The 56,213-nt window shown below is 67.8% G+C and carries 50 protein-coding genes (1 of these 50 running past the window's edge); 27 read left to right on the forward strand and 23 right to left on the reverse strand.

Annotated elements, in window-relative coordinates; all coding sequences use genetic code 11:
• The first annotated feature begins 158 nt into the window (after nt 1-158).
• On the forward strand, nt 159-281 hold the full coding sequence (locus tag AC5P99_RS02965; protein ID WP_329762503.1) for a hypothetical protein: 123 nt from the start codon (nt 159-161) through the stop codon (nt 279-281).
• Between the two features lie 68 nt (nt 282-349).
• Here AC5P99_RS02965 and AC5P99_RS02970 read toward each other — a convergent pair whose 3' ends face one another.
• Nucleotides 350-1,270 (reverse strand): M14 family metallopeptidase, encoded by a 921-nt coding sequence (locus AC5P99_RS02970; protein WP_005409981.1) that lies wholly within the window; start codon nt 1,268-1,270, stop codon nt 350-352.
• Between the two features lie 131 nt (nt 1,271-1,401).
• Here AC5P99_RS02970 and AC5P99_RS02975 point away from each other — a divergent pair, with 131 nt between their 5' ends.
• From AC5P99_RS02975 to AC5P99_RS02985, 3 genes are all read left to right on the forward strand, one after another.
• Nucleotides 1,402-3,483, forward strand: a complete 2,082-nt coding sequence (locus AC5P99_RS02975) for a TonB-dependent receptor family protein (protein ID WP_495212883.1) — start codon at nt 1,402-1,404, stop codon at nt 3,481-3,483.
• A 62-nt stretch (nt 3,484-3,545) separates the two neighbouring features.
• Complete coding sequence (locus AC5P99_RS02980) at nt 3,546-5,318, forward strand: chloride channel protein (protein WP_234411843.1); 1,773 nt, start codon at nt 3,546-3,548, stop codon at nt 5,316-5,318.
• 127 nt (nt 5,319-5,445) lie between these two features.
• A complete protein-coding gene (locus AC5P99_RS02985) occupies nt 5,446-6,162 on the forward strand; it encodes an MgtC/SapB family protein (RefSeq protein WP_495212884.1) in 717 nt (238 codons plus the stop codon).
• Between the two features lie 71 nt (nt 6,163-6,233).
• Here the strand turns inward: AC5P99_RS02985 and AC5P99_RS02990 are convergent, their stop codons facing one another.
• Nucleotides 6,234-6,641 (reverse strand): MerR family transcriptional regulator, encoded by a 408-nt coding sequence (locus tag AC5P99_RS02990; RefSeq protein WP_495212885.1) that lies wholly within the window; start codon nt 6,639-6,641, stop codon nt 6,234-6,236.
• A 63-nt stretch (nt 6,642-6,704) separates the two neighbouring features.
• Between AC5P99_RS02990 and AC5P99_RS02995 the strand changes: the two genes are divergently transcribed.
• On the forward strand, nt 6,705-7,532 hold the full coding sequence (locus AC5P99_RS02995; protein ID WP_099604938.1) for a class I SAM-dependent methyltransferase: 828 nt from the start codon (nt 6,705-6,707) through the stop codon (nt 7,530-7,532).
• A gap of 80 nt (nt 7,533-7,612) precedes the next feature.
• On the opposite strand, the gene AC5P99_RS03000 is transcribed toward AC5P99_RS02995, so the two are convergent.
• From AC5P99_RS03000 to AC5P99_RS03015, 4 genes are all read right to left on the reverse strand, one after another.
• Nucleotides 7,613-7,903 carry a DUF6959 family protein gene (locus tag AC5P99_RS03000; RefSeq protein WP_019659952.1) on the reverse strand — a complete coding sequence of 97 codons (291 nt, stop codon included), beginning with the start codon at nt 7,901-7,903 and terminating at the stop codon, nt 7,613-7,615.
• Nucleotides 7,904-8,024: 121 nt separating this feature from the next.
• Nucleotides 8,025-8,861, reverse strand: coding sequence for an OmpA family protein (locus AC5P99_RS03005; protein WP_123958678.1), 837 nt, complete (start codon nt 8,859-8,861; stop codon nt 8,025-8,027).
• 62 nt (nt 8,862-8,923) lie between these two features.
• A complete protein-coding gene (locus tag AC5P99_RS03010) occupies nt 8,924-13,882 on the reverse strand; it encodes a YadA-like family protein (protein WP_495212886.1) in 4,959 nt (1,652 codons plus the stop codon).
• 235 nt (nt 13,883-14,117) lie between these two features.
• Complete coding sequence (locus tag AC5P99_RS03015; RefSeq protein WP_005409990.1) at nt 14,118-15,098, reverse strand: AraC family transcriptional regulator; 981 nt, start codon at nt 15,096-15,098, stop codon at nt 14,118-14,120.
• A 694-nt stretch (nt 15,099-15,792) separates the two neighbouring features.
• Between AC5P99_RS03015 and AC5P99_RS03020 the strand changes: the two genes are divergently transcribed.
• From AC5P99_RS03020 to AC5P99_RS03080, 13 genes are all read left to right on the forward strand, one after another.
• The gene (locus AC5P99_RS03020; RefSeq protein WP_005413737.1) at nt 15,793-15,999 is read left to right on the forward strand and encodes a Flp family type IVb pilin; all 207 of its coding nucleotides are present in this window, start codon (nt 15,793-15,795) and stop codon (nt 15,997-15,999) included.
• Nucleotides 16,000-16,087: 88 nt separating this feature from the next.
• Nucleotides 16,088-16,633 (forward strand): A24 family peptidase, encoded by a 546-nt coding sequence (locus AC5P99_RS03025; RefSeq protein WP_169448410.1) that lies wholly within the window; start codon nt 16,088-16,090, stop codon nt 16,631-16,633.
• Complete coding sequence (locus tag AC5P99_RS03030; protein WP_043035235.1) at nt 16,630-17,106, forward strand: TadE/TadG family type IV pilus assembly protein; 477 nt, start codon at nt 16,630-16,632, stop codon at nt 17,104-17,106. Before AC5P99_RS03025 ends, AC5P99_RS03030 begins: the two co-directional genes overlap by 4 nt.
• A 23-nt stretch (nt 17,107-17,129) precedes the next feature.
• Nucleotides 17,130-18,167 (forward strand): Flp pilus assembly protein CpaB, encoded by a 1,038-nt coding sequence (gene cpaB, locus AC5P99_RS03035; RefSeq protein WP_495212887.1) that lies wholly within the window; start codon nt 17,130-17,132, stop codon nt 18,165-18,167.
• A gap of 18 nt (nt 18,168-18,185) precedes the next feature.
• Nucleotides 18,186-19,541 (forward strand): type II and III secretion system protein family protein, encoded by a 1,356-nt coding sequence (locus tag AC5P99_RS03040; RefSeq protein ID WP_062606243.1) that lies wholly within the window; start codon nt 18,186-18,188, stop codon nt 19,539-19,541.
• Nucleotides 19,542-19,568: 27 nt separating this feature from the next.
• Nucleotides 19,569-20,825: a CpaE/TadZ family protein gene (locus AC5P99_RS03045; protein ID WP_032965901.1), complete on the forward strand. Its 1,257-nt coding sequence runs from the start codon at nt 19,569-19,571 to the stop codon at nt 20,823-20,825.
• Nucleotides 20,810-22,159, forward strand: coding sequence for a TadA family conjugal transfer-associated ATPase (locus AC5P99_RS03050; RefSeq protein WP_005413742.1), 1,350 nt, complete (start codon nt 20,810-20,812; stop codon nt 22,157-22,159). The genes AC5P99_RS03045 and AC5P99_RS03050 overlap by 16 nt, the downstream gene beginning before the upstream one ends.
• Nucleotides 22,160-22,161: 2 nt before the next feature.
• The gene (locus AC5P99_RS03055) at nt 22,162-23,118 is read left to right on the forward strand and encodes a type II secretion system F family protein (protein WP_043035231.1); all 957 of its coding nucleotides are present in this window, start codon (nt 22,162-22,164) and stop codon (nt 23,116-23,118) included.
• A 28-nt stretch (nt 23,119-23,146) separates the two neighbouring features.
• Nucleotides 23,147-24,082, forward strand: a complete 936-nt coding sequence (locus tag AC5P99_RS03060; protein ID WP_005409999.1) for a type II secretion system F family protein — start codon at nt 23,147-23,149, stop codon at nt 24,080-24,082.
• On the forward strand, nt 24,082-24,972 hold the full coding sequence (locus tag AC5P99_RS03065) for a tetratricopeptide repeat protein (RefSeq protein WP_495212888.1): 891 nt from the start codon (nt 24,082-24,084) through the stop codon (nt 24,970-24,972). The genes AC5P99_RS03060 and AC5P99_RS03065 overlap by 1 nt, the downstream gene beginning before the upstream one ends.
• Nucleotides 24,969-25,427, forward strand: coding sequence for a DUF3613 domain-containing protein (locus AC5P99_RS03070; RefSeq protein WP_099604765.1), 459 nt, complete (start codon nt 24,969-24,971; stop codon nt 25,425-25,427). The genes AC5P99_RS03065 and AC5P99_RS03070 overlap by 4 nt, the downstream gene beginning before the upstream one ends.
• Before the next feature lie 8 nt (nt 25,428-25,435).
• Nucleotides 25,436-27,586, forward strand: coding sequence for a TadG family pilus assembly protein (locus AC5P99_RS03075; protein ID WP_495212889.1), 2,151 nt, complete (start codon nt 25,436-25,438; stop codon nt 27,584-27,586).
• 99 nt (nt 27,587-27,685) lie between these two features.
• A complete protein-coding gene (locus tag AC5P99_RS03080) occupies nt 27,686-28,399 on the forward strand; it encodes a DUF2968 domain-containing protein (protein ID WP_005410003.1) in 714 nt (237 codons plus the stop codon).
• A gap of 75 nt (nt 28,400-28,474) precedes the next feature.
• On the opposite strand, the gene AC5P99_RS03085 is transcribed toward AC5P99_RS03080, so the two are convergent.
• Nucleotides 28,475-28,870 carry a hypothetical protein gene (locus AC5P99_RS03085; RefSeq protein WP_024958102.1) on the reverse strand — a complete coding sequence of 132 codons (396 nt, stop codon included), beginning with the start codon at nt 28,868-28,870 and terminating at the stop codon, nt 28,475-28,477.
• Between the two features lie 186 nt (nt 28,871-29,056).
• On the opposite strand from AC5P99_RS03085, the gene AC5P99_RS03090 reads away from it, so the two are divergent.
• On the forward strand, nt 29,057-29,881 hold the full coding sequence (locus AC5P99_RS03090) for an alpha/beta fold hydrolase (RefSeq protein WP_005410005.1): 825 nt from the start codon (nt 29,057-29,059) through the stop codon (nt 29,879-29,881).
• A 222-nt stretch (nt 29,882-30,103) separates the two neighbouring features.
• Here the strand turns inward: AC5P99_RS03090 and AC5P99_RS03095 are convergent, their stop codons facing one another.
• The 7 genes from AC5P99_RS03095 to AC5P99_RS03125 form a co-directional block, all read right to left on the reverse strand.
• A complete protein-coding gene (locus AC5P99_RS03095; protein ID WP_495212890.1) occupies nt 30,104-31,750 on the reverse strand; it encodes an MFS transporter in 1,647 nt (548 codons plus the stop codon).
• Entirely contained in the window at nt 31,744-33,027 is a 1,284-nt protein-coding gene (locus tag AC5P99_RS03100) for an alginate export family protein (RefSeq protein WP_495212891.1), read from the reverse strand. The genes AC5P99_RS03095 and AC5P99_RS03100 overlap by 7 nt, the downstream gene beginning before the upstream one ends.
• Nucleotides 33,006-34,853 carry an amidohydrolase gene (locus tag AC5P99_RS03105; protein WP_495212974.1) on the reverse strand — a complete coding sequence of 616 codons (1,848 nt, stop codon included), beginning with the start codon at nt 34,851-34,853 and terminating at the stop codon, nt 33,006-33,008. The genes AC5P99_RS03100 and AC5P99_RS03105 overlap by 22 nt, the downstream gene beginning before the upstream one ends.
• Before the next feature lie 119 nt (nt 34,854-34,972).
• Nucleotides 34,973-35,398 (reverse strand): DoxX family protein, encoded by a 426-nt coding sequence (locus AC5P99_RS03110; protein ID WP_088437066.1) that lies wholly within the window; start codon nt 35,396-35,398, stop codon nt 34,973-34,975.
• A 2-nt stretch (nt 35,399-35,400) separates the two neighbouring features.
• Complete coding sequence (locus tag AC5P99_RS03115; protein ID WP_005410010.1) at nt 35,401-36,057, reverse strand: hydrolase; 657 nt, start codon at nt 36,055-36,057, stop codon at nt 35,401-35,403.
• The gene (locus tag AC5P99_RS03120) at nt 36,054-36,497 is read right to left on the reverse strand and encodes a helix-turn-helix transcriptional regulator (RefSeq protein WP_059034680.1); all 444 of its coding nucleotides are present in this window, start codon (nt 36,495-36,497) and stop codon (nt 36,054-36,056) included. The genes AC5P99_RS03115 and AC5P99_RS03120 overlap by 4 nt, the downstream gene beginning before the upstream one ends.
• 50 nt (nt 36,498-36,547) lie before the next feature.
• Nucleotides 36,548-36,880 carry a hypothetical protein gene (locus tag AC5P99_RS03125; protein WP_495212892.1) on the reverse strand — a complete coding sequence of 111 codons (333 nt, stop codon included), beginning with the start codon at nt 36,878-36,880 and terminating at the stop codon, nt 36,548-36,550.
• A gap of 96 nt (nt 36,881-36,976) precedes the next feature.
• Here AC5P99_RS03125 and AC5P99_RS03130 point away from each other — a divergent pair, with 96 nt between their 5' ends.
• Both AC5P99_RS03130 and AC5P99_RS03135 read left to right on the forward strand, forming a co-directional pair.
• Complete coding sequence (locus AC5P99_RS03130; protein ID WP_495212893.1) at nt 36,977-40,006, forward strand: sensor histidine kinase; 3,030 nt, start codon at nt 36,977-36,979, stop codon at nt 40,004-40,006.
• Nucleotides 39,999-40,652, forward strand: a complete 654-nt coding sequence (locus AC5P99_RS03135) for a response regulator (RefSeq protein WP_012480561.1) — start codon at nt 39,999-40,001, stop codon at nt 40,650-40,652. The genes AC5P99_RS03130 and AC5P99_RS03135 overlap by 8 nt, the downstream gene beginning before the upstream one ends.
• A gap of 462 nt (nt 40,653-41,114) precedes the next feature.
• Here the strand turns inward: AC5P99_RS03135 and AC5P99_RS03140 are convergent, their stop codons facing one another.
• Complete coding sequence (locus tag AC5P99_RS03140; RefSeq protein ID WP_108270429.1) at nt 41,115-42,308, reverse strand: MFS transporter; 1,194 nt, start codon at nt 42,306-42,308, stop codon at nt 41,115-41,117.
• A gap of 93 nt (nt 42,309-42,401) precedes the next feature.
• On the opposite strand from AC5P99_RS03140, the gene AC5P99_RS03145 reads away from it, so the two are divergent.
• Entirely contained in the window at nt 42,402-43,331 is a 930-nt protein-coding gene (locus AC5P99_RS03145; RefSeq protein WP_049451846.1) for a LysR family transcriptional regulator, read from the forward strand.
• A gap of 93 nt (nt 43,332-43,424) precedes the next feature.
• Here the strand turns inward: AC5P99_RS03145 and AC5P99_RS03150 are convergent, their stop codons facing one another.
• Nucleotides 43,425-44,882 (reverse strand): amidohydrolase family protein, encoded by a 1,458-nt coding sequence (locus AC5P99_RS03150; RefSeq protein ID WP_495212894.1) that lies wholly within the window; start codon nt 44,880-44,882, stop codon nt 43,425-43,427.
• A gap of 51 nt (nt 44,883-44,933) precedes the next feature.
• A complete protein-coding gene (locus tag AC5P99_RS03155) occupies nt 44,934-45,635 on the reverse strand; it encodes an ankyrin repeat domain-containing protein (RefSeq protein WP_005410019.1) in 702 nt (233 codons plus the stop codon).
• Nucleotides 45,636-45,757: 122 nt separating this feature from the next.
• Between AC5P99_RS03155 and AC5P99_RS03160 the strand changes: the two genes are divergently transcribed.
• Together AC5P99_RS03160 and AC5P99_RS03165 are read left to right on the forward strand one after the other, a co-directional pair.
• Complete coding sequence (locus AC5P99_RS03160; RefSeq protein WP_049451843.1) at nt 45,758-46,639, forward strand: LysR substrate-binding domain-containing protein; 882 nt, start codon at nt 45,758-45,760, stop codon at nt 46,637-46,639.
• Nucleotides 46,640-46,770: 131 nt separating this feature from the next.
• Nucleotides 46,771-47,208: a DUF3806 domain-containing protein gene (locus tag AC5P99_RS03165; protein ID WP_049451840.1), complete on the forward strand. Its 438-nt coding sequence runs from the start codon at nt 46,771-46,773 to the stop codon at nt 47,206-47,208.
• Between the two features lie 49 nt (nt 47,209-47,257).
• On the opposite strand, the gene AC5P99_RS03170 is transcribed toward AC5P99_RS03165, so the two are convergent.
• Nucleotides 47,258-48,418, reverse strand: coding sequence for an amidohydrolase family protein (locus AC5P99_RS03170; protein WP_495212895.1), 1,161 nt, complete (start codon nt 48,416-48,418; stop codon nt 47,258-47,260).
• Between the two features lie 182 nt (nt 48,419-48,600).
• Here AC5P99_RS03170 and AC5P99_RS03175 point away from each other — a divergent pair, with 182 nt between their 5' ends.
• Nucleotides 48,601-49,242, forward strand: a complete 642-nt coding sequence (locus tag AC5P99_RS03175; protein ID WP_049451837.1) for a hypothetical protein — start codon at nt 48,601-48,603, stop codon at nt 49,240-49,242.
• 29 nt (nt 49,243-49,271) lie between these two features.
• Here AC5P99_RS03175 and AC5P99_RS03180 read toward each other — a convergent pair whose 3' ends face one another.
• Nucleotides 49,272-49,898, reverse strand: coding sequence for a hypothetical protein (locus AC5P99_RS03180; protein WP_088437077.1), 627 nt, complete (start codon nt 49,896-49,898; stop codon nt 49,272-49,274).
• A gap of 110 nt (nt 49,899-50,008) precedes the next feature.
• Complete coding sequence (locus tag AC5P99_RS03185) at nt 50,009-52,735, reverse strand: TonB-dependent receptor plug domain-containing protein (RefSeq protein WP_099604771.1); 2,727 nt, start codon at nt 52,733-52,735, stop codon at nt 50,009-50,011.
• Between the two features lie 217 nt (nt 52,736-52,952).
• Between AC5P99_RS03185 and AC5P99_RS03190 the strand changes: the two genes are divergently transcribed.
• Nucleotides 52,953-53,552, forward strand: a complete 600-nt coding sequence (locus AC5P99_RS03190) for a GNAT family N-acetyltransferase (RefSeq protein WP_495212896.1) — start codon at nt 52,953-52,955, stop codon at nt 53,550-53,552.
• Here the strand turns inward: AC5P99_RS03190 and AC5P99_RS03195 are convergent.
• A complete protein-coding gene (locus AC5P99_RS03195; RefSeq protein ID WP_049451833.1) occupies nt 53,549-54,325 on the reverse strand; it encodes a CDP-diacylglycerol diphosphatase in 777 nt (258 codons plus the stop codon). The two genes, AC5P99_RS03190 and AC5P99_RS03195, sit on opposite strands and share 4 nt — an antisense overlap.
• Nucleotides 54,326-54,393: 68 nt before the next feature.
• A complete protein-coding gene (locus tag AC5P99_RS03200) occupies nt 54,394-55,074 on the reverse strand; it encodes a hypothetical protein (protein WP_049403501.1) in 681 nt (226 codons plus the stop codon).
• Nucleotides 55,075-55,252: 178 nt separating this feature from the next.
• Between AC5P99_RS03200 and AC5P99_RS03205 the strand changes: the two genes are divergently transcribed.
• Entirely contained in the window at nt 55,253-55,549 is a 297-nt protein-coding gene (locus AC5P99_RS03205) for a hypothetical protein (protein ID WP_005413768.1), read from the forward strand.
• Between the two features lie 94 nt (nt 55,550-55,643).
• Here the strand turns inward: AC5P99_RS03205 and AC5P99_RS03210 are convergent, their stop codons facing one another.
• Nucleotides 55,644-56,213, reverse strand: the 3' portion of a protein-coding gene (locus AC5P99_RS03210) for a hypothetical protein (RefSeq protein ID WP_049451829.1). The gene runs 315 nt beyond the window's last position; only the last 570 of its 885 coding nucleotides appear in the window; its start codon lies off the right edge, out of view; its stop codon occupies nt 55,644-55,646.

Here is a 56,213-nt window from a genome sequence, read left to right on the forward strand (position 1 = left end):
CACCTGCGCGTCGTTGCACTGCTGTGGCGTCGCGACACCCCGCCGGCACCGGCCGCACTGTGGTGGGCCGACGCGCTTGGATGAGGTAGTGCCGGTCGCTGGCCGGCAATCCCAGTGTCCCGTGGTTGCCGGCCAGCGGCCGGCACTACCGATCAATGATGGGCGAGCGCGTAATCCAGCGCCGAGCACACCGCCGCCACCTGCGCGTCGTTGCACTGCTGTGGCGTCGCGACACCCCGCCGGCACCGGCCGCACTGTGGTGGGCCGACGCGCTTGGATGAGGTAGTGCCGGGCGCTGGCCGGCAATCCCAGTGTCCCGTGGTTGCCGACCAGCGGCCGGCACTGCCGATCAACGATGGGCGAGCGCGTAGTCCAGCGCCGAGCACACCGCCGCCACCTGCGCGTCGTTGCACTGCTGCGGGGTCGCCCGCGGGCTGTCCGGGTAGACCTCGGTGGTGGTGGTGTACTTGGCGCCGGTAATGCCGGCGCACAGGCCCAGCTTCACCAGCGGGTACTCGATCACGCCATGGGCCACCACCGGCGAACCGATGATCTCGCCCTTGTCGTCGGCCGGCGCGATGTGGGTGACCTTCTCCACCGCGGCGATGACGGCCTGCTGGAAGGCCGGTTGTGGGTTCTCGCTGTCGTCCACCAGGTAGAACCCATCGGGAATCAGGCCCGGCTCGAACGGCTTGCCGTCACGCGCGGCCAGCGCCGGGCGGAACTCGCTCTCGTCGCTGTCGGTGGTTTCGTGCAGGTCGATGTGCAGCACGAACTGGCCCTTGTACGGCGCGATCAGTTCGATGACGGCGGTCGATTCGCGGGCCGGGCCGTCGGCGCGGAAGTTGCGGTTCGGGTCGATCGCATCGAAGTTCCAGCGGTTGATGCGCTCGAAGCCCCACGGATTCACGCACGGCGTCACCAGCAGGTTGGCCTTGCCGGCATAGTCGGCGGCGTGCTTTTCGAGGAACTCCAGCGCGCCCATCACGCCGCTGGTCTCATAGCCGTGCACGCCACCGGTGACCAGGGCAGCCGGCAGCGCCGGGTTCCAGTCGCGGCTGCGCAGGGCGAACAAGGTGTAGGTCTCGCCCGCGTAGTCGAGCTGGCCGTAGGCCACCTTGTCAAAGCGCGAAGCCAACGCCTCGATGCGCGGCAGCACCTCTTCGTCATAGCGACGCAGGCGCTGCTGGCGGCCACGCCACGCCTCCCGCTCCGCCGCTCCCCACGGCTGGCCAGGGGTTCCGACGGGGTAGAAAGCAGCTTGGGACATGGCGGATCTCAGCGGGTCAGGAAGCAATCACCCACTCTACCACCGGGACATCGGCATGAACCGGAGGCGCATTCCAATAGCGAATGGAATCAGCAATAATTCTCATTTACGACCTTCCACAACCCGCACCGATGCCCATCCACGCCCTGCAACCGGCCCGCCTGCCCCTGGCTGCCGCCCTCGCCCTGTGCCTGCTCCCGGCCACCCGTGCCTTCGCCCAGGACGGCGCCACCACGCTGGACAGCATCCAGGTTTCCGGCAGCTGGCTGGGCACCGGCCTGCATGACAGCGTCAAGAGCTTCGCCGGCGCGCGCACGGTGGTCGACCGCCAGCGCATCGAGGCCAGTGGCGCAGCCAGCATCGGCGATGCCATGCGCCGCATCCCCGGCGTGCAGGTCACCGACAACTCCGGCACGGCCGGCAGCTCGGTCTCGCTGAACATCGGCGTGCGCGGCCTGACCGGGCGCTACTCGCCACGCTCGACCGTACTGCTGGACGGCGTGCCGCTGGCGGTGGCGCCGTATGGCCAGCCACAGCTGTCGTTCGCACCGACCAGCCTGTCCAACATCGAATCGATCGACGTGGTGCGCGGCGGCGGCGCGGTGCGCTACGGCCCACAGAACGTGGGCGGCATCATCAACTTCAGCACCCGCACCATTCCGACCGGCGCGGGCCTGCACGGCGAAGCGGGTGTGCGCTACACCGCCTACGACCATGGCGGCGGTGACAGCACCCAGTACAACGCCTTCCTCGGCGGCACCGGCGGCAACGGCCTCGGCGCGGCGCTGCTCTACGCCGGCCAGGACGGGCGTGGCTGGCGCCAGGGCAGCGATGACCGCTTCAACGACCTCGCGCTGAAGTTCGCCTATGCCATCGACGAACAGCAGGAACTGCGCGCCAAACTGTCCTACTACGATGTGCGTTCGCTGACCCCGGGCGGCCTGACCCGCGCCCAGTACCAGGCCGATCCGTTCCAGAACACCCGCCCCACCGATTTCTGGAAGGGCCACCGCACCGGCATCGACCTGGGCTACACCAACACGCTGTCGGCCAACAGCGAGTTCGAGGTGCTGGCCTATTACAACGAAAGCAGCCGCGCCAGCTCGCTGATCAACGCCGCCAACACCCAGCTGACCGTGCAGCCGCGTGACTACCGCGTGCTCGGCATCGAGCCGCGCTACACCCAGCGCCTGCACTGGGGCGCCAGCGTGCACGACATCACCGCCGGCTACCGCTTCCTGCGCGAACGTGGCAACGACCGCAGCTACACCGTCACCCGCCGCACCGGCGTGGCCAGCGCCACCAACCGCTTCGACAACGCCACCGACGCCCACGCGTTCTACATCGACGACCGCATTGCGATCGGCCAGTGGCGGATCACCCCGGGCGTGCGCATGGAATGGATCGACATGGACCGCCGCCAGGCCGGTGGCACGGCGACCTTCAGCAGCCGCAACGACAAGGCCCTGCCCTCGCTCAACATCGCCTACCTGCTGACCCCGCAGCTGACCGTGTTCGGCAACTACATCACCTCGTTCGGGCCGGTGCAGAACATCCAGCTGAATTCGCAGACCGCCAGCAATCCGCTGAACCCGGAAGTTGCAAAGACCACCGAACTCGGTGCGCGCTGGCAGGACGGTGCACTGCGCGCGGAAGTAACCGTGTTCAAGATGCGCTTCGACAACCAGATCCTGCAGGTGCCGGGGATCACTCCGCCGACTTTCCAGAACATCGGCGCCACCGATCACAAGGGTGTGGAGAGCGCACTGGAATACCGCTTCGCCGAGGACAGCGCGCTGGCCGGGCTGGAGCTGTACGCCAACTACACCTGGACCAAGGCGATCCAGCAGTCCGGCGACAACCGTGGCCTGGACGTGCCCTTCTACGCGCGCGACACCGACAGCGTCGGCGCCCGCTACGCACTGGCCGGCTGGACCTTCAATGTCTCCAGCACCCACCAGAGCGGCCAGTACGCCGACGCCGCCAACACCTGGGCCGAGAGCGCCGATGCGCGCGTGGGCCGCGTGCCGGGTGTTCGCCTGTGGAACGCGCAGGTGGCCTGGCAGGTGCCGGGACTGGGTGACAGCGAGATCGCACTGGGCGTGAACAACCTGGCCGACAAGCGCTGGTACACCCGCAATGTCGATGGCAACGCCGGCCGCATGGTGGCCGCGCCGCGTACCTTCTACGTGCAGGGCCACTACCGCTTCTGAAGCGGTAATCGCCCGATGCAGTGACGGTGGCGATCACGGTGGCGGCGTATCATGCCGCCACCATGTCACCGTCTGCTTTGCCATCGCGCCTGCATCTGGCCTTCCAGGGCCTGCGCCTGCGACTGCGTGGCAGTGATCTGTGGTTCATCGCACTGGCGCTGCTGGTCGGCCTGATCGCCGGCTACCTGACCCTGCTGCAGTCGGGCATCGCGCGCTGGTTGCAGGGCACGCTGTATGGGCTGGACGAAGGCATGCGCCTGAGCTCCCTGCCCTCGCTGACCTGGACCGCGCTGCTGGTGCTGCCACTGGGCGGCCTGCTGGTCGGCCTGGTCAGCCTGGCGGCGACGCGGCTTAAGCGCCCCCTGCTCGATGCGGTGGAAGCCAATGCCCTGCATGGCGGCCGCATGTCGATGCGCGACAATCTGATCGTGCTGACCCAGACCCTGCTGTCCAATGGCTGCGGCGCCTCGGTCGGGTTGGAGGCTTCGTATACGCAGATGGGTGCCGGCAGCGGCTCGCAGCTGGGCCGGGTGATGCGCCTGCGTCGCAACGACGTGCGCATCCTGGTCGGTGCCGGTGCCGCCGGTGCCATCGCCGCCGCCTTCGGTGCGCCATTCGCTGGTGCGTTCTATGCCTTCGAAATCGTCATTGGCGCCTACACCCCGGCCGCACTGGCACCGGTGGCCGTCGCCGCGCTGGCCGGTGCGTTCGTGGCCGACCAGGCTGGCATCGAGGCCTACCTGCTGCCCGCTGCCTCTACCATCGACGTGCGTGCCGCCGACTACGCCATCTACGGCCTGCTCGGCTGCTGCTGCGCGATGGTCGGCATTGTCATCATGCGCCTGATCGCTTCGATCGAAGGCACGGTCAAGCGCAGTCCATTGCCGCTGTGGGGTCGCCCGGTGGTGGGCGGCCTGCTGCTGATCCCGCTGGCCCTGGCCAGCCCGCAGGTGCTCTCGTCCGGCCATGGCGCGCTGCACCTGGACCTGACTACCCACCTGCCGTTGATCTGGATCGGCGGCCTGCTGACCCTGAAGTGCCTGGCCTCCGGCATCTCTCTCGGGTTTGGTTTCCGTGGCGGCCTGTTCTTCGCCTCGCTGTTCATGGGCACCCTGGTCGGCGCCCTGTTCGCCGGCCTGCTGGCGATGGCCACCGGCGTGCCGGTGGTCGACGCCACGTCCGCTGCGCTGGCCGGCATGGCAGCGTTGGCTGCGGCGGTGGTCGGCGCGCCCATGACCATGGCCATGCTGGTGCTGGAAGGCACCCACGACTTCCTGCTGACCAGCGTGGTGATGAGCGCGGTGCTGGTGTCCAGCACGCTGGTACGGCAGTGGTTCGGCTACTCGTTCTCGACCTGGCGCATGCACCTGCGCGGCGAGACCATCAAGAGCGCCCGCGACGTCGGCTGGGTGCAGAACCTCAACGCCGGCCGGCTGATGCGCAAGGGCGTGGCCACCGCGCCGGCCGATCTCGATGCCGCCGCGTTCCGCCAGCGCTTCCCGCTGGGCTCGGGCAGCCGGGTGATCCTGATCGACAGCGAAGGCCACTACGCCGGCATCGTGCAGATTCCGCGCGTCTACGGCGACGGCGTGAAGCCGGAAACCACGATCGGCGAGCTGGCCGAGAACCGTGGTGTGTCGCTGTCGCCGGCCGCGGACGTGGTCAGCGTGATGCAGCGCTTCGACCAGACCCAGGCCGACGAACTGGCCGTGGTCGCCGCCGACGGCCTGGTGCTGGGCGTGGTCTCCGAAGCCTTCGTACGCAAGCGCTACGCCGAGGAACTGGACAAGCGCCAGCGCGAACTGATGGGCGAGCGCGTCGAGGACACCGACTGACCCCGCAAAAAGGGGACGGAGGGGATTAAGTCGTTTCTGGTACCTGACTAACCACGCGTGGCGTGGACCGCTGGAAATCCACGCATGGCGTGGATCTACTGTCACCATGACCGGGTAGACTCCGGCCATGCGCTTCATTGAGACCTTCGAGGCCGGTCCCTTCGCCGACACCGTGGTGAGCCTGCTGGCCGCCTTCGTGCTGGGCACGCTGATCGGCGCCGAGCGCCAGTACCGGCAACGCACCGCCGGCCTGCGCACCAACGTGCTGGTCGCCGTCGGCGCCGCAGCCTTCGTCGACCTCGGCATGCGCATCGCCGGCAGCGCCGAGGCGGTACGGGTGATCTCCTACGTGGTCTCCGGCGTCGGCTTCCTCGGTGCCGGCGTGATCATGAAGGAAGGCATGAACGTTCGCGGCCTCAACACCGCCGCCACCCTGTGGTGCTCGGCGGCGGTGGGCAGCTGCACCGGCGCGGACATGCTGGCCGAAGGCGTGCTGCTGACCGTGCTGATCATCGCCGGCAACACCCTGCTGCGGCCGCTGGTCAATGCGATCAACCGCATCCCGATCAACGAGGCCGCCACCGAAGCCACCTACGAAGTGCGCCTGAGCGTGGATGCCGACGCCGTGCCGCGGGTGCGCGAGCGGTTGGTCGATGCGCTGGAAGCGGCGCAGTATCCGGTCGGTGATGTGCAGGTGGTCGAACATGCCGACGCGCCCACCGATGTGATCGCGGTGCTGGTCAGTACCGCCGTGAGTGCCGATGAACTGGATGTGGTGCTGGCGCGGATGGAGCAGGTGCCGGGCGTGCTGCATGCCACCTGGGAAGTCAGCACCCGCGATTGATTCATCCACGCATGGCGTGGATCTACCGAGGTCGAGGTGAAGTAGATCCACGCCATGCGTGGATGCTTCTCTCACCCACCCGCCATGCGCTGCTGTGCGCGCAGCAGCTTGCGGAATGAACCGCACTGCCGCGCGTCCTGCGCTTCCGGGCAGGCCGCCGCGCGCTGCAGGTGCTGGCGCACCCGCTGCAACTGGGTGATCTGCCGCTGGAGCACATCGGCCTGTGCCAGCAGCGCCTCACGGTCCAGCGAGATACATCCATCCTGCGGCGGCAGCGACAACCCGATCTGCTGCAGCGACAATCCGGCCGCCTGGCCAAGACCGATCAGCGCCAGCCGTTCCAGCACGCGCTCGTCGTACTGCCGGCGCAGGCCGCGACGGCCCAGTGCCTGCAGCAGCCCAAGCTGTTCGTAGTAGCGCAGGGTCGAGGCCGGCACGCCACTGCGCTTGACCACCTCGCCGATATCCAGTTCACGCACGGGCTTGACCTCAAGTGACCTTCAAGCGCCAACCTATGGGCGACTTCCCCGCAAGGCAAGACCATGACCAGTACATCCCCCGTTGATCAGAACGCGCTGTGGAACGGCCCCGGCGGTCAGATCTGGGTTGCGCAGCAGGCCATCCTCGACGGCCTGTTCCAACCCCTGGCCGACCTGCTGGTCGACGAACTGCCCGACACCGTCACGCAACTGCTGGATGTAGGCTGCGGGACCGGTGCCAGCCTGCTGGCCTCAGCCGCCGCACGCCCGTCGGCGCACTGCACCGGCCTGGACATCTCCGCGCCGATGCTGGCGCTGGCCCGTCAACGCGCCGAGGCGGCAGGACTGGACGCAGACTTCATCGTCGCCGACGCACAGCAGCATCCGCTGCCCACCGCGCACTTCGACTGGATCCAATCGCGGCTGGGTGTGATGTTCTTCGAAGACAGCCAGGCCGCCTTCGCCAACCTGCACCGTGCCGCGCGACCGGGTGCCGGCCTGCGTTTCATCGCCTGGCGCAGCGCAGCGGAGAACCCGTTCATGACAACGGCCGAGCGCGCCATCGGCGATGCACTGGATCTTCCGCCCCGCGCGCCCGGCGCACCGGGCCAGTTCGCCTTTGCCGATGGCGAGCGTGTGCAGCACCTGCTGCAGGCCGCCGGCTGGAATGACGTGGAGGTTGTTGCGGTCGACCTGCCCTGCTCGCTCGCCCGCGAAGACCTGCCGACCTATGTCGGCCAGCTGGGCCCGTTGGGCCTGGCACTGCGCAATCTGCCCGAAGACCGGGCCACCTCGCTCCGGAACAAGGCGGTAGCGGCATTCACCCCGTTCATCGAGGGCGACCGCGTACGCGTGGATGCCGCCTGCTGGCTGGTCCGCGCCCGCGGCTAGGAAAAGGGGACGGAGGGGATTAAGTCGCTCTTGCCCCGAGTGTGCCGGAAACGACTTAATCCCCTCCGTCCCCTTTTTCCCTACAGCGCCTCGCCGGCGTCGGCCAGGCGCGATTCGATCAGCGCATACCACTGCTGCAGCACGTCGATCAGCATGTCCAGCTCGGCGTCGGTACGCTGTGCGCGGCCACTGCGCAGGCAGGCCTGGGCTTCCTGCAGCTGGGCCAGGAACCCGGCCACGGTGTCTGCCTGCAGGATCAGCCCCGGCAGGCGCCGCCCGGGAATGCGTACCACGGCATGGTTGCCGAGCTGGCCGTACACGCTGAGTGTGGTTTCCGTCTTCATGGAAAGAGGCAGGAATTGAGCGTTCATCGCGTGCACCATGGGAAACCTGAGCCGCCGGCAGGCGTGGTCAACGGGGGAGACGTAACCACGTCCTGCCGACGGTCAGGGGGGACTCGGGATACCGGGGCATGGCCCCGGTGCGGGACTCTCAGCGCGGTTGGGCGATCCCAGCGATCTGCACGCGACGGTTCGGCGCCAGGCAGGCGATCAGCTCGCGCCGATTGCGCTGCTCGCACTGCACGATCGGCTCGGCTGCGCCCCGCCCTTCGGCGCTGATGCTGGCCGCAGGCACCCCGCCCTGCACCAGCGCGCTGCGTACGGCCTCGGCACGTCGCTGCGACAGGGTCTGGTTGTAGCTGGCACTGCCGATACGGTCGGTGTACCCGGTCACCCGGATCGACTGCACCTGCGCAGCCTCGCGCACCTGCGCCAGGATGCCCTGCACCGCCTGCTGGCCTTCGGCGCTGAGTACCGCGCTGTCGAATCCGAACAGCGCGTCGGCCGACAGCCGCAGGGGTTGCTCCGGCAGCGGTGCCGCTGCAGGCGGCGCCGGTGGCCGTGGCGGTTCGATCACCGCCGCGCACGACTCCGGCTTCCAGTAGCCCCCCTGGGCAATGCCCTTGCTGTCGAAGCGCACCTGGAACTGGCAGGTGAAATACTCCGCGCCCTGCGCGGTGCGGAAGTTGAACAGGTAGTTCCACTCGCGCACGCCCCACATGCCTTCGTTGAAGTGCGGCGTGCCCAGCAAGGTATACAGCTGCCGCTTGCTCATGCCCGGCGCGAATCTGCGCAGGTCGGCGACGTCGGGATAGATGCCCTCCTTCAACGAAGCCTTCGACGCCTCCGGGAACTGCACGGCGGTGGTGTCGGCAGGACGGTCGGCGGCCGGCGCATGGCTGCGGCAGGCGGCCAGCAGGCCCATCCCCAGGACCAGGCCCAGCACTGCGGCCATCTGGCCGGTGCGGGCGATGCGATGCTGTTTCATGTCATTCCCCCCTTTGGACGTTTCCGCGATGCCGGGCCGCGCGTGCGGCCCGGCCGCGGGGATCACCACTGGATGCCGGCACCGACGGCCACACCGGCCTCGCCACGGCTGTTGGTGGAGCCGCTGAACTTGTAGATCCAGCGACCACCTTCAGAGACACCGGAGATACCGATCGCCACGCCCGACTCGCCGTTGTAGCTGCCAGCGGCGACCGAGGCCATGCTGCGGCCCGCTTCGCTGGGCTGCGGCAGCGCTGCGGTGGCCATCGCCGACGCGATACCGGCCGAGGCGCGGTTGTCGGTCTTGCGCAGGTCGCGCTCGAAGCCGCCCATGCGCTCGTCGGTGTACGCCTTCGACCAATCCAGGGTCTGCGCCATGCCCGACTTCAGCTGGTCCACGTTGACCGCGTCGGTACCGGCGGTGCCGGCGGCGACGTTGCGCACCGTGGTCGGGCCGCTGTTGGTGCTGCCCAGGGTGACGCTGTTGTAGTTGGTCGCACCGTTCACCGTGGTGTCGTAGCGGATCGTGCCCTGCTGCGAGGCCTGCAGCTGGCGTACGTTGACCGCATCGGTGGCCTGCGAACCGTCGGCCACGTTGACCACCTGGCGTTCGGCACCAGCGGCACCCACCGAGACGGTGTTGGCCCGGTTCGCCACCGAACCCGCACCCAGCGCCACCGAGTTGTCGGCCTGCGCCTGCGAACCATTGCCGAGCGCGGTCGAGTTGGCGCCGGCTGCGGTTGAGCCTGCACCACCGGCGGCCGAGTTGGCACCGCTGGCGGACGGGTCGGCCAGGTTGTTGGTGTTGTTGGCGCGGAAGCTGCCGGCCACGTTGGTGATGTTCTGGATCTTCTGGTCGGTGTACTTCTTCGATTCGTCGATGGCGTAGTTCACGCCGTTCTTCAGCTGGCCGACATTGGTTGCGTCGTACGTATCGGAACCGTCGGCGACATGCGTGATCTTGCGCTCACTGCCAGTACTGCCGACCGAGACCTCACCGGCCGAGTTGCTGGCACCGGTCTGGCCGTAGGCACCGGTGTAGCCGCTCTGCGCACCGACGCTGGCCACCGAACCTGCACCCAGTGCCACGCTGTTGCCGGCACTGGCGCTGGCGCCGTTGCCGACCGCCACGCTGTTGGCACCGGCCGCACTGGCCTGCGGGCCGACCGCCACCGCCTCCGCCCCGGCCGCCGTTGCGGCCGCTGCCGTCGAGTTCACCGCCAGGTAGGCACTGCCACCGCCGCCGTTGGTGATGCGCTGGTTGAGGACCTTCAGCGAGCCGTCCACCGCAGTGAAGGCGGCGGTGACATTGTTGTAGTCGCCGCTGGTGAAAGTGCCATCGGTAGCGATGCTGGAGATGCTGAACTTCGGCGCGGTCCACACGTTGGTGGTGCCGTTGTAGGCGGTGGTGCCACCGAAGTAGTTGGCGATGGTGCTGTGGGTGCTGAACAGCTGGTCGCCGGTGATGGCATCGCTGCTGCCGGCCAGGATGCTGCCGGCGGCGACGTTGGTGATCTTCACCGCGCCGGTGCCGGTGCCCGTCAGCGTCACGCGGTTGAGCACGTTGCCGCTGGCGTCGACGTCGTACTTCACGGCCAGCTTGTCGATCTCGCCGGTCTGGTCGGCAACGTTGGCCAGCGAATTGCTGACCGCGTCGAAGGCGGTACCGACGTCGTTGTAGTTGCCCTTGGTAATCGTGCCGTTGGCGGCGACGTTGTTGATCGAGTAGGTCGGTGCGGTCAGCACGCCGCTCGCGTTGACCGCCGCGCCACCTCCGAGGTGGGTGGCAACGGCCTGGTTGGCCGCAAACAGCTGGGCACCGTTGATGGCCTCGCTGCTGGTGGCGCTGACCTGGCCCGGGCCCAGGTTGCGCAGCGTGGTGGCGGTGCCGCTCTGGCCCAGCGTGGCACTGGCGTAGTTGACGCTGCCGTCGCCGTTGAGGTCATAGCGCAGGGCGCCCTGCTCCGACGCCTGCAGCTGGCCCAGGTTGACCGCATCGGTCGCGGCGGTACCGGCGGCCATGTTGGTGACCTGGCGTTCGGCACCGGCCGCACCGATGGACACGCTGTTGGGACGGTCGGCCAGGCTGCCGGCACCCACCGCGATACTGTTGGCGGCGGTGGCGCGGGCGTTGGTACCGACCGCGATCGAGTCGGCGCCGGTGGCCAGCGCCTCGGTACCGGTCGAGTTCACCCGCAGGTACTTGGTGCCACCGTTGCGGATATCGGTGATCTGCGTGTTGAGATTGACCAGCGAGCCGTCGACCGCGGCGAAAGCATCGGTGGCGTTCTCATACAGGCCCTTGGCGATGGCGCCGCCGGTGGAGATGGTGCTGATCTCGAACAGCGGTGCAGTGAACGCGCCGCTGGCCGGATCGAAGGCCGCGCGGCCGCCGAAGAAGCTGGCGATGGCAGCATTGGTCGCCGCCAGCTGGCCGCCATTGACCGCTTCCAGGCTGCCTGCCGTGACCGCACCGCCGGCCAGGTTGCCGATGGTGGTGGTGCCGGTGCCCGCGCCAAGCGTGACACGACGGTAGTTCGGATTGCCGCCAGCATCCAGGTCGTAGGTGACGGCGGCATCGGCCACGCCGTTGATCAGGCTGATCGCGCCCTTCAGCTGGGCTACGTTGACCGCATCGGTGTTGACGCTACCGGCAGCCACGTTGGTGATCTGGCGCTCGCCACCACCGGCGGTGCCCACCGACACTTCGCCCGCCGAAACCTGCGGAGCAGTCAGGCCGTAAGCACTGTAGCTGGCCTGCGCGCCGCGCAGTGCGGCAGAGCGGTAGCCCAGTGCGACCGAGTTGGCCTGGTTGGAGGTGGCTTCAGCACCGAGCAGGGTCTGCCCGTTTGCGGTACCGACGGCACTGTCGCCGACGATCACCGAATGGCCCATGCGCGCAGCGTAGTCGGCGGTCGGTACACCGGTCGGATTGCTCGGGTCGTTGACCCCATCACCCGGGAAGGCGACGTTGGCATCGACCTTCGGCAGTTCGTGCCGTGCATTGGCACCGATCACCACTTCCTTCGAACCGTTGGCGAAGGCGCCATCGCCCATCAGCACCTGGTAGTCCTGCGCGGCGTTCACGGCCCAGCACGAGATGTCAGCCAGGGCGACGTCCAGGCACTTGGCGGCCCACGCCGGCGAGTCCTTCGGCAGCAGCAGGCCCAGCAGGCCACCCGGATTGCCGTTGTTGATGTTGTAGATGTAGCTGTCGGAGGTGACGCCACCGATCAGGGTCAGGTGCGAGCTGCCACCGGTAGCGGCACCGCCCAGCCCGTTGAGGGTGCTGCCGACCGGCGACAGGTTGACCACCGGCAGGCCCAGCACATTGACCGTCGAGTAGGTCTGCATCACGTTGGCGTTGCTGAGCTTGAGGTTGCCGTTGCTCAGGTAGCCGTTGCCACCGAACAGGCTGGTGGTGGTCGGGCCGATCAGCTGCCCGACATTGCCGACCAGGCCGCCAGTGCCGATGATCAACCCCGCATTCGGATCGGCCGGAGCCGGCGCCTTCGGGCTGGTGGGCGGGATCGCCGAGGGCTTGGTCAGGCCGAGGCCACCGAGCGTGCCGCCGACCAGGCCGCCGACCGCGCTGCCCAGATTGCCGAGGGTGCCATTGAGGTTGCCGTTGAGCAGGTTGCCCACGGCACTGCCGACGTTGCCGAGCGTGTTGCCCAGCAGCCCACCCAGGCCAGTGCCGGAGCCGGTGGCGCCATTGAGCAGACCGCCGACGGAACCGACGGTGTTGTTGAGCGTGCCGCCGACCGCAGTGCCGACGCTGCCAACCGTGCCGCCGACTGCGCCACCCACGCTGCCGACGGTGCCATTGAGGGCGCCGCCGACCGCACCACCGACGGTGCCCACGGCTCCGTTCAGTGCGCCGCCCACGGCGCCTGCAGTGTTGTTGAGCGTGCCGCCTACGGCACCGCCGACGCTGCCGACCGTGCCATTCAGGGCTCCGCCGACCGCACCACCGACGCTGCCTACGGTGCCGTTCAGTGCGCCACCCACGGCGCCTACAGTGTTGTTGAGCGTGCCGCCTACGGCGCCGCCCACGCTGCCGACCGTGCCATTGAGGGCACCACCGACCGCGCTGCCGACCGTACCGACGGTGCCGTTGAGCGCACCACCGACTGCATTGCCTGCGGCGCCGACCGCACTACCCACCAGCCCACCGACACCCAGTGCGCTGTTCTGCGCCGCAACGGTTGCCTGGCCGGCCAGTTTCAGATTGCGATCGGCAACCACTTCCTGGCCATTCGGCGCCTGCACGCGCACCTTGCCGGCAGCACCAGCATCGAATGCTGCGGTGATCGCGCGATCGTGGGTTTCTCCCGGCAGTTCCTCCTTGGCGGGCAGCGTGATCGCCGCCGTCGCCTTTACCTGGCCCTGGGCGTCAATCTGGTGGCCTGCCACCTTCAGCTTCGAATCCAGCGCCCCATCCACAGAAGCCTTCAGACCCCGCAGTGCGCCCGCCGGCGCGCCGCTGATGCCGGCGGCCGCCTTTGCACCGGTATCGATTGATGCCACCTGCGCGCCGCCAAGACCGATGTTGGCATTCGCTCGGACATCAGCGGCAAGCCTTGGCACGGCGACCTGCTTCGGCGCCGTGTTCGCGGCCAGCTTGACCTGCACGGAGGCCGGCAGCACGTCACGCACCACCGGCAGCGACGCGGTGCTCAACTGCAGGCCGACGCGCGCATCCGCGCTGATCGCCGGGCTGCTCTGGGCCTGGCTTGCGGCAGCCGCGAGGGCTACCTCGGCATCGACCTTGACTGGCATCGGCTGGGTGTACTTGGCTGCAAGAGCCTGCAGATCACGCAGCGACTGATTGGATTCGGATGCTCCCGCGTGGCCACTGGCCAGCACACACAGCAGGGCCAGGGCGAGCGTGGTGGGCATCAGCAGGAAGGCGCGCGGATCCCGCGCGGCGCTGCCGCCGCTGTCGCCGGTGGCCAGTTCCGAAGCCACAACCAGAGCATTGAGCTGGCGGTTCCATACACGCCGGTAGATGCGATTCATGAGCACTTCCCCCGTAGGCGAACAACTTGAATGTCAGTGGACTTGCCGTTAGGCAGGTGACTGACATTTCAGCGTTTGCAACGGTGGCTGCGCACTTCATTCCGGCACGGCAATCGCGCATTCCGGCAAATCCACGGCCGGAATCGGCAGCGGGCTATGCAGAAGCGGCAACGATATCGGCAAGCGCATGGGCAATTCCGGCAGAAACCACCCCGAAACCCTTGCGGCGCTTGATTCAGGCCGGCTGGCCGATCTGCGCGGGAGCGCGCATCAGCGTATCGCGCGGCAGCTCGCCGAAAACCTTGCGGTAGTTGTCGGCAAAGCGGGAGAGGTCCCATAGGCCACAGCTGAGGGCGATCGCCTTCACCGAACGGCGGCTGGAATCGGCCATGGACAGGCTGCGGCAGGCAGCGCACAGGCGCAGCATCGACAGATAACGGTTGGGCGAAGTTCCGAACAGGTCCTCGAAGGCATAGCGCAGGCCGCGTTCGCTGACACCCGCCGCGTCGCATATCTCGTTCATGTAGATATTGCGGCGCAGGTTGAGCCGCATGAAGTTCTCCGCCCGCTGCGCGATCAGATAATGCGTGCGCCGGGCGCGGCTGCAGCCGGGGCGATCGGCGGCGCCTGCACCGAGCAGGGCCTGCACGTGCTCGTGCAGCAATCGTTCGGTTTCCTGCGGCTGCAGGCCAGCGCCCTGGCCGAGCTGAAGATGCAGCTGCTGATAATGATGGGCGAGTGGTGCCGAATCGTTCGCCAGATTGAACAGTGAAAGTGCCTGGCCCGCGGGCGGTGTGCTGCGCAGGCTCAGTTCGGTCAACTTGCGTTGCACCCGTGCGACCGGCACCAGCATCAGGGTCATGTGCGTACCGGGGCTGAGCGTAAACTCGCTGATGCCTTCGGGCATCACCGTCAGCGCCATCCCCGGTGCAAGCGGCACCCCGTGGCACCAGCTCAGTGTTTCATCGGTGGCGTGCAGATACCCCAGCATCGCCCAGTCGGGTGGCAGCATGAAGCGGCCACGGCAGTGGAAACCGCAACTGATGCTGCAGAACAGGGCTTCCTCATGCACGCGCGAAGCGAAGGCCGCCCGCGGCCCGTTGCCATCGAGCAGCAGCAGTTCGACATCGCACACGCGAAGTACGCCGCCCAGCGTCGCCAGATCGATCGATCGCAGGCCGCTGTCGTCGCTGTCTTCTACCCCACCATCGACCATGACAGTGTCGTCCCCCCGTTGATCCGCAACTCGCTGCGGCCCCCACTGCCTGACAGGGCCACACCATTCCTCCAGGAACCTTCGCCATTGCCGGGATGGCCGCGGCCGGTGCCGCGCGACCAACCCAGTTGAAAGCAGCAACGTGAGAGCGAGTATGCCCGATAATCATCGAAGGTAAACCCGAACTCCGCGTTGAAGAAAATAGATACAGAGATGAAGAAAATGTCGTCGCCAGTGGCACGATATTCGCATGCACCATTTGTTCCATCACAATATCTGCACGTCGATGAATCGTTTTGCCAGCGAACGGATACGCGTCACAGAAACAACCTGAAAGTTTAAGGGCTACCGCGTTTCTGCCGAATTTGCATATAGGTTCCAGTTGCAGCCAACCGCCATTCAGGCAAAGTCGACGACACGGTGATCCGGTCGCTTCAAAAACGACCACACCTGGGGGAGCGTATGACCACGACCGTATCGCAGAACAGTTCCACCGCCGGCGCATCGCCGCGTGGTTGCGACGTTGCGGCCGGCATTTCCCCCGGGGCAGATCACCAGGAATGAGCACGGCGGGTCATTCCCGTCATGCCACCCCGCCAGGATGTGCGGGGCCCACGGACGATCCCGGCGGAGCCGGGCCACCGCCCAACAGGTGTCCTGCATCTGCAGACAACAAGTAGAGGGAGACAAGGCCATGAACGCATCCATCCGCAAGTTCCTGAAGGAAGAAGATGGCGTCACCGCGCTCGAGTACGGGCTGCTGGCCGCCGTCATCGCCGGCATCCTGATCGCGGTCGGCAACAAGGAGATCAAGGGGTTCTTCGAGACGCTGTTCAAGAACCTCTCCGACCTTGCCACCAAGGCCTCCGGGTCGGCACCTGCGGCCGGCGGTGGCGGCTGAGCCTGCGCGCATCGCACATCCCTGCAGCAGTGCTGGGATGTGCCGGTGGCAACTGCAGGCTGTCCAATGACGGACGACGGAGTGTGCGATGACGTTGCTGGGACTATTGGCCATCGGCGTATGCCTGCGGATCGCGATCAGCGATCTGTATGCCCGCCGGGTGCCCAATGCCTGGCTGTTGTCTGCGTCCATCATTGCCGTCGCATTGATCATCGCGGGGCAGTTCAGCACGCCGCGCCAGCCGTGGCTTGCCCACGCAGCGGGCGCGGCGCTCGGCCTGGTGGCCCTGCTGCCGTTCTATGCCATCCGCTGGATGGGCGCCGGTGACGTCAAGTTCTTCGCGGTACTGGGGCTGATGCTGGGCTGGAAAGCCCTGCTGCCGATCTGGATGGTGGCCAGTCTCGCGGCCGGCCTGCACGCGGCAGTGATCATTGTCGGCCGCCGCCTGGGCGTGATGCTGCCCACAGGCCTTCAGATGCAGGTCAACCGCGCCAGCAACCAATGGCAATCGCACCCCGCCCTGCGCGACATGCAGGCCGCGCGCCAGGGACGACATGGCATTCCCTACGCAGCCTACCTGGCCATCACCGGCATCGGCTGGGTCCTGGCAAGCGTCTATGGAGGTGTGGCATGAACATCCGCAATCCACGGCGTCAACGCGGTGCAGCCAGCATCGAATTTGCCCTGATGCTCATGCTGGGCCTGCTGCCACTGCTGCTGTTCACGTTCTCCGGCGTGATGATCATGGCCGCGCAACAGACATTGGCGACGGCCTCGGCCGAGGGCGCTCGCGCGTCGTTGCGCTATGGCAGCGCCAATGAACGGCGTACCGCAGCCTGCGTAGCAGCCCGCAGTTCGATGCAGTGGCTGTTGAAATTCTCTGGACAGGGTGTCGACTGCAGCAATGGCGGCAGCAACGCAATCGTTGTCTCCGCGCAGGCACCCTGCGCCGGCCTGGCCACTGCCCAGTGCATGACGGTGACCGTCAGCTACGACTACGCCAGCCATCCCTTCCTGCCGGGCACCGCCACGCTATACAAGTGGGTGATGCAGGCCCCCATCCGTAGTGTCGCGGTCGCCCAGCTCGACCTCGGCAGCGGCAACTGACCATCGGCACAGGAGACGGTTCCATGCTCAAGTTGACCCGCATCGCTGCCGTCGCCCTTATCGGGCTGGCCGTGCTGCTGGCGGTGATCGCCTTGATGATCGGGCGCAAGCAGGCCGCGCCGGCCACGGTTGCCCCTGTTGCGCAGAGCGAAGCCCAGGCGATCACCGTGGTAGAGGCGGTGGCACGACTGCCGGCCGGCGAACCGATCTCTGCCAATGGAGTGCGCCTTGCGCAGCGGACCACGCCGGTAGCCGGTGCTGCCACCAGCATCTCGGCCGTGGTCGGCAAGGTACCGGTGCAGGACATCGCCGAGGGCACCGCCATCAGCAGCGGCGCCCTGGCACAGGGATTCTCGCTGCAGCTGCGCCCGGGCGAACGCGCGCTGGCCATCCCGGTGGACGAACTGGTCGGCGCCGGAAACCGCATCCTGCCGGGTGATTTCGTCGATGTCTTCCTCAACCTGCGCAATGCCCAGCCCAACGCCAGCGGTCCGGCAGAGGCCGCGCAGACCCGCCTGCTGCTGTCGCGGCTACGCGTGCTCAGCTACGGTCAACAGGACATCGCTCCGGTCACCGGCGATGCCGTCGCCGGCAACGAAGGCGATACCCGCAACGATCCCCGCGCCGCCGACATCACCGGCAATGGCAGCAATCATGGCTCGGGCAACGAGGCCACCCAGCCGGCACGCAGTGCGGTGCTGGCAGTGCCGGTGGCCGATGCCAACCGGCTGCTGCTGGGTGCGCAGCAGGGAAAGCTGTTCCTTGCCCTGCGCAACCCGGCCGATACGGGGCAACCCGACCTTGCACTGTTCCCACGGGCGCGTGGCGTGATCGATCCCGTGCGTGGCCTCGATGCCGAACAGCAGCTCGCACTGCAGCGGCCGGAGAACCACGCCTTCGCCGGCATCGATGGTGATGCCCTGGCCGGCCGCGGCAACAGCGCAACCCGCAGCAACCCGCAGCCCTCGGTGCATGCGCCGGCGGCTCGACGCAGCGCACCGCGTGCGTCGGGCATCGAGATCATCCGTGGCGACAGCTCCGCCCCCCGCGGTTCCCTTTGACCTGCATCGAGCGCATCCATGACCGAACGCCGCCGCCCACGCCCCTCCCCCCGCCAGCGCTGGCTGGCCCTGCTGCTGGTGCTGCTGGCTCCGGCAACAAGCGTGGCCGCAGACGATCTCGTGTTGCAGGCGCGTGAGCAGCGCCCGTGGACGCTTCCGGCCGATCTGGAACGGGTCGCCATCGCCGACCCAGGCGTCGCCGATATCGTGATGCTGCGTGGGCAGCGGCAGGCCCTGCTGGTCGGGAAAGCGCCGGGTACGACGACCCTCCTGCTGTGGCACCGCAAGCAGGCCGAGCCGCAACGCCTGCAGGTGCGGGTGCAGAGTGCCGTGCAGGGCGCGGCAGACGCAGGCTCCAACGGGCTGGTGTTCACTCAGCAGGACAACCAGGGCCTGCTGCAGGGAAGCGCCGATAGCGTGCTCTCGCACATGCAGGAACAGAAGACCGCGGCCATGGCGCTGGGCAAGGACGGGCTGCTTGCCGACGCGTCGACGGTCAGCAGCGGCGGCGTGGTGCAGGTCGAGGTCAAGGTGGTCGAGTTCAACAAGACCGCGTTGAAGCAGATCGGCATCAGCTTCCAGAACCGCAATGGCAGCTTCGCCTACGGCTTCGCCCGCCCGGGCGGCCAGTTGCCGGGCAACACCGGCATCCTGCCGGGCATGAAGGAAGGCAACTCCGGCAACGAGGCCGAGTCACCCATTTCTTCGGCGTTCCGGCTGGTGTTCGGCTCGACCAAGGGCCTGTGGAACGCCGATGTCGACCTGTTGCAGAGCAACGGCATGGCGCGCGTGCTGGCCGAACCTACCCTGGTCGCACTATCCGGCCAGAGCGCCAGCTTCCTGGCTGGCGGCGAACTGCCGATCCTGGAACCGCAGGGCCTGGGCACCACCACCATCACCTATAAACCGTTCGGCATCGGCCTGACGGTGACACCAACGGTGCTGGCCCCCAACCGCATCGCGCTGAAGGTCGCACCGGAAGCCAGTGATCTGGACTACAGCAACGCCATTGCCCTCAATGGCGTGCAGATTCCCTCGATCACCACGCGCCGTGCCGACACCACGGTCGAACTGGGCGATGGCGAGAGCTTCGTGATCGGCGGCCTGGTCAGCTCCAATGTCGTCTCCAACGTCGGCAAGATCCCGCTGCTGGGCGACCTGCCGATCATCGGCTCGTTCTTCCGCAACTTCGACTACAAGCGCCAGGACAAGGAGCTGGTGATCATCGTCACGCCGCGGCTGGTGCAGCCGCTGGCGCGCAACACCGAGCTGCCGTTGCCTGGCGAACGCGAGGCCAAGCCGCACATGCCCGAATGGGGCGCCTGGCTGCTGGGTCCCATCAGCCAGGATCCGGTACCCGGCTTCTCACGCTGATTCCATGATGCCTGCGATACCACGCCCATGCCCTACGCCACTGCCCAGCCGCTGCATCCGCAAGGACCGCCGATGAATCTGGTCCTGTACGGAATGGATCGCGAACTGCTGCCCCGGCTGGCGGCCAAACTGCCGCCGACCACTACCCTGCACTGGCAGGACAGCAGCGCGCCGACCTCCGCTCTGGACCTGCAACGCGGGCCGCAGAGCCTTGTGCTGCTGGATTTCCGCCCTGAACATGCCGCCGCCTCCAGCGTGCTGGCGCAGCAACTGCAACAGACCGAACCGGATCTTGCATTGGTTGCCGTCGGTGCCACCAGTACCGGCCAGGTGGAAGGCATCGTCATTGCATTGCGGGCGGGCCTGCGCGATGTGCTGGACCTGGACAGCGACAACGTCGGCATCGAGGCCGCGCTGCGCCGCGCCCTGTCGCCACGACCGGCTGCCGCCGCGCAGCACGCGCACAAGGCGCGCCTGATCGTGCTGCTGGGCGTGCGCGCCGGAGTGGGCACCAGTACGCTGGCCGCGCATCTTTCGGTGCTGGCACAGCAGACCCGTGCGCTGGCGCAGGGCGAGGCACTGCAGCAGGATGGCCTGCTGATGGAGCTGGCCCAGCCTTCGGGTGACCTCGCGCTGTACCTCAACCTGGACAGCCGCTTCCATTACGAAGACGCGCTGCGCAACGCCAGCCGCATCGACGCCACCCTCGCCCGCACTGCGATGGCTCGCCATGACACCGGCCTGGTGCTGCTGGACCGCGCCAGCGGCAGCGATGCGGTGCCGCCATCCGATCCGGCTGCGCTGCTGCAGCGCCTGCGCCACGTATTCGCCAGCGTGCTGTGCGATGCCGGTGGCTGCCCGCTGCGGCAGCTACCGCCGCTGTTGCTGGACCAGGCCGACGAGATCTGGCTGGTCACGGACGCCTCGATCGCCACGCTGGTATCGCTCGACCAGGCCTTGAAGCACCTGGCCGGCCAGCGCGAACGGGAGAAGCGCCTGCAGCTGGTGATCAACCGCCACGACGACAGCAGCGGCATGAGTCCCGACCAGATCGCACGCCGATTCGAAGTGCCACTGCTGGCCACGCTGCCCGAACGCCCGCGCGTGCGCCTGGCGGCCAGCCAGGGACATCTGCTGCTGCAGGACGCACCGCGCGACCCCTACCTGCGTGCCCTCGCCCCGCTTGTGTCGCGCCTGGATCCGGCTGCCTGCCCGGTCCAGGCCCATGGCCTGCGGGAAAGACTCTCCCTTGCCCTGGGTGGATCGCAATGGAAGACAAGGTAACCCCGTTCCCGCATGCCGCCACCCGCCCGGTGCTGCCCGACAGCGCCCCGGCCCACCTGCCGTTCGCGCAGACCGAGCAGTACCAGAAGGTGCTGTCGGCCGCCCATGAGCACCTGCTCAACAGCATCGAGGACGAGCGCATCGACATCGATTCCTGGGCCCCTGACACCATCGCCCGCTGGGTGCAGGTGCAGACGGTGGGCTTCATCCAGGAATGGCGCATCCCGATCAACGAGGAGGAGATGCAGGTGGTGGCCGAAGGCCTGGTCAAGGAGCTGACCGGCTTCGGCCCGCTCGACGACCTGCTGCACGACCCGACGATCGAGGACATCCTGATCAACGGGTTCAAGGATGTGCATGTCTCGCAGGGAGGACAGCTCAAGCGCGCCACCCAGCGTTTCACCGACGACACCCACCTGCTGCGCATCCTTCGCCGCATCCTCGCGCCGCTGGGCCGCCGACTGGACGACTCCAACCCGATGGTCGATGCGCGCCTGCCCAACGGCGGCCGCCTCAACGCGATCATCTCGCCGCTGGCAGTGGATGGGCCGATGGTCTCCATCCGCAAGTTCCGCAAGGATCCGTTCACCCCGGACGAGCTGCTGGCCAAGGGCACCTTCGATGCGCCGATGCAGGCGCTGCTGAAGGCCATGGTGCTGGGCCGCTGCAACATCCTGGTGTCCGGCGGCACCAGTTCCGGCAAGACTTCACTGCTGAACGCACTGGCCAGCTACGTGCCGCCGAACGAACGCGTGATCACCGTTGAGGACACCGCCGAACTGTCACTCAACCACCCGCACGTGGTCCGACTGGAAAGCCGCATCGGTGGCGCCGAAGGTCATGGCGCGGTGAGCATCCGCGACCTGGTCCGCAACAGCCTGCGCATGCGCCCGGACCGTATCGTGGTCGGCGAGGTGCGCGGCGCGGAGGTGCTGGAAATGCTGCAGGCGATGAACACCGGCCATGACGGCTCGATGGCGACCATCCATGCCAACTCTCCGCGCGACTGCCTGTACCGCATCGAGATGCTGGCCGGGTTCGCCGGCTTCCAGGGCAGCGAGGACAGCCTGCGCCGGCAGATCGCCAGCGCCATCGACTTCATCGTGCAGATCTCGCGGCTGGGCAGCGGCCGGCGCGTGCTGGTCTCGATCACGGAAATCACCGGTGTCAGTGACAACCTGATCACGACCCAGGAAATGTTCCGTCACGAACTGCAGATCGATGGCAACGGCAAGGAAATCGATCGCTGGATCGGACTGGGCTTCCACCCGCATTCGCACAAGCTGGAGCCGTTCCGGCAGCAGTTGCGCGAATCGTTGTACGGAGACTTCTGAGCATGGGCACGGGCCTGCTGCTGGGTGTACTGAGCATCATCTCGGTGCTGCTGGCGCTTGCGGTATGGCTGTGGGGCACCGCCAGCAACCGGGAGCAACGCCAGGCTTCGCTGCAGCACGCCGAGCAGCAGCTGGCTCGCGGAGGCGCCAGTGGCGGAGCCCCGGCCGGGGCATCCGTAGCCGCCGCCAACGACCCGGCGCGACCGGCAAGTGCCGGGCGCCGGGTGTTGCCGCTGGACGGCCTGCTGCAACGTGCGGGCCTGCAGACGGGTTGGAAGCTGCCCATCATGATGCTGGTGCCGGGACTGGTGCTTTCGGTCGTGGCCATGCTCAGGCTCGGTACGGCGTGGATGTTCCCCCTGACCCTGCTGCTGTACCTGCTGGCCTGCTGGCTGTGGGTCATGCGCCGCACCACGAAACTGCGTGCACAACTGCTGCACCAGCTGCCCGACTTCCTCGACAACCTGGTGCGGCTGACCGCGCTCGGCAACAGCCTGCAGGCTGCCTTCCAGGTGGCGTCGATGCAGACCAGCGCGCCGCTGCGCGGACTGCTGGACACCACCGTGCGCTACGCGCGCAGCGGCATGGACCTGGACCGTGCCCTGAGCCTGGCGGCACAGCCCTACCGGATGGATGTGCTCAAGGTGCTGTCCGTCGTGATCGGTGTCAGCGTACGCATCGGCGGACGCTCCGATCAGATCCTGCAGCGCATGGGCGATTTCATGCGCGACCTGGAGCAGGCCCAGCAGGAGCTGGCCGCGACCACGTCGGAAACCCGCATGTCAGCCTGGGTGCTCGGCCTGCTGCCACCGGCCAGCGCGGTGCTGATGGCCATATCGAGCCCCGAATTCTTCCAGCCGGTGCTGCACGATCCGCTGGGTCACAAGATCCTGTTGATCGCGCTGGGGCTGGAGCTGTTTGGCGCTTTCCTGCTCTACCGCCTGGCCAAGTCGCTATGACCACCCGGATCCGCCACGGAGGTGCCCGATGAGTGCCAGCACCTGGTTTGCCCTGTCGCTGCTGGTTCTGGCCGCCGGTGTTGCCCTGCTAGGCATCGCCGGATGGGTGCGCAGCCATCGCGAACAGCGCACCTCGGCCACCTTGAAGACCGCACTGCAACCGCGGGATGAGGCGCGCGACACGGAGGCCGCGCGCCGTGATTCGCTGGGTTGGCTGGAACGCTTCGGGCGCGCGCTCAGTGGCGGCCGCCTGGAATCTGCATTGCTGGCCAATGAAGACCGGCTGCTGCTGGACCTGGCGGGCTGGAACACACGTCGTGGCACCGCCATCTATCTTGGCCTGCGCCTGCTGCTGGGCGTGCTGGTGCTGGTGCTGGCCCTGGCGTTCAGCAGCGCCCAGGGGCTGGCCAGGATGATGGTTGTGATCGGTGCGCTCGCGGCAGGCCTGCTGCTGCCGAAGTTCATCCTCTCTTCGTGGGTGAAGCGGCGACGGCGCGCCGTCGACAACGAGCTGCCCCTGCTGATCGACCTGCTGCGCCTGCTGCAGGGCGTGGGCTTCAGCATGGACCAGAGCCTGCAGACGCTGGGCGACAAGCTGCGCGACGCGTTGCCGGTGCTTGGCGGCGAGTTGCAGGAGGCCAACGTCGCGTACACCCATGGCCGCACGCGCGCGCAGTCCCTGCGCCGGCTGAGCGAGGTCTACGCGGATGATGACCTGACCAGCCTGATGCAGTTGATCCTGCAGGTGCACGCGCATGGCGGCGCAGTGCAGGAACCACTGCGGCAGTTCAGCATCCGGTTGCGCGAACAGCGCCGCAACGCCCTGAAGGAAAAGGTTGGCAAGCTCTCGGTGAAGATGACCGTGGTGATGATGCTGACCCTGCTGCCAGCGCTGATGCTGGTTCTTGCCGGACCGGCGCTGGTCGCGCTGGCCACCACCATGTCCAAGATGGGATCGCCCTGATGCCTGCCCTGCGCACCTCCTGCCTGTTGCTCGCCCTTGCCGCCGTCGCCAGTGGTTGTGCGTCGACCACGCCGAAGTACCTGCGCGCGCCCAGCCTGGCCGCGCCCGAACCGGCGCCGCAGGACAGCCGCAATGCCTACCTGGAACTGATCGGGCGCATGCAGCAGCAGGGTGCCTGGTATGCCTCGCTGGCCCACGTCGATGCCTTCCGCCAGCGCTATGGCGACCCGCCGGCGTTGCGCCTGCTGCAGGCCGACGCCCTGCGCGAGACCGGCCAGGCCGACGCTGCCATCGCCCTGTACCGCGAGCTCTCCAGTGGCCCGCAGGCCGCTGTAGCCGCACACGGCCTGGGCCTGATCGCCGCGCGCCGTGACGACGATGGCGGCAGCGAGGAGGCACTGGCCCGGGCCACGCAGCTGCAGCCATTGAACACCGATTACCTGGGCGATCTCGGCTATGCACGTCTGCGTGCAGGTCAGTTCGAACAGGCGCGTGAACCGTTGGCCAAGGCGCTGGAGCTGTCTCCAGGCAATGCCAAGGCCACCGCCAACCTCGCCCTGTGGGCGGTGCTGCGTGGCGACACCGCCACTGCAGAGCGCCTCGCCGAACAGGCCAATCTCAACGAGGACACCCGCCGCAGCATCCAGCAACAGGCCGCGCAGATCCGTGCCCGCCTGCAGCAGCGCCAGGCCGCCGCGGCAGCTGCCGCAGTCGTGCCGGCCCCCGCGCGTGCTACCGCCAGCGATGCCGGCAGCAACCGGCCCGGCGCCACGCGACTGGCGGCGGAACCACGCCGCGACAGCCGCGATGAGCGCGATCCGCAGCGCCTGCCGCCCTCGATGCTGGAACGCTTCAGCACCTCCGATCAGCCGAACGGAAACACTCCATGAGCGCCATGCCCCTGACCCGACACCTGTTGCCTGCACTGGCCTGCCTGCTGTTGACCGGCGGCGCGCAGGCGCAGCAGCAACCCCTGACCGGGCAGATGCTTGGCGGCAGCACGCCCGCTGCGCCGCCTTCGCAGCCGCTGCAGTCCGAGTCACTGGCCACCGTGGACCTGGCGACCCCGCCGGCACCGGTGCCGCAGGCGGCGCCTGCAGCGGTCGCCATCACCGACGGCAACGCTGCAGCCGCGCGACCCGGCCGCAGCCAGATCGGCGACACCACGCGCGACCTGTTCCGCCTGCAGGCATCAGGGCAGCAGGCCGGGCAACGCCTGCCGATCCTCGGCGACCAGGCTACGTTGAGCTACGCCCGCTACATGAAGAGCTTCGAACACGAGATCCCGGACTTTTTCGAAACCGATGTCGCCAAGTCCAAGGGAACATCCTCATCCGGACGCTGAGGTAGGCCATGAAACGCCCACGCCAGTTCAGTTTCAGCCGCCCACGCGGCGGCATGTCGGTCACCATGATGCTGGTCATGCTGGCGCTGCTCGCCATGCTGGGCCTGATCGAGATCGGCTATCTGTTCTGGGCCAAGCGTGACGCACAGAAAGTCGCGGACCTCGCTGCACTGGCCGGTGCACAACGGCTGGAGCTGTGCACGTCTGACAACAGCGACAACAGTGCAGCGCGGCAGAGCGCGGTCACCCAGAACAGGTTTGCAGGCACCGTGCAGATCCGCTGCGGCAACTGGAGCGCCACACGCAGCACGTCGAACCGCTTCGTCACCACCATCGATGCCAGCAACCCGCGCAATGCCGTGCAGGTAGTCGCGCAGCGCAGCGTGCTGCCGTTCTTCGGCCAGAACACCGGCCTGCCCACCGTCAGCGTGGAGGCCGTAGCCCGCCGTTCCGAACCGACTGCGGTGTTCGCGGTCGGTTCGCAGCTGCTGCGCACCAATGGCGACTCGGTACTGTTGTCGACCCTGCGTCTGGTCGGCCTGGATGTGACCAACGCCACCGTGCTCTCCTATGACGGCCTCGCCCAGGCCAACATCACGCCGTCGGGCCTGCTCAAGGCATTGAACATCCCGGTCAGCGCCAACCTCAGCGTGGCTGACTTCAACCGGCTGCTGTCGGTCAACAAGATCTCGCTGGCACAGCTGGTCGATGCCACCGCCACCGTGGTCGGCCGCGACAGCACCGTGGGCGTACAGCTGCGTGCACTGTCCGATCTGGTCGCCACCCAGCTGGACATCAACAAGCTCAACATCGTGCTGGGCAGCCAGTCCGGTGGCGGCGGTCTGTTCGCCGAAGTGGTCTCGCCCGATGGCACGATCGGCAGCGCGCTGGAAACGAAGGTCAACGTGCTCAACCTGATCAGTACCGCCATCTCCATCGCCAACGACGGCAATGGCGTTGCGGTGAAGGGACTGGACCTGCTGGGCATCAACATCCAGGCTGGCGTGGTGGAACCGCCCTCGATCGCCATCGGTGGCGTCGGCACACGCGCGTACAACGCGCAGGTGCGGCTGATGGTGGACGTGGACAGCAACAACCTGTTCGCGGTGGGCCCGTTGCTGAACCTGCTCGGCACGCGCCTGCACCTGCCACTGCATGTCGATGTCGCCAATGCGATGGGCACGCTGACCGGCATCCAATGCGGCGCCAGCCCACAGAAGGCCACCATCCGGGTCGACTCGTCGGTGCTGCGCGCCTGTGTCGGCAATGTCGACCCGGCGCAACGCTTTTCCAGGAGCAATGTCTGCGACGACACCCTGAAGAACGAGCAGCTGCTGAAACTGCTCGGGCAACCCTTGATCAATGACAGGATCACCCTGCCTGCCCTGACCAGCTCGCAGAACCTGACCCTTGCCGCCGGCGAGACCGCTTCGACCCGGATCAATCCACTTGCAGTGGGCAACGCGGTGTCGGACCTGGTCAATGAACTGCTGCGCGTGTTGTCGGGCATGCTCAGCTCGCCCAAGCAGGGCATGAGTGCCAACGACACGGCCAAGGCGCTGGCCGATCGTTACCTGCAGGCGGCCTTTCCCACTGGCGGGCGCTACAACGTCGATCAGGTCATTCCGTTGCTGCGCGATGGCGACCCGGCGCGCAACCTTGCCCCGCTGGGCAACTGGACGGTGAAGAATGGCGTCCCCAAGCCCTGCCTGCTGGGCTTGACCACCTGCTGGGAAGACGGTTCGGTGTGGACCGGCTACAAGACCACCGTCACCGGCCAGGGCCTGGGCCTGCTCGATGGCCTGCTCGGCTCGCTGGTCGGTGGCCTGCTGATCAACCGCTGCGACAGCCTGCTCGGCAACCTGATCGACTACAACGGCTGCGTGCGCAACAACCTGGCCTCGTACATCCAGACCGCGCCGGCCGGCTTCCTGGATGGTACCGGTGGAACCGGCGTCACCAATCCGGATGGCAGCGTGAGCTGCAGCGGCCTGCTGTGCACGCTGCTCAAGCCGATCCTGACCGCCCTGCGGCTGGTGCTCAACAGCGTCGGCACCCTGCTGACCAACCTGCTGGCCAGCGTGCTGGGCCTGGAACTCGGCCGCACCGACGTCAACGTGCAGTCGATCCAGTGCAGCGCGGCGCAGCTGGTCTACTGAGCCGTGACGGGCGCCCTTGGCGGCGCCCGCGCCCATGCTAGACTCCCGGCGGGGAACCACCTTCATCTCAACCCACACTCATCCGTGGATGGTCTAGACATGCGAGAAACTTCAGGGGGCGCGGTCTTCGCCCGGCACGCGCGCGGCGCGGCACTGCTGGCCGTGGCCATGATGCTGGTGGCACCGGCGGCGATGGCTGCCCGTGGCGACCGTGAGGCAGCCGCAGAGCCGGCCGCACGCAGCGCCCCGGTGGTGCGCAACACCGTTGACGAACTCAAGCAGCTGATGGATTCGCGCCAGCTGACCGAGCTGCGCACGACCTACAACGGCAACTACGGCGCCAGCCTGCTGTTCAACGCCAACACCCTGACCTACTACGTCGCCCTGTTCCAGGAGAAGAACTTCTGGCGGGTGATCAAGACCGATGCGGTCGACAACGCCGAGCGCGTCTACCGCACCTTTGCCCAGCAATCGGAACAGCTGGCGCAGGTCTACATCGATACGACCCGCCTGGAAGCCGGCAAGCGCTACACCGAGCGCCTGGTGGCCTACAACGAGGAGCGCCTGCGCACCCTGCAGCAGGAAATGGAACAGCAGCAGGCGCAGTCGGCCCAGGTCAGCGCCGCCCTGCAGCAGGCGCAGCAGCAGGCAGTCAGCCTCAGCACCGACGTGCAGAGCACCAACAGCCAGCTGGATGCCCTGCAGCGCCGCATCCAGATCCTGCAGGCCGAACAGGGCAACCCGGAGCTGAGCCTGCCCAAGCCGGAAGGCGTGCCCTCGCCGGCACCGGCTGCCGCCAGCGACGGTCGCTGAGGCCCGGCCATCCGCATCCACGCACAACGGCGCCACAGGGCGCCGTTGTCGTTTACGGCCTTTCGTGAGCCACGCTCAGCGGCAGGCGTCGTACACCGCGTCATCGAGCTGCCGACGCTGTACGAAGTCCAGGCGCTTGGCCTTGGCCAGCACCTCCCCGCGGCGCTGTCGTGCGCGCTCACAGGCCCTGGGGTCCGTGCTGATGGGTATCAGCGCGGCCTGCGGCCGCCCCGAGCGCACGGTGCGCGGTCGCGCCGGCACCGCGCTGCCCGCGCCGGCCGGCTTTGGCACCGGTCCGCGTGACAGCGACTGCTCCTCGGGCACCTCCCAGCGCCATTCCGCATGCCCCTGGCAGGGTGTCTGCTGATAGACCGGATGTGGCCCGTCCACGCATTTGTACACGTTGGTCTGCGCATGAACCGCCGTGACCAGCATCAGGCACAACAGTGGGCTGCATCGCATTCTCGGCATCGCGGGCTCCTCGACCAGGCTGCCGCCATCGTCTGTGCGGTGGCCGCTTCATGCCAGAGCGATACGCGTCACAGTCCGGGCAATCCAGCACAGCCGTGCAAGCCGTCCGATGTGCACTGCGATGTACTGCCGAAGGCACCGGCACCGCTGCCAGTGCCTTCCCTCCCTTCCGCCAAGGAACCCGCAATGAGCAATTACGTCACCGTCGCCGATGGCGCCCGCATCTTCTACAAGGATTGGGGCACCGGCCAGCCGGTCGTGTTCGCCCACGGCTGGCCGCTGTCGTCCGATGCCTGGGACCCGCAGATGCTGTTCATGGGCCAGAACGGCTTCCGCGTGATCGCCCACGACCGTCGCAGCCACGGCCGTTCGAGCCAGACCTGGGATGGCAACAACATGGACACCTACGCCGATGACCTGGCCGCGGTGATCGAGGCGCTGGACCTGAAGGACGCGATCCTGGTCGGCCATTCCACCGGCGGCGGCGAAGTGGCCCACTACATCGGCCGCCACGGCAGCAAGCGCGTGTCAAAAGTGGTGCTGGTCGGCGCCGTGCCGCCGCTGATGCTGAAAACCGACGCCAATCCGGCCGGTACCCCGCTGGACGTCTTCGACGGCATCCGCAAGGGCACGGGCGGTGACCGCTCGCAGTTCTTCAAGGACCTGACCACACCGTTCTTCGGTGCCAACCGCGATGGCAATACCGTTACCCAGGGCATGCGTGATTCGTTCTGGCTGCAGGGCATGCTCGGCGGCGTCAAGGGCCAGTACGACTGCGTGCACGAATTCTCGGAAGTGGACTACACCGAGGACCTGAAGAAGATCGACGTGCCGGCGCTGGTGGTACACGGCGATGACGACCAGATCGTCCCGTTCGATGCCTCGGCGAAGCTGTCCTCGCAGATCATCAAGGATGCCGAGCTGAAGGTGTACGCCGGTGCACCGCATGGCCTGACCGTCACCCACGCCGACCAGTTCAACGCCGACCTGCTCGCGTTCGCGCGCAGCTGATGTACCGCGGCGGCGCCGTAACGGCGCCGCCGCCCCTTCGGTAGTGCCGGCCGCTGGCCGACAACCCGATCACCATCGTGATCACGCGCAGCCGGCCAGCGGCCGGCTCTACCACCGGCGGGTCAACCGCCTCTGCTTCGGTAGTGCCGGCCGCTGGCCGGCAACCCGATCACCATCGTGATCACGCACAGCCGGCCAGCGGCCGGCTCTACCACCGGCGGGTCAGATGTCGGTGTGGTGATGCGGCACGGCGGCAGGCAGCGGGTCATGCCCACCCACGAAGTGACGCACCACGGGTACACGCTCACCGCGATGCAGCTCCCGCAACACTTCCTGGATGGCCTTGTCATCAGCCGTGATGCGTTCGTGCTGGCGCAGGTGCTCCAGCCACGACGGGGTCACGAAATACTCCAGGTGGATGCCTGGACTGGCCACGTCCTCGACCACGCCCCAGACCACCGCGCCATCGCGGCGGCGGATCGTGCCCAGCGCGCGCATCTGCGACTGGAACGCGGCACGATCAGCACCGTCGATGCGGTACTCGATAGTGACCAGCACCGGGCCGCGATCGTTCGACACCGGCACCGACAGCTCGGGTGCGGGCCAGTGCCCGGCCGGACGCAGGTTCAGATCCTCGGTGCCAGCAATCCGCACGCGCCACACCAGCAGTCCGCCGATCACCGCACCTGCGGCAGCCACCAGCAACGCCAGCTCCGGCGAGGTGCGCTGTGCCAACGCGCCCCAGCTCAGGCCACCGGCCGCCATGCCGGCCGAGAACACCATGATGTACAGCGCCAGCGCACGCGCGCGTACCCATGCCGGCACCGCCGTCTGCGCGGCGATCTGCAGCGACGACAGCAAGGTGATCCAGGCGAAGCCATTGACCAGCATCACAGCCGGAAGCACGTACCAGCTGCGGGTCAGCGCCAGCCCGACCAGGCTGAGCGCCAGCGACAGCGTGGCCAGCAGCACCAGCAGGTCGCGATCCAGCTGCGCGCGCAGCTTCGGCAGCAGCAAGGCACCACCTACGGCACCGATACCGATGCAACCCAGCAGCATGCCGTACTGCCCCGCCCCACCCTGCATCTGGCCGCGCACCACCACCGGCAGCAGTGCATTCATCGCCGCAGCAAAGAAGAAGAAGCCCACCGACTTGATCAGCACGGCCTGCAGGCGTCCAGCGCGGCTGGCATAGCGCAGGCCCGCCTTCAAGCCGGCACCGAAACCTTCCGGCGGAAGGCTGGATTGCTTGGGATCACGCTTCCAGCCCCACACCACGAACAGCATCGCGGCAAAGGTGATGGCATTGAAGCCGAATGCCCACACCGCACCCAGCTGCGCCACGATCACGCCACCAATGGCTGGGCCGATCGAGCGGGCGATGTTGATGCCGATCGAGTTCAGCGCCACCGCCGAGGCCAGCATCGGCTGCGGCACCAGCTCGGACACGATCGCGGCCTGCGCCGGCATTGCCATCGCTGCACCGCAACCCATGCAGAAGGTCAGCAGTACCAGCAGCTGCGGAGTCAGCATGTCCATCGCAGTCAGCGCCGCCATCACGGCCGCGACCAGCAGCATCCAGCCCTGGGTCGCCAACAGGTACCTGCGGCGATCGACGATGTCGGCCAGCGTTCCGGCGGCGAGTGCCAGCAGCACGATCGGCACCGTGGTGGCCGACTGCACCAGCGCCACCATCAACGGCGAACCGGTACGTTCGGCCATGACCCAGGCGGCCGCCACGTCATTGACCCAGGTGCCGATGTTGCTGGCCAGGATCGCCAGCCAGATCGAGCGGAACATCTGGATCTTCAGCGGGGACCAGGCACCTGCGGCCTGTGCGGAGGGTTGCGACGCGTTTGCGTTCACCATTGCCATGCTCCAACGATCGAGGCGAACAGCGTGTCCTGGCCGCCGGCCTGCTTCAGTGCAGGACCGGCATCGACCCAGGCCAGCTGCAGCTGCCATTGCCAGTGTTCGCTGGCCTGCCAGCGGGTTTCGGATTTGTATTGATTACCGATGCGGCGCGCGCCACCGGCACTGCCTGGCAACGCCACCAGCGGCGCCGGCGTGGTGTAGACCGCATCGGCGCGACGATGCTTCCAGGCCATCTGTACGCCCAGCTCCGTCGTCACCGCGTCGTGCAGGCGCAGGGTCAGGGTCGGCTGCACGTCCATCAGATTGGCCGGGGCCAGCAGGCTGGCCTCGCTGAAGTAGGCCGATTTCGGGAACAGCGCATTGAAGGTCCCCAGGCGGCCGTCACGCGGATTGCCATCGCCACTGGCGATGTCGGCCTTCAGCCCCAGACGCGGCTGCAGCGGCAGCTCCGCCCAGCGCCAACCGGTATCGGTAGCCAGCGTCCAGGTGCGAATGTCGAGGTTGCCGGTCGCGGTGCGCAGTTCACCGCCCTGCGCCACCAGCTCGCTGTTCCAGTCCAGTGCACCGGCCTGGCCGAACCAGCGCGCACCCAAGGTCTGCCGCCGCTCGATGCCGGAACCCGCCGCGAAGCGTGCGCCTTCGCGGCGGTAGTCCAGCAGATACAGAGCCCACTGCCCCGCGCCCTGCCCGCGTGCCGTGGTGGCATAGGCACCCCACAGGTGGGCACCGTGCTCCCCGCGATCATCAAAGGCACCCGGCCGGTTCTCCACCGGTCGCAGTGCCATCAGATCAAGCGTGCCGAGGCGGCCCTTCCAGCGCAGGCGCGCACCATCGAAGGCCAGGCGGATGTTCGGCCCATCGCGCACCGACAACAGTCGTGAGCTTCCGTAGCCGGCTTCCTGCCGACCGAGTTGCAGGTGGAAGCCGCCGCGCTGCCAGCGCCAATACGCCTGCTGCACGTCCAACGCGCTGCGGTCGGTGCGGCCGGGTCCGCCGGCCCTGCCATTCTCAGCATGCACGCCCAGCTGCAGCTTTGCCTGCCAGCGGTCCTCCACATAGGTGGCCGAGGCCAGCGCACGCAGCAGGCCATGGCCATCTTCGCTGCCACCGATACCGAACCGGGTCGGGTCGTAGTACAGGCCACGCACGCGCAGTGAGGCATCCCACTGCAATTGGCCGTCACCGGCATCAGTGCAGTGGCCACCCTCGCAGGCCAGCGCCAGCGATGGCACGGCCAGCAGCGCCAGGCTCAGAACGCGAAGCACGAGCATCCCATCGCGCCCCAGAACGCGGTCAGGTCATTGGTCGGCGCCGCGTGCTGCGCGGCATGCCCGTGCGCACCGTGGGTACTGCAGGCCACGCCGTGATGGCGGCGATGGGTGGTGGCCGACCCGGTGGCCGCACCGCCGACGTGGTAGCCACCGAACCGGTTGACCGGCGACCAGTCCGGCATCGCCGGCGGCAGCTGCGGCGCAAGGCCGGCGTAGTCGCCGTCGGCGTGCACGATGCGGCCGCCGACGACGGTCAGCAGGCTGGTGATGTCGGCAATTTGCGCGTCGTCGACGCGGAAGAAATCGGCCGAGAGCAGGATGAAGTCGGCCAATTGGCCAGCTTTCAGCGTGCCCTTCACCGCCTCGTCGCCGGAGAACCAGGCGCTGCCCTGGGTCCACAGGCGCAGGGCCTGCTCGCGTTCAAGCAGGTTTTCCTCGCCATACAGGGCCAGCCCACCCACGGTGCGCCCGGTCACCAGCCAGGACAACGCCACCCACGGGTTGTAACTGGCCACGCGGGTGGCGTCGGTACCGGCACCGACCGGCACGCCTTCGGCCAGCATGCGCTTGACCGGCGGCGTGTGCCGCGCGGCCTGCACGCCATAGCGCTCGACGAAGGCTTCGCCCTGGTAGGCCATGCGGTGCTGCACGGCGATGCCGCCGCCCAGCGCACGGATGCGCTCGATGTTGCGTGGGGTGATGGTCTCGGCGTGGTCGATGAACCAGTGCAGGCCATCGAACGGCACCTCGCGGTTGACCTGTTCGTACACATCCAGGATGCGGGTGATGCTCTCGTCGTAGGTGGCGTGGATGCGGAACGGCCAGCGCTTCTCGACCAGCAGCTTCACCACGTCGTGCAGTTCGGGCTCAAGCTCCGGCGGCAGTTCCGGGCGGGGCTCGTTGAACAGTTCAAAGTCGGCCGCTGAGAACACCAGCATCTCGCCGGCACCGTTGTGGCGCAGCAGGTCATCGCCCTGGCGCGGCTGCAGGATCTCGCTCCAGCCACGGAAGTCGTCCACTTCCCTGCCCTTGTTCTGGGTGAACAGGTTGTAGGCAATGCGCACCGTCAGCTGATCATCGCGGTGCAGCTGCTCGATGACCTGGTAATCCTCGGGATAGTTCTGGAAGCCACCGCCGGCGTCGATCACCGAGGTGATGCCAAGCCGGTTCAGTTCGCGCATGAAGTGGCGCGTCGAGTTCGCCTGGTACTCGATCGGCAGGCGCGGTCCCTTGGCCAGCGTCGCGTACAGGATCAACGCATTCGGCTTGGCCAGCAGCAGCCCGGTCGGGTTGCCCAGCGAGTCACGCACGATCTGCCCGCCCGGCGGATCCGGCGTGTCCTTGGTGTAGCCGCAGGCGCGCAGCGCGGCACGGTTGAGGAGTGCGCGGTCATACAGGTGCAGCAGGAACACCGGTGTATCCGGCGCGATGTCGTTGAGCTCCTGCAGGGTCGGCAGGCGCTTCTCGTTGAACTGCGCGGCAGTGAAGCCACCGACCACGCGTACCCACTGCGGCGCGGGCGTGCGGTCGACCTGGGCCTTCAGCATGTCCAGGGCGTCGCCCAGCGAGCGCAGGCCATCCCAGCGCAGTTCCAGGTTGTAGTTCAGGCCGCCGCGGATCAGGTGGGTGTGGCTGTCGTTGAGGCCGGGCAACAGGCGCCGGCCCTGGGCGTCGATCAAGGTCGCTTCGTTGCCCCAGCCACGCATGATCTCCTCGTCGCTGCCGACGGCGACGATGCGGCCTTCCTGCACGGCCAGGGCCTGCGCATGCGGCTGCTGCGGGTCGAGGGTGGTGATGCGGGCATTGCGGATGACCAGCGTGCTCATGCGACGCTCCTTGGAAGTGGAATCGAGTGCGGCACCGGCACGGCCGGCCAGACCGAGCGCAACAGCGGCGCCGCTGGCCAGCAGCACGTTGCGGCGGCCGTGATCGAGGGGATCGTGACTCATGCGAGGTCTCCCGGAAGACGGTGGACGTCCAGTGCCCAGGTGCCGGGCCCGGCCAGCGCGATGGCCAGCAGTACCGTGGTCCACATCAACGGGTACTCACTGCCACCGCGCATCCAGAACCAGCCCCTGGGCAGGGCCAACAGGACGGTGAAGCCGATGAAGGCGGCCGCTGCAAGCGCGGCGATGCGGGTCTGCCATCCCAGCAGCACGGCCAGCCCGGACAGCACCTGCAGCAGGGCCAGAAACAGCGGCAACGGTGCCACCGCTGGCAGCCCGAAGCCGCGCAGCTCGGTAGCGAAGCCGGACAGCCCCGGTCCACCGAACCACCCGAACAGCTTGCCCAGTGCGTGCGGCAGCAGGAAGCCTCCTGCCGCCACGCGCAGCATCAGCAGGGCCAGGTCGAGGCCATGGCCAGCCAGCATGCTCAGTGCCCGCCTTCCTGCGCGCCGAACATGCGCTTGGCGTACTGGATGCCGATGCCGTAGCCGCCGGCATGGTCGCGGGCAATGCCGGTGGTCAGGTCGTAGGTTTCACCGCGTGCCCAGTCGCGCTGCAGTTCGAGCAGGTACTGCACGCTGGTCATCGGCACCGCGCCGGCCTGCACCATGCGGGTGATCGCACGCTCGTGCGCTTCTTCGCTGACATCGCCGCAGGCATCGGTGATCACGTAGACCTCGAAACCCTGCGCCAGCGCCGACAGCGCCGGCCCGACGATGCAGACGCTGGTCCAGAGGCCGGCAAGCACCAGGCGGCGCTTGCCGATGCGGTTGATCTCATCGATCACCGGCTGGTCTTCCCAGGTATTCATCGAGGTGCGGTCGAACACCGGCTGGCCAGGGAAGATCTGCGGCAGTTCCGGGAACATCGGGCCGGAGAACGACGCTTCTGCGACCGTGGTCAGCACCACCGGCACATTGAAGCCCTTGGCCCCCTTGCTGATCAACGACACGTTGTTGCGCAGCGCGGAGATGTCGATGGTATGGGTAGCGAATGCCATCTGTGACTGGAAGTCGATCAGCACCAGGGCATGGTCGGTGGGCGACAACAGGGCCGGGGCGGGCGTGGCGGTGGCAAGGCTCATGGGTGGACTCCGTTGGAAACACGATCAGGTGGAAGCAACAGGGCTGCATCGCCGGCCAGGTACTGGCCGGGGCTGCAGCCGGTCTCGGCGCGGAAGCTGCGGACGAAATGGCTCTGGTCGAAGAAGCCGAGCTGCTGCGCCAGGCAGGACATCGGCAGGTGCTGGGCCGACAACAGCTCGCGCGCACGTTCGATACGGCGACGGCGTACATAGCGCAGCGGGCTGGCGCCGGTACCGCTGCGGAACAGGCGCACCAGATGGAAGCGACTGACGCAGGCGACGGCCGCCAGTTCGGTGACCCGCAGCGGCTGTGACAGGTGTTCATCGACATAGCGCAATGCACGCTGCAATGCGGCGACCTGCTGCGGCGCCAGTGAAGCGGCGGGCGGATCAGGCGGAAGGATGGTGGCCATGCGGGACGCCGCGAAGGGATGCCCCATGGTGCGTGACCCCTGCGTGATGCCCTACCCCCGTCGGTCGAGGCCAGCACCTACCCGAATGGGGGAGGCCGACGGCCGAGCAGGCGGCGCCCGAACAACCGCGCATCCAGTGAATAGGCGCCAGGCCCCAGCGCCAGCAAAGCCAGCGGCAACACCACCAGTGGCCACGGCAGTGCCTGTGCATACAGGCCCAGTGTTGCCGGCACTACCGCCAGCGGCGTCAATACGCCCAGTGCAAGCATCACCACCGCCAGCAGGCATAGCGCCGACAGCCAGTCCGCGTGCGTGCCCGGCGTGCACAATGCAGCGGCCACGCACAGCCGCAGCCACAGCAGGCCGATGCCCGGCCCCCGGTCGGGGAACATCACGAACAGGCGCTGCATGGCCGGACTCCACAGGACATGCCGGCGTGATAGCCGACCACGGCACCAGGCGCCTACCCCGTTCGGGTCACCCGCGGCTGCCCCGCACCTGCCAGAATGCGCGCCATGCATGGCCGCCCCTTCCCGTTCCTGCGTCGCCTGCCGGCGCTGCTGGCGTGCCTGCTGCTGTGGACCGCCCTGCCCGCCCTCGCCGTGCAGCGGCCGGCCGTGAGCAGCGGGTTGCCCGGCTACGAGCACACCGCCTGGCGGGTCGGCCAGGGTGCACCCGGTGACATCTGGGACATCAGCCAGGACCGTGACGGCCTGTTGTGGTTGGCTACCGGTTCAGGCCTGTACCGATTCGACGGACGTCGCTTCGAACGGCAGGCGCCACCGGCTGGCACCCGCTACCCGTCCACCAACATGGTCACGTTGGAACACAGCGCCGATGGCGCACTGTGGATCGGCTACTTCCAGGCAGGCATCAGCCGGTTCGCGCGCGGCCAGCTGTACAACTACGGCCGCGGCCAGGGCGTGCCGGTTGGCGTGGTACCGCACTTCAGCCAGGACCGCGACGGCCGGATGTGGGCAGCCATCAATGGAGGGCTGCGCGAGTTCGATGGCCAGCGCTGGCAGCCGCTGCCCGCAGACACGGGCGTTCCGGAACACCGCGTGCAATGGGTGCTGCACGACAGCCGTGGCACCTTCTGGGTACTGGCCAACCTCAGGATCTGGATGCGTCCTGCAGGCCAACCGCGTTTCGAGGACACCGGCATTGCTGTATCCCAGATGGCGACGCTGACCGAGAGCCCGCAGGGCGAAGTCTGGCTGGCCGACCGTGTGCGCGGCACCTCGCCGCTGGCCAATGCGCAGGGCCTGCTGCCGGACAGCGAACGCGAAGCGCGACGCCTGCCGGACCTGGTCGCCGCACGCCTGCAGTTCACTGCCGACGGCGCGTTATGGGCCACGATGAGTCCGCATGGCGGTGTGGCCCGGGTCACGTTCGACGGCAGCCGCGCCGTGCGCATGGAGCGCTTCGATTCGCCGCACGGGCTGACCGCCACCTCGGCCGTGCCGATCATCGCCGACCGCGAAGGAAATCTCTGGGTCGGCACCAATCTGGGCCTCAACCGCTTCCGCGTGCGCAGCGTGCACACGCTGGCGGTCGGCCCCAGTGATCCCTATCGCTCGCTGGTGCGGGCCAGCGATGGGCGTGTGTACGGCTACGGCGAGGACCTCAAGCCGTACGACCTGCGCCGGCCACTGCTGGAAGGCAGCGCCGCACAACTGCAGGCGGCCGCGCGCCGGGCGCCCACGCCGATCTGGCAGTTCGACTGGGTCAACCTGGCACGCACGGTGGCAGGCCACACCACGCTGATTCCGCTGCCCGAGCCCTTCACCGGGCAACCGCTGCATGCCCTGCTGTTCGCCGATGACGACCAGGCCTGGGTCTGCACCGGTGAACGTGGCGTGCTGCACTATCTGCACGGCCAGTGGCAGCGCGAAACGCGCCTGCCCGAACAGGCCTGCTCATCACTGGCGCTGGATGCCAATGGCCAGCTGCTGCTCGGCTATGCCGACGGTCGGCTGCGCAGCATGGACGCGACCCGCATCGAAACCTTCGATGCCAACCACGGGCTGTTGGTCGGCCCGGTCACCGCGCTGCTGCACCACCAGGACCTGTTGCTGGTGGCCGGTGAGGCCGGGCTGGCCGCCCGCCTCGGCAATGGCCGCTTCATGCCGGTCAACACCGACATGGCCGGCGTGCTGGAGGGCATCACCGGCATGGTTGCCGATGCGCACGGTCACCTGTGGCTCAATGGCAGTCGTGGCCTGGTCCGGTTGGGGAGCGATCAGTTGCGGCGGGCGCTGCGTACCGGGCAGCCGGTGACGCCACGCCTGTTCGATGCGGTGGATGGCATGCCGGGCATCGCCCTGCAGAGCGGACCGATCCCCACCGCCGTGCTGGCCGACGACGGCCTGCTATGGCTGGCCACCAACCAGGGCCTGGCCTGGCTGGACACCACCCGGTCGCACGTCAATACGATGGCTCCCAGCGTGCGCATCGGCGACGTGCTGCATGGCAGCGAACGGCAACCACTGCGGGACGGCCTGCGCCTGCCGGCCGGCACCAGCCAGCTGCAGATCGACTACGTGGCGCTGTCGCTGGCACGCCCGGAACGCAACCGCTACCGCTATCGCCTGTCCGGCGTTGACGATGGCTGGCAGGACGCGGGCAGCAGCACCCGCGCGTATTACACCAACCTCGCGCCAGGCAACTACCGGTTCGAGGTGGAAGCCGCCAATGAGGACGGCATCTGGAGCACCGCACCGGCCAGCCGCAGCTTCCGCATCGCGCCTACCTTCATCCAGACCGTGTGGTTCAAACTGCTGTGCACCGCCGCCGTGCTCGCACTACTGGTGCTGGCAGTACGCATCCGCAGCGGGCAGCTGGCCGCGCTGTTCCGTGCGCGCCTGCAGGAACGCAATGGCGAACGCGAACGCATCGCGCGCGACCTGCACGACAGCCTGCTGCAGGGCAGCCAGGGCCTTATCCTGCGCCTGCATGCGATCAGCCAGTCACCCCAGACCCCCGAGCCGGTGCGCAGCCAGCTGGAGTCGGCGATGCAGCTGGCCGAGCGCAACCTGGCCGAGGGCCGCGAGCGGGTCAATGCGCTGCGCGAGGGGCCGTTCGCGGGTCACGACCTCGCTTCGGCACTGGCCGATGTGCACGCCGAGTATGCCGGGCACGGCACCAATCCGCTGCGCCTGACCGTGGAAGGCCCCCACCCACCGCTGCAGGCCGATGCCGCCGAGGAAGTGTTCCTGATCGGACGCGAGGCGATCCGCAACGCGCTGCGCCATGCCAATGCCAGCGCCATCGAAGTGGAGCTGTCCTACGGCACGCGGTGCTTCCTTCTACACGTACGCGATGATGGCGTGGGCATCGCCGACGAAAATGCCGGCCATGGCCATTGGGGCCTGCAGGGCATGCGCGAGCGCGCGCAGCGCCTTGGCGCGGAACTGCAGCTGTGGACCCGCCCCGGGCTGGGGACCGAAGTCGCGCTGGCAGTTCCCGCCCGGCGCCTGTATCACCACCGCCCATCACGTTGGCGCTGGCCCTGGAGTAGAACGAGCCATGACTGAAACCCCTGCCCCGATCGGCGTACTGGTGGTCGACGACCACCCGCTGCTGCGTGACGGCCTGGCCGCCCTGCTGGGCGCACAACCCGATCTGCGCCTGCTCGGTGAAGCCGCCGACGGCGAGGAAGCCATCGCACACTATCAGCAGCTGCAGCCGGACGTGGTGCTGATGGACCTGCAGATGCCCCGCCTGGATGGTGTGGAGGCCATCGTGCGGATCCGCGCAATGGACCCGCGCGCGCGCATCATCGTGCTGACCACCTACCGCGGTGACGTACGTGCGGTGCGGGCGTTGCAGGCCGGCGCCAGCGCCTACCTGCTGAAGGACATGCTGCGCCACGAGCTGGTCGACACGATCCGCATGGTTGCGGGCGGCCGGCGCGCGCCGATTCCACCAGCGGTGGCGGCGAGCATCGCCGCGCATGTGGTGGAAGACCGGTTGTCGCCGCGCGAGACCGAAGTGCTGCGGCACGTGGCCGGTGGCCTGTCGAACAAGCGCATCGGCGAGCGCATGCAGATTTCAGAGCAGACGGTGAAGGCGCACATGAAGAGCCTGATGGACAAGCTGGGCGTGGGCGATCGCACGCACGCGGTGACCCAGGCGCTGCGGCGCGGCATCATCAGCCTGGACGACAGCGGTCACGATTAGGGGGTTGTTCGGCAGGGCTTGCAGTCCTGCACCCACGGTAGTGCCGGCCGCTGGCCGGCAACCTCAACAGCAAAATCAAAAACGGGCTCTCCGTGGGATGGCGCGGCGGTGTCGGAGTGCGGGGACGCCGTGAACCCGTCCATGGGGGCTTGGCCGCGGCATCCATGCCGCGGACACCCCGCACTCCGGCACCGCCCCACCTCTGACAGATTCCGATGGCTGTTGGTAGGTGTCGACCTTGGTCGACACGGTAGATCCACGCCATGCGTGGATGCTTCTGGATTCCAATTCGAAATATTCGATTCCGATGGAGATTCATCCATGCATGGCGTGGATCTACTGCAGATCGCGGAGATCTGTCGAAGGCGGGGTGGGTCCAGGAAACCCGCTGTTTGTGCTGTTGCCGGCCAGCGGCCGGCACTACCGCGGGTGCAGGGCTGCAAGCCCTGCCAAACACCCCCCTTACTTCAAGCGCAGCAGCAGGCTGCCGCCCGCACACACCACTGCCAGCCAGGCCACGCCGTGCCACCCCCACTGCGCCAGCGCCAGGCTGCCCAGCGCACCGCCGGCGGCCATGCCGATGAACATGCCCGTGAACAGCAGCGCATTGAGGCGGCTGCGGGCCGGCGGCACCAGGCCATAGACCAGCGTCTGGTGCGCCACCAGCGCTGACTGGAAACCGAAGTCGAACAGCAGCGCACTCACCACCAGCAGCGGCAGCAGCGCGGCGGCCGGCAACCAGGCTTCGGCCAGCAGCAGCCCGAAACCCAGCAGCGCCACTGCGATCGCCAGCCGCGCCACGGCATGGCAACCCAGGCGATCGGCGAAACGTCCTGCAAACGGCGCAGCCAATGCGCCGGCCGCACCGGCGATACCGAACGCACCCGCCGCCGCACTGCCCAGGCCCAGGCGGGCATGCAGCATCAGCGCCAGCGTCGACCAGAACGCGCTGAAGCCCACTGCCAGCAACGACTGGCTGGCCACCGCACGGCGCAGCTGCGGCTGCTCGCGCCACAACGCCAGCAATGAACCCAGCAACGCCGGATAGCGCAGCGTGCTGGTCGGTGCGAAACGCGGCAGCGCACGCGCCATCAGCGCGCCCATCGCCGCCACCGATACCGCGGCCAGTACGAACTGCGTGCGCCAACCCCATGCTTCAGCCACCACGCCACTGACCACGCGCGACAGCAGGATGCCGAGCAGCAGGCCGGTCATCACCCGGCCGACGATCTGACCGCGCTGTGCATCCGGCGCCAGCACCGCAGCGGCAGGCACGATGTCCTGCGCCAGCGTGGCCATCAGCCCGACCAGCAGGCTGGCCATCAGCAGCCCCGGCAGGTGCCCGGCCATCGCTGCGGCGCCAAGTGCCAGTGCCAGCAACGCGGACTTCAACAGGATCAGGGTGCGGCGGTCGAAGCGGTCGCCCAGCGGTGCCAGCAGCAGGATGCCCAGTGCATAGCCGAGCTGGGTCAGGGTCGGTACCAGGCCGGCGGCGCGCTCGCCTGCGCCGAGGTCCTGAGCGATCAGGCCCAGCATCGGCTGGCTGTAGTAGAGGGAGGCGACCGAGAAGCCGGCGCCGGCCGCCATTGCCAGCACCAGCGGGGTGGAGGGTGCGGTCACGGGCGCGGCGGCGACGGATAGCGAAGGGGTAGACATGGGGGAGTCCGGTGGAGGAAGTGGACGTATCCTGCCGGTATTCGCCAAACGTCTGTAGTAGGCTTCATTACATATTCTTCATACGCCATACGCATGAATGACCTCGCAACCGGTGCGGATCGCCTGGATCTGCTGCGCACCTTCCTGCGCATCGTCGATGCCGGCAGCTTGTCTGCCGCGGCCGTGCTGCTGGGCACCACCCAGCCGACAGTCAGCCGACGCCTGCAGGCCCTGGAGCGACAGCTCGGCCTGCGCCTGCTGCAGCGCTCCACCCACGGCCTGCAGCTGACCGAGGATGGCCTGCGCTGCCAGCGTCATGCGCAACGCGTGGTCGACGAATGGGAGTCGCTGCAGGCCGAACTGCACGGCGAACCGGAAACGCTGCGCGGACGCCTGCGGGTGATGGTGCCGCACGCGTTCGGCCAGGCACAGCTGCTGCCGACCATGCTGGCATTCCTGGCCCAGCACCCGCAGCTGAGCCTGGAGTGGATCCTGGAAGATAGGCGCCCGGACTTCATCGCAGAAGGCATCGACTGCGCGGTGCGGGTGGGACCGGTCGACGAACCGCGCATGGTCGCACTGCCGCTGGCCGAAGTGCCGCGCATCGTCGTGGCGGCACCGTCGCTGGTGCAGTCCACCGCGATCAGCACACCAGAACAGGCACAGGCACTGCCATGGATCTCACTGGTCACCTACTACCGCGAACGCCTGTTGCTGCATGACGCACAGGGTCGCGCGCATACGCTGTCGATCAGCCCGCGCCTGCTCAGCGACAACCTGTTCGTGGTGCAGCAGGCTGCACGCGCCGGGCTGGGCGCAGCGGTGGTCTCGGCCTGGCTGGTGGCCGACGACCTCGCACAAGGACGTCTGGTGCAGCTGCTGCCGGACTGGCAGGCGCCGGCACTGCCGGTGCATGTCGTGTTTCCTGCTGCGCGCCAGCAGCCGCCGCGGCTGCGCGCCTTCATCGATGCGATGAAGGCCGCACTGCCGCAGCTGCATGGCATGCGGCCGGCACCGCGTTAGGCCAACGGCCGCGTCATCCACGCATGGCGTGGATGCCGTCCAACCCCATAGGGTCGGATCCCTTCCCGCCGGGAAGGGCTCTGACCCTGTCGATCACTGCCTCTTCGCCGCCTCGGCATTCCACGCCGCCACCTTGGCCTTGGTATCAGCCAACATCCTGTCCAGCGCAGCGCGGTCATACACGCTGCCGCGCAGGATCACGCTGTCGATTTTTTCCGTGGCGGCAATGTCCTGCAGCGGGTTGGCGGTCAGCAGCACCAGATCGGCGGCCTTGCCCTGCGTGACACCACCGTAGCGGTCCATCTGGCCGAACCAGGCCGGGCCGGAACGGGTTGCGGCCGACAGCGCCTGCGGTGCGCTCAGGCCCTCCTTCACGAACAGCTGCAGCTCCTGGTGCAGGGCGATGCCCGGGAAGTTGAACGAGTTGAGGAAGCCCGCATCGGTACCGGCGATGATCGTCACGCCCGCCTCCTGCAGCAGCGGCAGCACCGCGGCCACCTGGTGGTACTGCGCGTGGCGCGCTTCAATCTGCGCCGGCGTGGCCTTGGCTGCGCGGTCCACGCGCCACTGGTAGGTCGCGCGCAGGCCAGGGCCGATGTAGGCCAGGTACGGATCGTTGGCGTGGTCATCCTGGTCAAGGAAGTCGAGGATGCGGCCACCGTTGAGGGTCGGGGTCACGAATACGCCGCGCTTTGCGAAATCACGGTAGGCATGCATCGCAGTGTCACGGTCGAAGCTGGCGTCGAGGCGCCGGTTGGCTTCGGCACGGTCGATGCGGCCGGCTCCAAAGTCAGCGGCGATCTGCGCCTCATCCTTGCTGCCGGCCTTGAATGCGTAGTCCAGATGCTCGATCGAAGCCAGGCCGGCATCGACCGCCTGCTCCACGGTCAGTGCCATCGGAATATGTCCCGAGGCTTTGAAGCCGGCCTTTCGCGCAGCGCTGGCCGAGTACAGGAACAGTTCCGGCTTCAGCGTGCTGTCGGTGATCTTCACGAAATCGACCTTGTCGTGCTGCAGGCGGGTGATCGCCTTGTCGACGTCGGCCTTGCTGCCCACTTCGATCGTGCCCTTCCAGACCGGCTTGATGCCTTCGATCTTCGCGCCGGAACTGAGCAGGCGCGGGCCGAACAAGGTGCCCTTGGCGATCTCGCCACGCCACTGCAGCACCTGCTCGGGCAGGTCGCCGGAGCAGTCACGCACGGTGGTGATGCCGTGCGCGATGTACAGCGGCAACAGCGCCTTGTTCTCTTCGATCAGCGCCGGACCACCACCGAAGTGCACGTGCATGTCCCACAGGCCCGGAATCAGGTACTTGCCCTTGGCATCGATCTGGCGGGCCGCACTCCATTGGCTGCGCAGCTGCGCGTCCGGGCCGACGGCGACGATGTCCTCGCCACGGATCACCACGCTCTGCCCGGCCAGGGTGCTGGCGTGCTCGACATCGACCACGGTGGCATTGCGGATCAGCAGGTCGGCGCGCTCGGCGGCAGACGCCGACAGCGGTGCTACCGCAAGGAGGATGGCAAGGGACAACGGACGGGAACGGAACATGGACAGCATCCTGATGGGCACGCCCAGCGTGCGGGTGGAAGGGGTTTGCATTCAACGCACCGCGCCGTGCTGGCGCAGCAGGGTCTCAATTCCGGTATAGCCGCGCTGGCGCGCGTGCGCCAGCGGCGTCACGCCGTCGCCGTCGGCAAGCTCCGGGTCGGCACCGGCCTCCAGCAGCAGCTGCACGATCTGCACCTGGCGCGCACCGCCATCGCCAAGCAGGATCGCTTCCAGCAGCGCGGTCCAGTGCAGCCGGTTGACATGGTCCACCGCCACACCGGCCCGCAGCAGCGTGCGCACAGTGGCGACGTGACCGCGCTCGGCGGCCGGAATCAGCGCGGTACCGCCATAGCGGTTGGTGCTGCGCAGATCGGCGCCATGCGCCAGGGTCATCGCCAGGATCTCGTCCAGGCCGCGCGCACCGGCGTACAGGTAGGCGCTGTCCTGCAACGCGTCCTTGGCGTTGACGTCTGCCCCGGCCTCGATCAGCTCACGCGCGGCATCCACGTTGTTGCCATGCGTGGCCAGCAGCAGCGCGGTGCGGCCCTGGCCATCGCGCGCCTCCAGCGTGGCGCCATCCTCGATCGCCTGTCGCACCGCATCGGCGTCGCCGCGGCTGGCGGCATCCCGCAGGCGCGCGTCTGCGTCGGCCCTGGACGTGGCGGTGCAGGCAGGGGTGACCATGGCCAGCAGGCACAACAGCAGCACGCGCGTGAACGGCGCAGGCCAACCAGCGGAATGATGGACGCGCATGACAGTGTCTCCTCATGTCCGTCGCCACGGAACGCCGTGCGACGGTAGCAACAGCCGGGCATTGCCGGCCCCTGCCCTGCATGGTAGAAGTCGGCCTGGGTATCCAGAAGTGAAATGTACAAATGCAAGACAGTGCCAAATCGAATAGAACCCTGTTCGAACTGGACCTGCTGCGGGCGCTGGTGATGGTGGCCGACTGCGGCAGCTTCACCACGGCGGCCACGCGCCTGCATTCGACCCAGTCCACGGTCAGCCAGAAGGTGCGCCGGCTGGAGGAACTGGCCGGGCATCGCCTGCTCGAACGCGGCCATCGCGACGTGCACCCCACCGATGCCGGCCACACCCTGCTCGGCTACGCGCGGCGCATGCTCGACCTGAACGAGGAAATGGCGCAGGCGCTGGCCGGTGCGACGGTGGAGACCGCGGTCCGCATCGGCGTGCCCGAGGATTTCGTCAACGCGCAGACCACGCGCATGCTGGCCGCCTTCAGCCGTCGCCACCCGCAGGTGAAGCTGGAGATCAGCAGCGGCCTCAGCCGCGACCTGGCGCAGGGCTTCGACCACGGTGAGCTGGACCTGGTGCTGGTCAAGCAACGCCGCAACAGCCGCCAGGCGGTGCATTGCCGGCGCGAGCCGATGCACTGGATCGACAGCCTGCGCAGCAGCTGCCTGCAGCAGGACCCGCTGCCGCTGGTCACCTTCCCCCCGCGCGGGCTGTACCGCGACGAGATGATCCATGCCGTGGAAGCGCTGGGCCTGCGCTGGCGCATCGCCTTCACCAGCTCGTCGCTGAGCGGCATCCAGGGCGCGGTGGCCGATGGCATCGGCATCAGCCTGCTGCCACGCCGCGCGGTCAGCCGCGAGCACCGCCTCATCGATGGCGAGCGCGAGCTGCCGGTGATCGACAACTACGAGATCGGCCTGCTGCATCGCGCGGACGCCGATGATGCCGTGCGCGCACTGGCCAGCGAGCTGTGGCGGCAGGTGCAGCGCGAACCGGACTGACCACGGTAGATCCACGCCATGCGTGGATGCCTTTCGCGCATCACGCATCGAAACATGGTCACTCCGGCCCTATAGCGGGCAACAATCGCCTCGTAGAGTGCCTGTTGTTTCCGTGCTCCACGGCGCCTGCCATGTCCGATGAAATCCCCACCCGCTTCGATCCGCTGCCTGCGGCGCTGCAGACGCATCTGCAGCACCAGCGCTCGCTGATCGCCGCGCGCGTGGCGGCCGGCTTCCCGACGTTGCCGGTGCAGTGGCCGCTGGCGGCCAGCACACTGCAGCGCGTGGTCGATGCCGAGCTGATCGACCGTGCCGACTGCGATGGCTGGGAAGCGCTGGGCGTGGCGTTCGGTGACACCCTGGCCCAGCGCGTGCCGGGTCTGGCCTGGATGCAGGTCACCGATGCCTGGGGCATCGATGCGGTGCTGCGCTATGCCGACAGCAGCCTGCAGATCGGCGCCAGCACGCTGCTGCTCAAGCGCGTCGAACAGGGCGAAGTCATCGACATCGCCCATCTGCTGGCGTGGCTTGAGGAATTCGTCGCCACCCGCGCCGACGATTACGTCTGAAAGGCCGCCGAGCATGGCTCGGCACTACAGGGGATTGCGTGGCGTGGATCTACAGCCAGCGGCCGTCGACCACCACGCGGCGTTCCATGGGCACCCCAGCCACGGCAGCAGGGCCGTGGTCGGCACGCACCGCCACGAAAGTGGCTGGCTGGCCTTCGGCAATGCCATGCTGCGGCAGGCCGATCACCTGCGCGGCGTGGGTGGTGACCATGTCCAGTGCCAGCATCAGGTCTGCATCGGTGTAGAAGCCGGACCGGTAGCCCAGCAACATCGCGCGCTGCAGCAGGTCGCCGTTACCGTACGGCCACCAGCAGTCGCGGATGTTGTCATTGCCTGCGAACACGCGTACACCGGCATCATGCAGCGCGCGCAGCGGCGGGAACGGATGATCGCCCGGCGCGTTGCTCATGATCGCCACACCCGCCGTGGCCAATGCTTCGCCCACCTGCAGCGCGCGCGCCAGCGGCACTTCGCCCAGCGAATAGGCATGGCTGACCGCAACCCGCCCCTGCAGGCCGGCGGCCCGCGTCCGCGCTGCGATGCGCAGCAGCTGGGCCAGGCCGGTTTCGCCGGGCTCGTGCAGATGGATGTCCAGCTGCACGCCGTAACGCTCGGCCAGGCCGAACAGCAGCGCCAGCTGGCCTTCGGCATCACCATCGAGCGTGGTCGGGTCGATGCCGCCGAGCACCTCCACGCCCGCGGCAAGCGCCTGCTCCAGTACGGCGGCGGTGCCGGGACAGGACATCACCCCGGCCTGCGGAAACGCCACCAGCTGGATCCGCATGATGTCGGCGCAGCGCAGTGCCGCCTCGCGCACCGCTTCGAGATGGCCGAGACCGGTGCTGCCGTCGATATCGACATGGCAGCGCATCGCCACCGTACCGAAAGCACTGCATTGGCGGATCAGCGCCTCGGCACGGTCCACCATCGCTGCCGCACCCGCCACCGCCGCCTTCTCCACCGCCAGCCGCTCACGCAGGCTGTTCACCGGCTGGTGCGGGTGCCAACGGTCGCCGACGAAGCTCTTGTCGAGGTGAATGTGGCCGTCGATCAGCCCGGGCAGCACCGCGAAGCCCTGCAGGTCGACGCATTCCGCCCCTTCGACCGGCGTGGCCTCGCCATTGAGCCCGCTGATGCGGCCATCACGGACATGGAAATGCAGTGGCGCACCGTCGCGGTCGACACCGCCATGGACGAACTGGAGGGTCATCGGGAACTCCCGGAATGCCAAGAATGGCGCCATCGTGCGCCTCGCCGCAGCCATCGGCCAACGAAATATCTGGATGGCACGCATTCACGAGAACGATGACTGCCCTGCGACAACCGGTCGCAGCCACGCCGTGCACACCCCTGAACGGGTAACATGGGCGCCTGTTTCCGCTGTGATGCCGCATGGGCCCGTCCGACCGCCACGATCGTCTCCGCCGCTGGCAGGCCGCGTCCCTGCTTGCCGCCGCCCCGATCGCCAGCCTGTCCGCCACCGATGCAGCGGCTGCCGCGCCGCTGCAGTCGCCGCCGGGCCAGCAGCGCATTGCCCCGGCTGCACTGGTCGAGCGCCTGCACCAGCGCGTGCTGTCCGGGCAGAGCGCCACTGCCACGCTGGAACACTGGTGCGCCGAGCACGGCCTGGCCGAACAGGCGCGGGTGCGCGCAGTGCGCGTACACGGCCAGGACAAGCCCGCGCCCGCCGACGTGCTGCAGGCGCTGGGCGTGAAGCCGGGTGCCGACCTGCGCTATCGCCGTGTGCAGCTGGTCTGCGGCAGCCGCGTACTGTCCGAGGCCGACAACTGGTACCTGCCTGGCCACCTCAGCCCGGCCATGAACCAGGTGCTGGACAGCACCGATGAACCGTTCGGTCGCGTGGTCGGCCCGCTCGGTTTCCAGCGCCAGACCTTGGCCGACCAGACGTTCTGGCCGCCGCGGGGCGAAGGCGACCGCGGCGTGATCCTGGAGGTGCGTGCCCTGCTGCGCGACCGCCAGCAGCAGCCTTTCAGCTACGTCATCGAGTCATACCTGCTGCAGGCGCTTCCGTAACGCGCCGTAGCGCCGGTCATCCGCCGGTGCTACGGGCCCGCGATGCCGTTGGCGGCCGGGTCCACCGAGAACACGAAACGCCCACCGCGCTGGTCCCTGCCCCATGTCATCGGCGCGGTGGTAAGGCTGTAGACCGGGGCCGCCTTGTCCATGCCGATCGCCTCGGACCAGGCACTGAAATCCTCGTCGGTACGGCTTCGGATCTCGCCAACACACAGGCTGTAGCCACAGGCGAAAGACACCAGCGTGCCGTCGTTGCCGATGCGCCGGGTCGCGGCCGTCCTGTAGAGCCGGGTCAGGTCCTGCACTTCCGGGTGACCGGCTGCATCGCGCTCGAACTGGCTGATCACCTGCGCGAAGGCCTTGTCGGAACCCAGCACCGCCTCGCTCTTCTGTGCGGACACCGCACCCTCGTTCAGCAGCATGCGCTCGCCCTCGAGGAAGTGACCTTCCGGTTGCGCGAGCCCAGGGGCAGCCGTCGTGGTACTCGATGCCGTTGGCACGCGCGCTGATACAGCATCGGTCGCGGGGTTGGAACGGGACGGCGCAGGCGCGGCATTGGCCACCTCCGCGGCATCCTCCACGCTGGCCGCCTGCCTGCCACTGCAACCTGCAATGGCCAGCACGGCAATCACGCTCCACCCCCTGACATCCATGCGCATCCTCCTCCGTGTATCGCCACAGCATGCCACGTGCGCGACGGCAGCACGGATGCACTGCACAAAGAAAAGCCCGGCAATGCCGGGCCTTTCGTTCGCCTGCCGGATCAGCGGAACCGGTAGTCCAGCTGCACCCAGTACTGGCGGCCATACGGGTCGTAGTTGCCGACCGGGTAGAACGGCCAGCCGCCACCGTTCTTGTCCGCCGGCGGGCGGCTGTCACGCAGGTTGTTGACGATCACGCCCACCGACAGGTTCTCGCCGAACTGGCGGAACACGCTGGCGTTGTAGGTCATGTACGGCGCGATGCGGCCACTGCCATCGGTCTTCGGCAGCGAGCCGAAGCGGTTGCCGTACAGCGTGGTGGTCCAGTCACCCTGGTTCCAGGTGATGCTGCCGTTGGCCTTGCTGCGCCACTGGTAGTCATCCAGCGAATTGCGGATGTCACGCTCCGGATCATCGGAGAACTGCCGGTATTTGTGCTCCAGCACCACGGTGTAGGCCAGGCGCGTGGTGAAGCGGCCATAGCGACCGGCATCGAAACGCCAGTTGCCCTTCAGGTCCAGGCCGCGAACCGATTCAGAGGCGGCGTTGATCGGGTTGATCAGCACACGGGTCACCTGGTCCGGCTGCACGGTTGCATTGGACGGGTTGCGGATCACACGCGACAGCGCGTCCCGGCACAGCGGTGAGCCGATGTCACGCGCTTCGCCACCCAGCGTCTTGCCCAACCGGCAATCGGCCTCGTCGCGCAGGATGCGGCTGGTATCGAGGCTGGTCACCTCGTTGTCGATGCGGATGTCGTAGTAATCGGCACTGAAATCCAGGCCAGCCAGCGGCGACCAGACCACGCCGAAGCCATACGACTTGGCCGATTCCGGCTGCAGCTGCGGGTTGGCACGGTTGCTGTAATCGATCGACAGGCCATTGTAGTCGCAGTTGTCATACGACTGGCCTGCGGTGCGGCAGCGCCAGTAATCAGTCATGCCCGGGTTGTAACCACGCGTCTCGGTCGCGAACACGTAGTTCATGTCCGGCGCCCGGAAGCTGGTGGCAGCGGTACCACGGATCAGCAGGCTCTCGATCGGGCGGAACTCGACGCCGAAGCTCCAGGTCGCCTTGCCGATGTGCTCACCACCGGCACGGTACTGGTCATAGCGCCCGGCCAGGGTAGTGGTCAGCGACTGCAGCAGCGGCAGCTGCAGCTCCACGCCGGCAGCATAGCGGTCGCGCTCGCCACCGGCACCAATACCGGCGCTGGTGTTCCAGAACTCGCCGGTGCCCAGGCGCGGGTCCGGTCGATTGCGATAGCCCTGGCTGCCAGCCTCGACCACCGCGGCCAGCGCCGCGTCGCCACCGGGCAGTGCGAACAGCCGGCCGTTGACGCTGGCGCTGAAGGTCTGCAGCCACGCCGCGTTGCGGCTCTCCTGGTAGCCGGACAGGCTCTGGTACTCGTTCGGGCTCAGCGGCTGGAACAGGCGCGCCGGATCCGGCGCATAGACCTCTACGCCATTGCGCACGCCCAGCTTCGGGCCCAGCAGGTATTCGTTGATACCGGCCAGCAGCACCGGGCGGCGGGTGCGGTTCTCGTAACGCGAACGGCTGTAGACCGCCTCATAGTCCCAGCCACTGTCGCCGATCTGGCCGCGCGCGCCGACGTTGAATGACCACGAATTTTCCAGGAAGCGGTTGGCATTGCGCGGCAGGCCACCGATTTCCTCGGGCGCAAACCGGCGGTACCAGCTTTCCAGGTTGCCGGTGGTCTGGTTGTAGAAGTAGTTGCGGGCCGAGGTCCAGGTGGGCGCACGGGTGTTGTTGGTGATGCGTGCGCTGCCCACGGCCAGATCGGCGAACAGGTCGGTGGTCTCGTTGACGTGGAAGGTCAGCAGGCCGTAGCCGTTGAGGTTGCGCTTCTCGGTCTGCACCGTCCAGTAGCTGGCGGCGGCCTCGTTGCTGCCGCAATACCAGCCCTGGCGCGGGTTGAAGGCACGGAACACGCTGCCGCCATAGATATCCGACGCCGCGTCGCAGCCATTGGCGCCCGGATCGATGTTGCGACCGGTAGCGGCGTTGCGGCGATACGCGATCGCGGTCGCCTGCGGCGCCTTGCCGGCAGGGTCATCATCCAGCGAGTCCATGAAATCGCGCTGGCGCGCATGGATCGCCTTGCGCACATCGAACTCGAAGCCGAACAGCGCATCCCAGCGCTCGCCGGAACTGCCACCAACCACCTGCGCGCGCTGGTTGTCGCCACCGCCCTGCTGGGTGCCGCCGGCCCGCACGTTCACGTCCACACCCTCAAAGCGGTCCTTGAGGATGATGTTGACCACGCCGGCGATGGCGTCGGAGCCATACACCGCCGACGCACCGGCCGCCAAGACCTCGATGCGCTCGATCAGCGCACTGGGAATGTTGGCCAGGTTGACCACGTTCACCGAGCCCTCGTAGGCCAGCGGGTAGTCGGCCTGGCGGCGGCCGTTGACCAGCACCAGCGTGCGGTTGGGGCCCAGCCCGCGCAGGTTGATGGTGTTGGCGGCCGGGGTGAAGGTGTTGCCGAAGTCCTCACCCTGCACGTTGCCGGTGTTTTCGGTCAGGGCGCTCAGCGCGTCGAACGCGTTGCGGTAGCCCTGCGCGTCGATCTGCTCGCGGCTGATCACGGTCACCGGCGACGGCCCTTCGACACTGGCGCGCGGAATGCGCGAGCCGGTGACCTTCACTTCCTGCAATGAGGTGGGTGCGCTTTCCTGCGCGAAGGCCGGCGACGAGACCAGCATCAGGGACGACAGCGCGAGCACCAGCGGACGCGGGCGCAGCGCCTTGTGGGAGGCGGACATGGGCTTCCTGGGGGAGTTGGACGGGTGGTATGGGACCGGAGGCCTGCGCGGCGCATAACGATCCCGTAACGAAAGTGTCCTGAATGGATGGTTTCAACGGAAATGACCAGCCCTGATGGACTTATGCCTGAACCGAATCAGGCTCCGCCCGGTGGTCGTCGCGTTTTTGCAATCTTTTGAATGGTCTGGCGAAGCGGGCATTGCCATCGTTCCGGGGATGATGACCCCGTACCCCACATCCCTCCTCCCCCCGCTGCGCCCTGTGTCGCGCCGCCATCTGCTGCAGCTGCAGGTGGCACCGGTCACCCTGCGCCCGTTCCAGCGGGCCGATCTGCCGGCCTGGCGCCTGTTCGACGACCGCCGCCGACGCGGGCGCCGCCATCCGGCCGGTATCGACGAAGAAGCCCGCTTCCTTGCCCACATGCATCGCTCGCGGCTGGAGCAGGACAACGACCAGCTGCTGCTGGGTGTTTTCGATGACCAGCACGGCACCGTGCTGGACCAGTTGCACGTCCGCCTGCATTCGCTGCACTCGCGCTGCGCCGAGCTGCTGTCACTGCAGCACTGGCACGCGCACACCGACGCGATGCTGCAGGCACTGTGCCCGTTCCTGTTCGAGGATGTCGGCCTGCACCGCCTGTTCGTGATGCTGCCGCCGGACTGCAGTGACCCGTTCGCCACTACGCTGCACGCCTTCGGCTTCGAGCAGGAAGGCCTGCTGCGCGACCATCATCTGGATCTGGATGGCTGGCAGGATCGCCAGCTGCTGGCGCTGACCGCACCGGTCTGGCGCAGCCGCCAGCAGCCCCAGAGTTAGCGGACCCGCTCCAGGGAGTCGCCTGCGCCGGTCAGCACCGAGCAGGCGTGGTCCTGCAGTTCTTCGGCGCTGGCCTCGTTGCCGGTGCCGGCGTCCACCCGGGTCGCCAGCAGGATGAAGCCCGGGGCGCCCTGCACGGCGTCCCGGCCGGCCACGACCAGGCTCCACTGGCCCACGTCGTCCACGCCAGCGAGGTCATAGGCCAGCAGATTGAGCGGATTGGCGGTCAGTTCCGCACCCGGCAGCAGGCGTGCCTGGTACTGATGGCCGCGCAGCAGCACCGGCAACGGTGCCCAGCGGCTGCCGAGGGCGGCAGCCTGCGTGTCCAGCGCCTGCAGCACGTCGGCACGCAGGCAATCCACATGGATATGCAGCTGGTGCTGTGACCGGCCGTGCGGCGAGTTCAATGCCAGGCTCGCGACGTTGCGCGGCAGCGGTTGCCGCAAGGCCTGTTCGGTGTGGCTGCGCGCCTGCCAGGCGGCAGCGAAGTAGTTCGGTGCACCACGCTGGTACAGGCTGCGGCTCTCGATACCGCTCACCTTGTCCAGCGGCATCAGCAGGAACTGGTAGTCGCCGTGCGCATCCTTGACCAGCACATCGCGGCGGTCTGCGGCTGTCTCCACGTGCAGGCAGTCGCCGCGTGGACCTTCGGGGCCCCGGCAGTCACGTTCGATCAATCGCCACAATGCATCGGAATGGGCCGGCGGCGGCGGCGCACTGGCACAGGCGGACAACAGCAGCAGGGACGACAGCAGGAAGGGGCGCAGGGACACGGCAACGACTCACGGAGCAGGCACGGCAGACAGCGCCGCGCTGCATTCTAGCCAGTGCGAAGCTGCAATCAGTAGGTGCCGAACGGCACTTCAACCACGATCGGGGCGGCACCCTCGCCGGCCTGCAGGCTGTAGCGGTCCAGCGCCCCATCGTCATCGGCGTGCGGCTGGCGCTGGAAATGCAGCGGGTAGCGGGTGTCCCCCAGGCGCACGGCGCTGCCGTCGGCCTCCAGCGCGGCACCTTCCGGAATCAGCAGCCCGCCCAGGTCACTGTAGGCGCCAGGCACATCGGCGAAGCTGTAGTCGGCCAGCTCGTCCACCCGCTGCATCGCATAGACGTGCGGCACATAGGGACGTGCGGGGCTGCGGCCATTGCTCAGGTCGGTCACCCAGGCCTGCGGCAGGTGGTACTGCTCGCGCAGCGCGGCCACGCCCAGCGAGGGGCTGGCCACCTGCAGGCAGCACACCGTGCGCTTGCCTTCGCGGTCAAGAATGGCGAAACGGTCACCGCGGGTGGCCGCCTGCGGCAGCATGGCGAAGGCCAGGTTACGCTGGGCCGGTGCGTAGCCGGATTCGGTCTGCAGGTTGCGCCAGGCACCGAATACCGGGGTTTCGACCGGCGCGGGTTCCGGATCGGCAGCGGAGGCGGAGGCGGAGGCGGAGGCGGAGGCGGCAAACGCTACGCCCAGCAACGACAACACCAGCGCCGTCATCGTCTTGTCCTTGCCGCGGAAGCTGCCTGCCGTCATACCGTATCCCGTATCCAACACCTGCGCCGGAAAGGCCCGGCCTGCCCGCTGGCGTATTGCCAGCCATTGCTCCCACTATGCAATGACCACGCTGTGCCGGCAATGACCGGGGTGCTGACGCCTTTCGCACGCTCGGTGCTATCGTTCCCGCCATCTTCCCCTGCGCAGGAGCGCTCGCATGTCTGCATTCCGTCTGTCCCTGTTGCTGCCGGCCTCTGCCCTGCTGCTGTCGGCCTGCGTCAGCACCCCTGGCCCGGAAGTCAAAGGCAGCGGCCGCTGCGACGCCAGCCAGCTAGGCTGGGCGATCGGCCAGCCGGCCAACGAGCCCAACATCCGCCGCCTGTCCCGCGAGAGTGGTGCCGGCCTGGTCAACCCGATCGGCCCCAGCACCATCACCACCAAGGACATCCGCCAGGACCGCCTGCGCGTGTTCGTGGACAAGGACAACATCATCACGTCCACGCGCTGCGAGTAAGCGCCGCCACCGCTTTTGTAGGGTCGAGCCATGCTCGACTGGCTTTTCGCGCCGCCCGTCCGAAGACCCGTCGAGCATCGCTCGACGCTACATTTCAGGGTTCGGTATAGCCGGCACAGTCCGGCAGTGCCTGGTCCGGGTGGAACATCCCCGCCCCGAAGCGGAACAGCCGGGTGTAGGTACACGCCGGGTCCTGTTCGATGCGCAGATCCTGCTTCTTCAGCGGCCCCCTGGCCAGCGAATCCTCGAAGCGCGAAACACCGGCCGGGTACCGGGTCGCCACGGTCTGGTAGCGCAGCACTGGCATGCCCTCGGCAACCGTATCCAGCGCCAGCTTCGCCGAGAACCCGTATTCGTCGTGGCAGGCACCGGCGCGCTGCCTGATGTCCTGCTCGCTGAAACAGGCGCGGATCATCGCATTGCCCAGCCATGGCACGGTCAGCACGTCGTCGTCCACCTGGATGTCGTCCTGCAGGTGACGCACGCGTGCCAGCTGCAGCGTGGACGCGTCGGCACCTCCACCGGAGTACATGGTGCTGAACTTGACGATGCCACCCACCAGCACATTCTGGCGGGCGCGCTGCTGCGGGTCGGTCACCGGTTCATCGCTGCCCACGCCAGGGGCCAGCCGCACGATCCATGGCCACAGCGACAGCTCGCTTTC

This window comes from Stenotrophomonas sp. YJH_SMC_80 (genome assembly GCF_059372495.1).

What these genes read in the sequence shown, in the direction of transcription:
- AC5P99_RS02995 (WP_099604938.1), top strand. Translation starts at nt 6,705, where the DNA reads ATGACCAGTACATCCCCCGTTGATCAGAACGCGCTGTGGAACGGCCCC.
- AC5P99_RS03080 (WP_005410003.1), top strand. Translation starts at nt 27,686, where the DNA reads ATGCGAGAAACTTCAGGGGGCGCGGTCTTCGCCCGGCACGCGCGCGGC.
- AC5P99_RS03110 (WP_088437066.1), bottom strand. Translation starts at nt 35,398, where the DNA reads ATGCTGGCTGGCCATGGCCTCGACCTGGCCCTGCTGATGCTGCGCGTG.
- AC5P99_RS03160 (WP_049451843.1), top strand. Translation starts at nt 45,758, where the DNA reads ATGCAAGACAGTGCCAAATCGAATAGAACCCTGTTCGAACTGGACCTG.
- AC5P99_RS03165 (WP_049451840.1), top strand. Translation starts at nt 46,771, where the DNA reads ATGTCCGATGAAATCCCCACCCGCTTCGATCCGCTGCCTGCGGCGCTG.
- AC5P99_RS02970 (WP_005409981.1), bottom strand. Translation starts at nt 1,270, where the DNA reads ATGTCCCAAGCTGCTTTCTACCCCGTCGGAACCCCTGGCCAGCCGTGG.
- AC5P99_RS03185 (WP_099604771.1), bottom strand. Translation starts at nt 52,735, where the DNA reads ATGTCCGCCTCCCACAAGGCGCTGCGCCCGCGTCCGCTGGTGCTCGCG.
- AC5P99_RS03200 (WP_049403501.1), bottom strand. Translation starts at nt 55,074, where the DNA reads ATGACGGCAGGCAGCTTCCGCGGCAAGGACAAGACGATGACGGCGCTG.
- AC5P99_RS03070 (WP_099604765.1), top strand. Translation starts at nt 24,969, where the DNA reads ATGAGCGCCATGCCCCTGACCCGACACCTGTTGCCTGCACTGGCCTGC.
- AC5P99_RS02980 (WP_234411843.1), top strand. Translation starts at nt 3,546, where the DNA reads ATGTCACCGTCTGCTTTGCCATCGCGCCTGCATCTGGCCTTCCAGGGC.
- AC5P99_RS03065 (WP_495212888.1), top strand. Translation starts at nt 24,082, where the DNA reads ATGCCTGCCCTGCGCACCTCCTGCCTGTTGCTCGCCCTTGCCGCCGTC.
- AC5P99_RS03075 (WP_495212889.1), top strand. Translation starts at nt 25,436, where the DNA reads ATGAAACGCCCACGCCAGTTCAGTTTCAGCCGCCCACGCGGCGGCATG.
- AC5P99_RS03025 (WP_169448410.1), top strand. Translation starts at nt 16,088, where the DNA reads ATGACGTTGCTGGGACTATTGGCCATCGGCGTATGCCTGCGGATCGCG.
- AC5P99_RS03055 (WP_043035231.1), top strand. Translation starts at nt 22,162, where the DNA reads ATGGGCACGGGCCTGCTGCTGGGTGTACTGAGCATCATCTCGGTGCTG.
- AC5P99_RS03090 (WP_005410005.1), top strand. Translation starts at nt 29,057, where the DNA reads ATGAGCAATTACGTCACCGTCGCCGATGGCGCCCGCATCTTCTACAAG.
- AC5P99_RS03045 (WP_032965901.1), top strand. Translation starts at nt 19,569, where the DNA reads ATGCCCTACGCCACTGCCCAGCCGCTGCATCCGCAAGGACCGCCGATG.
- AC5P99_RS03155 (WP_005410019.1), bottom strand. Translation starts at nt 45,635, where the DNA reads ATGCGCGTCCATCATTCCGCTGGTTGGCCTGCGCCGTTCACGCGCGTG.
- AC5P99_RS03005 (WP_123958678.1), bottom strand. Translation starts at nt 8,861, where the DNA reads ATGAAACAGCATCGCATCGCCCGCACCGGCCAGATGGCCGCAGTGCTG.
- AC5P99_RS03020 (WP_005413737.1), top strand. Translation starts at nt 15,793, where the DNA reads ATGAACGCATCCATCCGCAAGTTCCTGAAGGAAGAAGATGGCGTCACC.
- AC5P99_RS03095 (WP_495212890.1), bottom strand. Translation starts at nt 31,750, where the DNA reads ATGGTGAACGCAAACGCGTCGCAACCCTCCGCACAGGCCGCAGGTGCC.
- AC5P99_RS03060 (WP_005409999.1), top strand. Translation starts at nt 23,147, where the DNA reads ATGAGTGCCAGCACCTGGTTTGCCCTGTCGCTGCTGGTTCTGGCCGCC.
- AC5P99_RS03140 (WP_108270429.1), bottom strand. Translation starts at nt 42,308, where the DNA reads ATGTCTACCCCTTCGCTATCCGTCGCCGCCGCGCCCGTGACCGCACCC.
- AC5P99_RS03180 (WP_088437077.1), bottom strand. Translation starts at nt 49,898, where the DNA reads ATGGATGTCAGGGGGTGGAGCGTGATTGCCGTGCTGGCCATTGCAGGT.
- cpaB (WP_495212887.1), top strand. Translation starts at nt 17,130, where the DNA reads ATGCTCAAGTTGACCCGCATCGCTGCCGTCGCCCTTATCGGGCTGGCC.
- AC5P99_RS03205 (WP_005413768.1), top strand. Translation starts at nt 55,253, where the DNA reads ATGTCTGCATTCCGTCTGTCCCTGTTGCTGCCGGCCTCTGCCCTGCTG.
- AC5P99_RS03050 (WP_005413742.1), top strand. Translation starts at nt 20,810, where the DNA reads ATGGAAGACAAGGTAACCCCGTTCCCGCATGCCGCCACCCGCCCGGTG.
- AC5P99_RS03175 (WP_049451837.1), top strand. Translation starts at nt 48,601, where the DNA reads ATGGGCCCGTCCGACCGCCACGATCGTCTCCGCCGCTGGCAGGCCGCG.
- AC5P99_RS03100 (WP_495212891.1), bottom strand. Translation starts at nt 33,027, where the DNA reads ATGCTCGTGCTTCGCGTTCTGAGCCTGGCGCTGCTGGCCGTGCCATCG.
- AC5P99_RS03130 (WP_495212893.1), top strand. Translation starts at nt 36,977, where the DNA reads ATGCGCGCCATGCATGGCCGCCCCTTCCCGTTCCTGCGTCGCCTGCCG.
- AC5P99_RS03085 (WP_024958102.1), bottom strand. Translation starts at nt 28,870, where the DNA reads ATGCCGAGAATGCGATGCAGCCCACTGTTGTGCCTGATGCTGGTCACG.
- AC5P99_RS03015 (WP_005409990.1), bottom strand. Translation starts at nt 15,098, where the DNA reads ATGGTCGATGGTGGGGTAGAAGACAGCGACGACAGCGGCCTGCGATCG.
- AC5P99_RS03145 (WP_049451846.1), top strand. Translation starts at nt 42,402, where the DNA reads ATGAATGACCTCGCAACCGGTGCGGATCGCCTGGATCTGCTGCGCACC.
- AC5P99_RS03125 (WP_495212892.1), bottom strand. Translation starts at nt 36,880, where the DNA reads ATGCAGCGCCTGTTCGTGATGTTCCCCGACCGGGGGCCGGGCATCGGC.
- AC5P99_RS02975 (WP_495212883.1), top strand. Translation starts at nt 1,402, where the DNA reads ATGCCCATCCACGCCCTGCAACCGGCCCGCCTGCCCCTGGCTGCCGCC.
- AC5P99_RS03170 (WP_495212895.1), bottom strand. Translation starts at nt 48,418, where the DNA reads ATGACCCTCCAGTTCGTCCATGGCGGTGTCGACCGCGACGGTGCGCCA.
- AC5P99_RS03120 (WP_059034680.1), bottom strand. Translation starts at nt 36,497, where the DNA reads ATGGGGCATCCCTTCGCGGCGTCCCGCATGGCCACCATCCTTCCGCCT.
- AC5P99_RS03000 (WP_019659952.1), bottom strand. Translation starts at nt 7,903, where the DNA reads ATGAACGCTCAATTCCTGCCTCTTTCCATGAAGACGGAAACCACACTC.
- AC5P99_RS02985 (WP_495212884.1), top strand. Translation starts at nt 5,446, where the DNA reads ATGCGCTTCATTGAGACCTTCGAGGCCGGTCCCTTCGCCGACACCGTG.
- AC5P99_RS03135 (WP_012480561.1), top strand. Translation starts at nt 39,999, where the DNA reads ATGACTGAAACCCCTGCCCCGATCGGCGTACTGGTGGTCGACGACCAC.
- AC5P99_RS03150 (WP_495212894.1), bottom strand. Translation starts at nt 44,882, where the DNA reads ATGTTCCGTTCCCGTCCGTTGTCCCTTGCCATCCTCCTTGCGGTAGCA.
- AC5P99_RS03030 (WP_043035235.1), top strand. Translation starts at nt 16,630, where the DNA reads ATGAACATCCGCAATCCACGGCGTCAACGCGGTGCAGCCAGCATCGAA.
- AC5P99_RS03010 (WP_495212886.1), bottom strand. Translation starts at nt 13,882, where the DNA reads ATGAATCGCATCTACCGGCGTGTATGGAACCGCCAGCTCAATGCTCTG.
- AC5P99_RS03115 (WP_005410010.1), bottom strand. Translation starts at nt 36,057, where the DNA reads ATGAGCCTTGCCACCGCCACGCCCGCCCCGGCCCTGTTGTCGCCCACC.
- AC5P99_RS02965 (WP_329762503.1), top strand. Translation starts at nt 159, where the DNA reads ATGGGCGAGCGCGTAATCCAGCGCCGAGCACACCGCCGCCACCTGCGC.
- AC5P99_RS03105 (WP_495212974.1), bottom strand. Translation starts at nt 34,853, where the DNA reads ATGAGCACGCTGGTCATCCGCAATGCCCGCATCACCACCCTCGACCCG.
- AC5P99_RS03040 (WP_062606243.1), top strand. Translation starts at nt 18,186, where the DNA reads ATGACCGAACGCCGCCGCCCACGCCCCTCCCCCCGCCAGCGCTGGCTG.
- AC5P99_RS03190 (WP_495212896.1), top strand. Translation starts at nt 52,953, where the DNA reads ATGATGACCCCGTACCCCACATCCCTCCTCCCCCCGCTGCGCCCTGTG.